The sequence below is a fragment of the Acidobacteriota bacterium genome (assembly GCA_016700075.1).
Classification (GTDB): Bacteria; Acidobacteriota; Blastocatellia; order Pyrinomonadales; family Pyrinomonadaceae; genus OLB17.
Genome location: CP065000.1, coordinates 518420 through 576090, shown reverse-complemented (window position 1 = coordinate 576090; position 57671 = coordinate 518420). Strand labels below are relative to the sequence as shown.

Genomic DNA, 57671 nt, shown 5'->3' with positions numbered 1-57671 from the left:
TGGAAAAGACTCGCGTATCGCGAGTTGTCGGCGAGCGTGTCTCGCTGGACGATATCGCCTCAGTCTCGACCGACGATGCTGGCCACGAGGTTGATGTCAGTGCGGTGTTCGCCGGGTTGACCGACGACGAGATCATACTCGACCTTCCGCAAATGCAGGAGGTGTGTTCGCCTGACGATCTGGTGCTTGGTGGGCATGTCTCTAACGAGTTCGTGCCGGAAGACAAGGTCGTTGACGCGCCGCCGAAAGAGGATTCGACAAAAAAAGCTACGACCGTCACGGTGCTCGGGTTCGCAGTGCCGACGTTCCTGGTGGCGATCGTCACGGCGATCAGGGATGCGGTGCGTGAGGGTTTTGTGGATGCCCGCGATATCGGCAACGCGGTCGTCGGTTTTATCTCGGCAAACCAGCGTTACGTGTTTTACGGCCTCGCGTTGGTCGTGGTCGGAATGATGCTCAAAAAGCTCTACAAGCAGGTCACGCTTTGGCTGTCGATGTGGATCGCGGCTCGCCCGGATCTGCATAACGTGAATGTGAGGCCGCAGTGAAAACAAGCGTCAGTGAGATCGCGGTCAACGCGTGGGCGTCGATGGTTTGGCCGCAGAGGTTGATAGTGATCGGCGGAGCGGTCCTGGTAGTCGTAATGCTGGTGGCGAGTTGGGCGACGACGTTCTCGACATGGCGAGAGGTTAGGGGGTTTGAAAAGGCCGCGGCGGCCGCGAAACGTGAGAAAGAAGCGGCATTGGCGACTGCTGCCAGGGTCGCAGAGACGATAAAGATCCGCGAGCAAGAGCTCGTCAGAATTGAGGCAAAGCGTGATGTTCAAAATACCGAAGTTGAAATTGATGCTGCTGATGTCGCTCGCGCTCGTGCTGAGTATGAGCGGAGCGTCCGGGATCGTCGGGCAGACTCCCCAACCGTCGCCGACCTCTGCCGTGAGCTCGCCGAGCTCGGATATCCGTGCGGATGACGCGTTGCGTGTCGCGTGTGCCGAGGCGATCGAGGAGCTGCGAGCCGCTCGGCGGCTGATCAGATCGCAAGACGCGTTGATCGTGTCCCAGGGCGGCCTGGTCGAGTTAGAGCGTCAAATATCGGACGGATTGAAACGTATTCGCACTCTGGATGCGGAGGAAAAGGAGTTACTAAGCTCCGCCGTCGCAGCGGCCAGGCGTGAGGTTGATGCGATACGCGGTGCCAACGAGGCTCTGAAGAGGAATCAGGCCACGTTCTGGAAGAGGTTGAAATGGGTCGTGGTCGGCGGAGCTGTAGGTGTTATCGCCGGAAGCGTTCTGGTCCGAAGATAGCAGCGGCCGAGGGCGTTAACGACACGGTGGTGTCGGCGTATGAAAAGTGGCTATGGAAGCGATCGCTCATCCCGGATTTTTGCTGACGGTGGCCGGCATCGTCGTGACGCTCGTGGCGTGGTTCATCCGTTTGGAGTCTAAGGTGAACGACCACGGCAAAGAAATATCTCGAGTCGAGCAGAGCTGCGAGGACACCTGGAAGGAGTTTGACTATCACCGGTCGCGGCCTGAAATACATTTCGACCAACGACTGGCGTCGGAGGTGGAGCGTCGCCAGGGTGAGCGAATGGGGCGAATCGAGTCTGACGTGAAAGAGATCAAGGAGATCGTTAAGGGGATAGCGAAAAAAGATTGACATCGTCCGGTTATTGGGCTGGCCGGACGGTCCGGCGGCGGGATCGAAAAAGCGAATGGCGCCGCGTTTGGCGACGAGCCGTCCTTCTCGCCGCAGGAAATTATGCCGAAAAAGTATTCCAGCGAAGCACACGAGTACTGCCGCGAGCTTTATCTGAAATACGGCGGCGGTTCGCACCAGCTGATCGAGCGTGATATGCGCAAGGCGGGCTGGGCCGGTTGGCGGCGGGAAAACCTCTATGACAAGGGATACGGCGAACATGAGCGGCTCGGCTGGATCACTCGCTTCGGTTATGAGAGGAGCCTAAAGATCCATACGGAGCAGCTCGTTGAAAAAGTGCTCGACGATGTTCAGGACCTTTACGTCGGGATCAAGAACGTACGCAAGTCGCTGCAGGAAAAAGTCGATGCGGGAACTGCAGGTAAAGACGAGATCTATCAGTATCGCGATTTTTGCAAGTTGGAGATCGAGGCTCGAAAGAACCTGAACCTGACGGAGGACAACTTTGAGACGTTCGTTGCGGGGTTTGAGAAGTTGTGCGGATGGCTCGGCGAGATAGACGCAAAGGCGGCTGAAAGGCTGATAGCGAACGGCGAGCAGCTCACACAAATGGCCGCAGCTCATTATGGCAAGCAACCGGACGAGATCGACAGCCGAGCAGGCAATGGAGCGAATGAGGGCGGCGACGAGCCGTTTAGCCTCATCGATCGCTGACGAGAGTGACGACGTTTCGACAAAGCCGCTGAGTTGGTGGCGAGATCGATGGAGCGATCCTGAGATCAGGCTTTTGTTCATTGAAAACTATATCTACGTTCGGGATGCGTTTGACGAGAACCGGCTAACACGGCTGCGTCTGAATCCGATCCAGCGGCACTTGCACTTCAACCTGTCGGGCAAGGACGTTGTGATCAAATCGCGACGGCAAGGGCTATCGACCTATTTCAAGGCGGCGTTCTTTGCAAACTGCATAGTGCTGAGCGGCCGCAGCTTTCGCGAGGTGCCGCACGATCCTGACACCGAAGCTCAGTTTCGGGCGGATTTTCGCCTTATGTACGAAAACTTGCCGGACCGTCTGCGGCCGGCGACCAAGTACTACTCGGAAGATCTGATCGAGTTTAAGGATCCGATCAAAGGCACGATCAATTCGAGTGTGACGACGGCGTCGGTACAGCCTGGCCACGAGAACAAGGGACGCGGCCAGACGATCACCGAGCTTCATCTGACGGAGCCGCCATTTTGGCGGGGTGACGCACGAAAGGCAGCTACGTCATTGATCGAGGCCGCCGCAGGCGGACGCATCGCGGTGGAATCGACGGCGTTCGGCATCGACTGGACGCACCAGATCTACCAGCAGGGCAAGAAAGGCGAAGCCGGCTGGAAGAGCTTCTTCTTCGAATGGTGGTGGAAACCGGAATATCGCATCAGCGGTGCGAGATTTGAAACGGCTCGGCGGCGTGAAACGGTGCTGCTGCTGCCCGGACAAGAGCTGAAGGACATCTGGGCAGTTCCGGCGGCCGGTATCAGCGAAGCCGAACGCGTCGCAAAGCGAAACCGGTTTGACAAGGCGAAATTGACAGAACAGGAGATCGCTGTATGCGAGCTCATACTCGCTCATTTGAAAACTCAAGGCACGCTGCCGCGATCGGCTAAGTGGAACGACAACGCGATCGCCGAGTTTCTGGCTTGGCGGCGGGCAAAGATCGAGGAGTTGCCGGGCGGCGAGAATCAGTTTCGGGTCGAGTACCCCGAAAACGATACGGACTGTTTCGAGCAGACCGGTCGGCCTGTGGTACAGGCGAGATATTTGAAAGTGACGTGCGAGCCGCGTGAGCATGGTGAGGAAGGCCACGAGTACATCATCGGTTGCGATACGTCGCTCGGCCACGACACGGGCGATCCGTCGGCGATCGAGGTCATTGACATTACGAGCGGCCGACAGGTTCACAGCGAGACGCTGCGGCGTTCGCCGGATCTGCTGGCATATCGGCTCGCCGAGCTGCATGAGACGTTCAACTGGGCGACCGTCGTCGTCGAGCGGAACAACACCGGCATCGCGACGATACGCGAGCTGCAGCGGCTGATATCCGAGGACGCGATCTTTCGATACATCGACCGGGCGTTGCAGCGAAAGATCGAGGACGGCGACCTAACCGTCGATGAAGCGTTTGAAAGAGCCGAGTTCGGTCTGCCGACGACAGCGGCCAACAAAGGCGATTATGCGATCGCACTTGAGCAGGCGATCAGGACCGGCGAACTCGGGCTGTCAAGTAGTGAATGGTGCGAAGAGGCTCGAACGGTGGTGTGGTTTGACAACGCAAAATGGGGAGCACTGAGCGGCTATCACGATGACCGCGTCATCGCTCTCGCATTAGCGAACTACGTGTGGTTGAAAATGGCCGGTCAGCGGGTCGGTTTTGTCGGTGTGATGCCGGAGACGGGTTCGTTGAGGTAGTAGGCGGGCAAAAACAGGCTCAAAAGTCTGTTGCTGAGTGTTTCTGAGGCGTTTTTGGGATCTGGTGCGGCTAAGCCGTTGATATTGCGGTTGGTGAACGATACGGGCGATCTATTACGGTGATGACTTTTTGGGAAAGATTGCGAATTGCGATGGCTGCGTTCCGCGGCGTTTCGGCGATCGATCTGCCGGGCGGCGGCCGGTCGTCTGAGGAATTCGCCGGGCAGATCTCCGGATACAATGCGATGTTCGGCTCGGTGTCGCCCGTCATTGATTTCGAGATGCTTGCGGTGCTCAAGAACTTCTGGATCCACAATCCGGATTTTTCGCAGTACGTCGGCAACATAGTCAATCTTGGCAATCCCGGACACCAGATCATTGTCGAGGCAGCGAATGATGCTCGTGCTGAGGCGGCCTTGCAACGCATCAACGAGACCGCCGCGAGAATATACCCGAACGCGTGCGGCGTGGATGGCCTGGTCAACCAGTACCTGACGTCGATCGCGTGGTCCGGTGCGATCTCTAGCGAGGACGTTGTCGATCTGGCGGGTCGTCGCGTGAAAAAGGTCGTGATAGTTCCGGTCGAGCAGATCCGGTTCAAATACGACCGAGAAAGCGATGAATACTTTCCGTATCAACGAAGCATGAGCCTTGGCGGGCGTCGAGGTGAGCTTGGCATGATACCGCTGCATCGTGAGACGTATCGGTATTTCGCTCTTTCCACGATCGAGAACTCCCCATATGCCAAACCGCCCGCAACGGCGGTCGTGGATCCGATCCTAAAAATGCAGCGGCCGATCATGGATAACATTGCCGAGATCGCTGCAAAGTTCGGTTTGCTCGGACTCACGGTCGCATCGGTGGTGCCGCCGCCTCGGACGCGGGGAACCGAATCCGACGGTGACTATCGCATTCGAGCGGCCAAGTACCTCAAAGCTGTCAAAGAGTCGCTGACCGGAAACGTTGAGAAAGGGCTGCTTGTAGCGGCTCGCGACCAAAAGATCGAACACACGCCGGTATCGGGCGACGCGGCGGGAGTCTATGACCTGAACCGAATATCCGAAGAGCAGGCGTTCTCGGCAATGCACGCGATGCCCGGCTTTCACGGCCGCACGGACTCGACGACGGAGACATTCGCCTATGTGGTTTACAACCTGCTCGTCGCACAGGTCGCGAACATTCAGCGACTGGTTAAGCGACGTATCGAGCGAACGTATCAGCTCGATCTGGCACTGGCGGGCGTTGAGGTCGACGCGATCAGGCTGCGGTTCAACAATCCGTACTCGCTAAACCCTAAGGGCGATGCAGAGACCGAACAGGTCAAGGTCAAAACGGTCCTTGAAAAGGTGCGTGCGGGAATGATCACTCCGGACCAGGGAGCCCAGGAGCTCGGCTACGACGTGTGGGCCGAGCCCGAAACGATTTTTGGCCACGCCGTATCGCGGATGTCTGATGTCCGCGAACAGCCGCGGGTCAGGCGGTCATTCAAATTTGACCGCTCGGTTCAACGCTATCGCTACCAGCCCGACGCGGTCGAGATATGGAGCGGAGTAAGGCCGGACGGTGCTGCCGAGGTAAGCAAAGTTGTGCCGTTCGAAAAAAAAAAGGCTCTGCGAGCCTTGGATTAACGGAGGAGCAAATAGATGAGATTTTACAGGAGTTCATTTCTGCATATCGGTCTCTTGTTGGCAGCGATGTTAACGCTGGCATGGCCCGCATCGCTGACAGCATCAGAGAGTTTTTACGAAAGCACGACGCAAACGATTTCAAAGACGCCGACGATTTCGCCGCCCGACTGCTCGACGAGCTCGAGCGTGCGTGGGGTGACAGTTGGGCAGGCCGTCGAACAGTCGCTCGCGTCAACAACGCAAGCCGCGAGATATACGAATACTACCGATTGCAGGACGTTTCGGTTTTCGGCGGCGGCAGATCGCCGCTCAGGCTGCGGCTCGGCGGCGCTGACCGCGTTTCGATCGACTTTATCGGAAGGCTCGACCATTTCTACTTTTCAAAATTCGCCGATAACACCCGCGAGCCGATGCGAAAGTATTTTGTCGATGCATATTTCAAAGACGGAGCGGCTCTTTTTGGGCGAGGGACAGTTGAGGAAATGGACGCGTTTCGACGTGCCGCAGGCGACCGATTCAGGAATCTTACTGACCGACAAACGCTCACTGTCATTCAAACCGCCGTCCAGCGTACCCGAAATTGGGCACACATCGGCAGCCTTGCACAGGCAGAGATCGAGCTTGCCCGAATCGTTGCAACGCTTGACGCCCGAACGACGCCGCTATGTGAATTCCTTGACGGGAAGATCGTCAAGGTGGGCGTCGCTCAATCAGCCATCGAGCGGCTGAACCGGCTCGAACCGGCCGAGTTCGCGTTACAGATGTACGGCACTGAGCTAAGCAAGGGCATCGCGAAGAATCCGGTCGATACGTTGAAGAAGTATCTGGAGGAGGACGGCAAAACGTTGGATGACGAGATCACAAAAACCGGACGCGGTTTTCCTCCATTTCACCCAAATTGCAGAACACGCCTCGAGGGCGTGATCGAAGGAACAGACGATGATGAGTGATTTTCAGCCTATAAGTTCGAGCAATCTGGCCGCAGGCCGATACGACGCTGATACGCGTCAGCTCTACATTAAATTCAAGGCGGATGCGACTGAAGCGTACCGCTACACGGTGATGCCGGGCGTGGCCAAGAAATTTATGGCGACGTGGGACGGCAAAAAAGGGTCCGCAGGCAAGTTCTTTGCAGAGCACATTCGCGGGCTGGCGTTCGAAAAGATCGAGGTCTAAACACAGATGAAACCGATACGGCTGCAAAATGGAATCGAACTCGCGTCGCTCGACGCGACGTCTGCACGCGTGCGAATGCTGAACCCGCTGACTGCGGCGAACGTGCGTCCGGATGAGGATCTGGCCGCAAGATTAAAGGCGGCCGGCATCGCATCGCAATGGTCGGTCAACCAGAAAAACGACACGTTTGAATTCACAAAGGTCGAGGATGTTTTGCCGAGAGATGGCGATTATATCGCGGTCGATTTTCGTGCGATCTCGAAAACCATCGTGCCCGGCCATTGGATCGACTGGACGCGGGACGGCGTGCTCGAAGCAAGCGTGCCGCGGCTGCTCGGTGCGACCGTGTATCCAAACCACGACTATTACGACATCAACGGCTGGCTCGGTGCGGTGTCCAATGTTGAGTGGGATGCGAAAGGCACGGCCGCTGACGGCGTGCCCGGTATCAACGCGAGGTACAAGATCGATGCTCTGATGAATCCGCGAATAGCTCGCGGTCTGATGATGGACCCTCCGGCGATCCACTCGACGTCGATGACGGTGCTGTTCGAGTTCGAATACTCGCATCCTGATATGGCGGCCGAGGACCGTTGGAAGTTTTTCAAAAATCTTGGCGAGGAGATCGACGGCGAGATCGTTCGGCTGATAGTGACCAAGATCAACGAATATTGGGAGGCATCGCTTGTCTTCCAAGGTGCTGACCGGCTGGCAAAGCTCCGGCGATCGAGCGGCACCGAAAGTTTTTCGGCTGACGAAGCCGAAGAGGCAGCGGAAACGCCGCCAAATTCAAACGAGGAGAAAACTATGAAACTAACGAGTGAACTTAAAGCACAGCTCGGCATTGAGTTTGACGGCGACGAGGTGCCTGACGATCAGGTGGTCGCGGCCGTTGATGCATTGTCGGCACAGGCGGCCAAGGTTCCTGCAAATCTAGCGGAACTCGAAGCCAGGGCATTGGCCGGTGACGCTTTGGTCGCCGAGAAACGTGCAGACGTGCTGCGTCTCGCCAAATTGGCCGAGGCAAGCGGTGAAGACGATGAACTGGATCCGGTCGTGGTTGATTCGATCAACGAGGCCGATGTCGAGCGTCTGCAAAAGCTCGGTGCGTACTATCAGAAACGCGTCGCCGACAAATTCCCCAAAGGTGGACGATCGTCGCTAGAGAACAGCGATGAGATCGACAACGCAGGCGGCGTCGCAAATCCAAACGGCAAAGCTCTGCCTGAGGCGGGATTGCTCTGATCGGCAAAACCGATATCGTCAATGGTTTTTGACCGGCCGATCAGCCGGTAAGGAGAAATGAATCGAAATGAAACTGAGATCACAGGTAGAAGGTTTGGCAATTCCGGCAACGGTGGCAGCCGTTCTGGACAAGGACACGATCGTCACGATCACCGCCGATAAAACGGTGAACAAAGCCGGAGCGAACGCGACGCCGCTGGGGCGTTTAGCGGTGCCGGCAAAATCGTCGGGCGGCATCGGCACGGTCGAGACACGTTGTAAGGAGCTGATCGAGATCAAATTCAGCGGCAATATCGCAGCCGGTGCATTGGTCAAGATGGCAGCCGCAGACGGCACCACCGGCGAAAATGTCGTCGCCGCGTGGGTCAGTGGCACCGACGGTGCTGAACGCATCTTCGGCGTCGTCTGGAAAGGTGCGAACGGAGCCGTCGGCGAAGTTCTGACCTTTTAGGTCGTAAGTCGAAAAGCAGAAATTCAGAAAAGGAGCGTAAGAAAATAATGGGTTACGGACTTAAAGGAAAAGTCAGAGAAATGGTTACGGCAATGCAGGCGGTCCGCAAGGGCTCGGCTGACACTGCCGGCCGCGAAGTGTCGCTTCGCCAACACATGGCGAGCAATTACAAGGATGCCAACGGTAATGCCCTGACGCCGCAGCATCTTTACGCGGAGCTCGGCATCGACGAGCATCGCACGCAGGTCGGGCAGCTGCTCGATATGGAAGATGGCGGTTATCTCGCCGCGGAGCTGATACGCGAAGCGGTGCGTCGCGGTATGGGCGTTGCTCAGCGTGAAAAGCTCGCCGAGATGAACGCTCGTGCGATGGCGTCTTTCGGCCCGATCACCGGCGAACATGCCGGCGGCCAGCGTTTCGTTTCGCCCGAGGTGTTCCTCGATCCGGTAAGCCGAGGCGCCGTGCAGGGGACATTCTATCCGGACATCATCGCTCGCGAGATACCTGTCCCGCAGCCGCAGGCGATCGTTCCGCGATTGAACCTGTCTGATGCCGCACTTGCGGATTCGAGCGAGGCCGCGACGATCGAAGAGGGGTCGATCAGCTACGATACCAAGACGGTGACGGTCAAAAAGAAGGCCCGGGCGATCAAGATCGCGGATGAGGCGGTGAGGTTCTCCAGCCTGAGCCTGTTGGCTCTGTTCATGGAGGATTTCGGCCGCATCTTCGGGCACACACTGAACCTCATGGCGATTGACGCGATCGCCAACGATTCGGCATCGAGCACGGCTGACCCCGCTGCGGTGATCGGCGTCGAAAACACGTCGAACGGCATCACCTGGTATGACCTTGCTCGTGTCGCGGTTCGATTCGGCCTGATCGGCCATGTCGGAACGCAGATCATCGGCAACGAGACGACCGCATTGAACTACCTGAATCTGCCGGAGGTAAAGAATAAGCAGCAGGGCACTCCGCTGCTCGGTACGGCTCTCAAAACTCCGCTGACGATGCCTGAGGAGCTGTATGTTTCCGGCGGTGTCGCGACGAGCAAAGTGATCATTCAGGATCCGTCCGCCTCGATCGTTCAGCTGACAGCTCAGCCGCTGATGGTCGAGACCGCGCGTCTGGTTATGAAGCAGATCACCGGAACCGTACTGTCGACCTACACTGGCTTTACAAAACTCCAGCGTAAGGCCTCTGTGATCGTCGATGGATCGATCGCATTCAGCGGCAACGGATTCCCAGCGTGGATGACGCCGCTCGTCTAGTCGGCATCAGTTGACCCGGTCAACTGACGGGACCGGAGAGGTGTCCACGGCGGCACCTCTCCACTTTGGAGAGACTATGAACAACGCAGAATACAGCGTCGGCGACACTGTCGAACTGAGAGATAAAGAAGCCGGATTCACCGATCCGATCACAGGGTTCGACCTGTCGCGTGATGCGCGGAAGAAACTTGAAGAGCCTATCGGCGAGCGAACGCATCAGGCACTGATGTCAGGCAATTTGTTGGTCGTCGACGGCCGCCCGATCAAGAAGGACAATTCCACGTCGTCAAAAGGCTCTGCCGCGAAACGTAAATAGCAAATGATCATCGACGCAGACGAGTTACGAGAGCGATTTGACATTGACAGCGAGATCACAGACACGCGTCTTGATCCGGCGATCGCGTCTGCCTCTCGTCGTCTGCGTGAGTGGGTGGGCGACGAGGCTTACGATGATGCGGCCGATGACACGCCGAGCGACGAAGTACGTGCAGAGATCCTGGCAAATGCAGAGGCTCATCTGGCTATGCACTTCGCGATACTCGGGCTGAATACGCCGCTCTCGGTCAAAGGCATCGTCGCAACGGCTGCGTCGGCTGAGGGCAAAGAGATGCGAAAGTATCTGACGCCGGCCGACACGATGGCCGTCGCTGAACAGTATCTGGAATTCGCCCGCTCGATCGCGATGTCGTACACCGTCGAAACGATCGACGGCGGAATGGAGGGCGTCTATGCCTAACGTTTCGATCGAAGTCCTCGACGATGATCTGGCAAAACTCGGTGCCGAGATCGACCGATACAAACGCCGCGTGCTGGGACGACTGGCCGAACGCGGCTACCAGCTGCTTCGCCGCGAAGTTCCGGTCGAAACCGGAAACCTCAAACAAGGCGTCGCACCGGCAGAGGTTGATTACGATGCGATGGAAGCGGTGCTGACGGTTTCGGCAAGGTCAGGGATGACGGGCCGCCGCGTTGCCGAGGTTTACGGCAGCGACGGGAAAAAGAAACGGACCGTCAGCCTGAAACCGCAGCCGGCGTTCAATTACGCCGAAACGGTCGCACGAGGCAACAAAGCGGGACCGTCGATGCTAAAACCGATGCTGATACCGATCTCGTCAAAGCCTGAAAAGGGCGGCTATCTGATGGTCGGCGGGCAAGTTTACATTGTCCGAAAGAGCCGAAAACGGCAGAGGCCGAATCCGTTCGATCAGCGTGCGGCCGATACGCTGCAAAGCGAAGCGGTCAAGATCGCTGAGGCACAAATGAGGGCATTACTTGGATGAGCGTTTCACCCGTTGAAGTAGCGTTATTCGATTTCCTGTCCGACGCGGTCGAGGCAGCGATCGACGATGACATCGAACCGCTGGCGTCGCTGGATATTCACGACACGGTTTACCGATCGATGGACAAGGCGAAGCCCGACGGGGTGCGTATCTCAGACTGCATTTCGACGTTCTCGCCGACGAACGGCACGGATCTGAAAGAGTGGGATGCTGAGGTTCAGCTGGTCTGCTATTCGCGGGTCAAGACGGCGAATCTGAAAGAGCGGCAGGATGCTCTGAAAAGGGTTTTTGACATTCAATCCGCAGTGATCGATCTGATCTTTGCGGACTGTTCGCTCGGCGGCCGCGTCTGCGACGTCCGCGTTGAGCCGAGCCCGCGATCATACGACACGATTGACGGCAATGCCTATGCGGTGGCACTGATACCGCTTGTGGTCAACCCGAGCTAAGGAGAAGTTTATGGAAAGCAAATTTGTACAGTACACCGGCAAGGCTCCGATCGAGGTAGCGGTCGGTGAATTTCGCGTCAGTTTCAGGCCGGGCGCGGCAAAGGCCGTCGAGGATCCTCGTTTCCGCATGGTCCTGCTCGCGATGAACCTGTTCCGTTCGGCGACTAAGCGGATCTCACCGCGAACGCCGGCACCGCAAAAGAAAACACCGGCTGCAAAAACGCCGGAACCGAAGACCGTTGTGACCGACGAACCGACGGCTGCAGCTGATAACGTCACAGAAGGAGAGAGTGAATAATCATGGGAAACTTTTCAGACAAGGCACTGAACGTGGCGATCAGCCGCATACCGCAAACGAACTATCTGACCGGCACATCGGCCGCCGCAAGCTCATTCGTCCGCGAGGAGCTGAAGCAACGAACGCTGCCGAACCACACGGCGAGCGAGCGTGATAATGCCGACTATGCGACCGGCTTTGGTCAGCCGACAGAAAGCTGGATGGAGGAGCTGTCGAACGGTTGGCCGTGGTCATTCGACGTCTCGGCGGAGAACATCGGGCGGTATCTGCTTGCCGCGATGGGCGGCGTCACAACGACCCAGCCTGACGCCGGCGGTCATCCGACCGTTTATCAGCACGTTTTCGCACCGCTCGACGTGATCGCGACGGCACAACTGCCGGCGTATTCACTGCTTGCCCAGCTGCTGCCCGGAGCGAGCGGTATCAACAAGAAACTGCCGTCGATGGTCGCCCGCAATCTGCGGCTGTCATCGAGCGGAACCGCAAAGCTCGACGGATCGATCGACTGGGCCGGTGCCGGTGAGGAGACCGATCCGTCCGGTGTGACGTGGGCATCGCACGTCAACGAGATCCAGGGCACGCAGCACTATTTCTTTGCCAAGCAGGCTGAGCTGATCACATCCAACACTGACGGCTCAAGCCCGGTCGATGAGAAGTGCGAGCTGAAATCGTGCTCGTTCGGCATCGACAATCAGCTGATCGATAACGATTTCGGATGCCCGCGGTTCAAGAATAACGATCCGGCACTTGGTGCGATCCGTTCGCATCATCTGCTTGACCGGCAGAATTTCTCGATGGAATTCACTATCAAGATGCGTGCGAACAACCCACACCACACAGCTCTGATCAACCGCACGCCGTTCCGCATTGTTAAGAAATGGATCGGCGGCACGATCAGCGGTTCGTACAAATACAGCCTCGAGATCACGAGCTATTTGTCGAAATACGCTGCGGTCGAGACCGGCTTTGAGGACGGCATGACGGTCGTCCGCGTCACGCCGCGTCAGCTCTTCAACGTCAGCCAAAACAAGATCGTTGACGTGAAACTGATCAACACGGTAGCCAGCTACACCGCATAGTGCACCCGCTCGGCGGCGTCACAATACGCCGCCGACATTCGAGCAAAGGAGAACCAGCCCAAATGAAAAAAGAAAGAGCAGAAACTTACGATTCCGAGGCCATGAACCGCCTCGAATACACGGTATTCAGCGGTGACGCAGAGGTGGAAACCGCCGTCACATTTCGCCCGTGCAGCGACGAACGGTATTTGCAATGGCTCAAGGAATTCAAGCTCAAGGGCGACAGCAACAACCTCGACGAGGAAAGCATGGAGGCGACGTGTCGGCTGTACGACGAGATCGCCGTGTCGATGGATAATGTCGAATTCGACGGCGACGACTGGCGGGTGCTCGTACCCGTTAATGAAAAGATCGACACGATCAATAACCTCTTTGCCGTTGCCGTGTTCCGCCCGGAAAAGAAAGGCGACGGCGTGCGACGTCTGACCGCAACGCCGAGCGAAACCTATCTGACCGAAGCCTATTTCAACGGCGGCGTTCTGCAGCAAACTCATGTGCTAAAAGCCCAGTCGATCGAATGGCGAAAGAAGTACATGCAGATCCAGTCAAAGCGGTTTCGCAAAGAGATCACGCGTGGGCTCAACCGGCCGGCCAAGGTCGAATTCATACCGCAAGAGGACAAGCTCGGCGGTCTTTACGACGAGATGGTGATCTCGACAAGCGGCTTTGCAGGCTCGATCCCGCTCAGATTCAAGACGGCCGTGATCCAGCATATCTTTGAGGAATCGGTCGCCATTGACGAAAAAAAGTAGCCGCCGCAGCCGACGCGGTGTGGCAGCGGGTTTTTGACAGAGCCGGCGAATCGCGAGAGGGATTCGGGCACCGATGCGAGGGCGACGACGGGTGCACTCGCTGGATGAATGCGGCCGGCGGCTATGAGGAAAAGCTGCTCGCGTGCGAGGGCTGCGACAAGAACTGCATCCCGCCGCCGTCGCCGGACGAGGGTGATGATCGTGAGAACCAGCCGGACGCATCCGCGATCGTCGATTCCATCGAAGCGATCGCCGCGTGGGAGCGTGCCGGATTCGCGACCGATTGGAGCTGTTATTCATTCGCCGACATGATGCTCTATCGCGAATGGCGAGAGGCCGAAGATTTTATCCACCGCCAACAGCAAGCTCGCATACAGGCGATGATCGCCGGATTCAGCGGAAAGTCCGACGCATAAACACCAAAAATGTCTAATGCAGTTCAGCTAAAGATCAGGGTTGACGACGCAGATGTCGCAAAGGCCGAGGAGTCGCTAAAACGGCTCGAAAATGCGGCCGAGCGAACCGCTACGTCAACCGACCGCAGGAACAGCATCGGCGGGCGAAAGCCTGTAGAAAGCGAGGAGCAGAAACGGCGGCTCGCGGCATTTATGGCAAACGAAATGCCGGCATCAGCCAAGAAGGCCGAGGCTGCGATCGAGGGCGTGCAAGAGGCATCTGCCGGTGCGACGGGTGCGTTTCGTGCGATGCCTGCTGCCGGAGCTGCTGCGGCTGCCGCGATCGCGATCATAGCGGTCGCCGCCATCGGAGCTGTTGTCGCGATGATAAAGCTGGCTCAGGCCGGCTGGGATGCGGTAAAGGCATTTGCAGCACAGGCGATCGAGATGGGCAATCTGGCGGAGAGCACCGGGCTCGCCGTCCAGACCATTTCAGCATTGACCGCCGAGGCTGAGGCTCAGGGGCGGTCGTTCGACGTGATCGCGTCGGCGGCCAATAATTTCCGCGAAAACATCGGAAAGGCCGCTGCCGGTTCGTCCGAGGCCCGTGCACAGCTGAAACTGCTCGGCATCGACGGGCAGAAGGCGATGTATGACGTTGACGGTGCCTTCAAACAGGCACTCGCAACGATCGCAAAGGCTCCGACGCCGATCGAACAATCTCGACTGGCATTTGCGGCATTCGGATCTGAGGGTTACAAGCTGCTTCCATTTCTGAAGGATATGGGCGGCGATGTTGACGCCGTCATCCGCAAGGCCGAGGAGCTGGGCATAGTAATGTCCGGTCCGAACGTCGCAGCCGCTCGCGAATTCAACCGAGCATACGAGGACGCGAAAAAGGCCGTCACCGCGATCTCATACGAGTTTGGCCGCGTATTGATGCCGATCGTCCGGGATGTGCTGCGCGATTTCAATACATGGTTCAACGGCAATCGAGCGACGATCAAGTCGTGGGCCGATTCCACAGGTAGTTTTGTCAAAGGCGTTATTTCCGCTCTCGGCGACATACTGCGGTTCATCAACGAAAATCCGTTGCTGATCCGCGTGTTGACGGGCGTCGCGACGGCCGGTGTATCTGAGGTCGTGCGGCACAACGTTGGCAACTTTACATCGATCGGAGCCAACTTGCCGCCGAATGCGGCAACGCCGTACTCACCAGCTCAACAAATGCCCGACATGGCAGCTCTCGAAGCCGCACGGGCTGAGGCCGAACGACTGCGAAAAGAGCGTGAGGCTGCCGCAAAGGCAGAACTCGCGGCACAGATCGCACTCTATGAAAAGGCGGGCACTCAGCTCGCATCGGCATACGACAAGGCGTTTCAACAGATCACCGAGGGGTTTCGCGAACACTTGAATGTCGATCAGTATCAGCAGCAGTGGGCAGCGTTGCGGGGATGGTACGGCGAGGAGATCAACAAACTCGTTCCCGAATGGGAATCGCTCGTGCAGCGGCAGGTGATGAGCGAAATTCAGGGCCAACAGCAGCGGTTCCTTGCCAAGCAGGAGTTTGACGAGCGGGTCAAGCGGTTGACTGACCGAACCGAAGCTCACGAGACCGCATCGTCAAAGGCCGTAGCCGAAGCCCGCAAACGTCTCCAGGCCGACTACCTCAAGAACGAAGAAACAGCGATGCGTCGGCGTATCGAACTGGTCGAAGCCGGCCAGAAAACCGAGATCGGGCGGCGTGAAGAGGCATTTCGGCAGACCTCGATCGGCGAGCGTCAGCTGATCGATCTGATAAATAAATTCGAGATGGATGGACTCGAATTCCGAAAGCGACAGCTGTCGGAGTATCTGGCCAAAGTGCTCGGCGACAAAGAACGCGAGGCCGAAGTGCGTCACGAACTGGCGTTGCTTGAAGAAGCGATAGCTCAGCAAACGCTGACCAACAACGAGCGGATATTCGAATCGGAAAAGAGGAAACGCGAGGCTCTGAAAAAGCTGGAAGATCAATACAAAGATCTTAAAACCAGCCTCGAAGATCAGCTCGAAGCGGTCACCCGCGGCAATGTGCCGTTGACCGAGTACGAGAAAACTCTGCGTCAGATCCAGCGAAATTATACTGATCTTGATCCTGCTCAACAGCAAAATCTGCTCAACATCGCTCAGCAGATCGACGCGGTCACGGCGTTGAACAAACAGCACGCGGAGATGAAGGACTTTTTCAAGACAACGCTGAAATATGCGTTCGACGGCGATATCAAGGGACTGCTGCGAAGTTTTCAGGACCGTTTGAAAGAGCAGATGATCGACGGACTTTCCGACATGCTCGCGACAAAGCTGCTCGGTTTCGATCCAAACCAGACCAACAATCCGGTCGCAAAGCCGATCGTCAGCTCGATCAGCACGACTAACAGCATCTTGAACCGCATCCTCGTCCAGCTCGGCGGTTCGCCGATCGCGAGCGGTTTCAATCCGACGTCTGGCGGCGGGCTCGGAGCGATATTCAGCGGCGGTTCCGGTCCCGGCGGGACGCCGTTCTTTAATCCGACGGGCGGCGGGAATCGTCCGTCAGCAGGTTTGCCGACCGGCTCGATCGACGAGGATGGTTACTATGTCGTGAACGGCAACGAACAGCAGGGCGGTTTAGGCGGCATTCTCGGCAATTTCAAAAGTATGTTCGGGCCGCGAAAGAACATTCTGACCGGCAAAGATTCGAAAGCGGCCGGCATCATGGGCGGCATCGGTTCGATCGCGGCGATGGTTGGCGGTTTCGTGCCCGGACGTGCCGGAAAGATGCTGCAGTACGGCGGAATGGGTGCTCAATACGGAGCGATGTTCGGGCCGTGGGGAGCCGCGATCGGTGCGGGCATCGGAGCACTCTTTGGCCTGTTCAGCGGCCGCGATAATGCGATCAAGAAACTGAAAGAAGCGGCCGCCGCTGCATATTCGATCACGGTGAATGACCGCTCGGTGCTCACCGCAATGCGTGATATCGGCGAGGCATACTATGGCAAAGGCCAAGTGGGCAAAAACGCCATGGCGGTCGTCGGACTGCATGAGGTTCAGGAGCTGCTGCGGAATTATGCAGCGTCGAGCGGCCAGTCGTCGTCGCGGCTCGATCGTGATCGGGTCACCGACGAATTTTGGTCGGGAAATCAGTTCAAAGGACGTTTCGGCGGCTATCGCGAACTCGGCGGTTCGGTAATGGCCGGACGTGCCTACATCGTCGGCGAACGGCGGCCTGAGGTATTCGTGCCGAACGTGTCGGGAACGATATTGCCGAGCGTGCCGAACGTCACGGTCAATTCCGGCATCGATCCGTCGCTGATCGCTTCGCTGGCCGAATCGATCTACGAACTCAAGGATCAGGTCGCACAGCTCGGCGTGGTCGATGAGGGCGTTGTGGTCAAACGCGGAGCTCGTGCAGCCGCGAACGAGATCGTCTCAGCTGCGTCAGGCCGTTACAACGACAGCTTTTCGGCACGCGAAAGCACAGCGAGGGTTTTACAATATGACTAAACGCCAAGACATTGCAGCATTCATTTTAGCGATGACGATCGTGGTGATCCTGGGCACAGCGTTCGTGGTCGCGGTTTTCGGCCAGAATGGCCAGCGGCCGTTCCCGACGCCGTCGCCGGTCGAGCCGCCGTACGTTTTCGTCGAGACCTGTCCAACGAACACCGTCGCTCAGACCTATGCTCTGGGTACCGCCGCTCAGATCATCGTCAGCGAGGGTTGCACGGACATCTATTTTCGCAAATTGTACGGCGAGAACTGGCATGTTTACGGGACCAAAACGATCACGGTGAACAACTGAAATGGCAGAGGAATTCATAAACGGCTATCACGTTCTCGGCATCTGTAACGGTCGCGATCCGATCGAGGACATCAGGTTCGAAGAATACCAGAACTCGCTCGGTGCGGGTGCCTATGCCCGCGTGCTGGTCGGCCGGAATACCGGCGAAAAGACGTGGCGGCTCAGTTGGCCATTTCTGGCGGGTGCTTCGGCACAGGCGTCGGTGCACTATCGCGGTGCGGTATTGACGCCGGCCGATTATTTATGGGCGTTGTACTGCGACGAACGCAACGGAGCTTCGCCGTTCGTGATCCGCTCGCCTAGAAATGGTCAAAACTACTTTGCACGGTTCGCTCAGTCGAATCTCACGTTTCAGCGGCTGAAAACGCTGCTGTTCTCGACCGGCGTCGAGCTGCGGCAGTGCTACGTTGACGGTGTGACCGTTTATGATCCGGAAAAACTCAACGGCATCTACGGCCGCTACATCGCGAGCCAGGCGTTGCCGATCTCGTACACTTGGCCGTCTGCCATCGGCAGCAACGACCTCGCAATTCAGGGCGAGCCTGCACAGGTACCGAACGTTCAGAACGGCAAGACGGTGCTGAGGCTCAATGAGGATGCCTTGTTGGACATACCACCACCACCGGACTATGTAAATAGGCCATCGACAACGATCACCGTGAATGACATTCTGATCGTGATGAAGGTTCGTGAGGACCTATTTACAGGATATCAGGGCATACTGTCGGCATCGGTCGACCATGCTCATCTTGTCGGTGATCCCGGAACCGCCAAATTCGTTAATTTATCGCTTGGGAACGGCTTTGAATACCGCATCAATGGCGTCACGCGGCCGCAGAATGACCAGGCTGCACCAATGAATCGTTTCGGAGTGGTGCACATACATTTCGATACGGGCCTTCCTATCCAAAATTTACAGTTCGGGGTCCAGCAGGACATTATTGACCGAAAAGCCTTGGTGGATCTCGGTGAAATATGGATTTTCAACGGTGCAAACCCAATGAACGACCTGCTCGAACTGACTCAGCATCTGATCACCGACTGGGACCTGTAATTACGAATGACCGAGAGCGAAAAGATCGACCGTGTACTTGAGCTGCTGGTTTCCGGCAGCCTGTACATGTGTGAGTTCTATCGCGTCGAATGGAGCACCGAAAGCGGCGAGGCGGGTCCGATCGATCATTACGCTCACGCTGCATACAGCCGATTTTCGCCATTCGCGGACGTAAAACTCTATACCAACGGCGATCACGTTCTGCCGCGGGTGATCGGAGATCCGAACGACCCGTTTCAGGAGTTCGAACTGCAGAGCGATATTCGCACGAATGAGCTGCAATTCACCTTTGACGATATCGACGGTTTTATCAGCGAACGGTTCAAAACGTACAAAGGAGCTGCGAAGCTGACGATCTATAATTATTATCCGCAGGTCGATCTGTGCCGGACGGTTTGGTGGGGAACGCTGCATTCGCCTGAGGTCAATACGGTGCGAGTTGTGCGGGCCGCCGCGTCGCACGGCTGGCATCCGCGAACTCTGATCGTACCGAGCCCTGATCACGGTGCCTATTGTCCGGCCACATTTGGCCGCCTGCTGACGGATCCGTATGCTCACAGTTCCGGCCTTTGCCCTGTGAACGATCATCTCGACGGCGGTACGATAGGAGCAGGCGACGACGAGTTTTGTCCGAGAATGACTGTCGGCCAGTGTAACTCACGGTGCGGTACGACGAACGGCAGGTATTTCGGCGGTTGGGACATTCAACCGTTGCCCTATATGTCAGATCCGCGTGGCTTTATGGCCCGTGCGATCTCGAACCTGAGCCGGCTGCAGCAATCGCTCCGCGTGATCGCCGGCCGAAAGCACGTTTCATCCGTCATACTGCTCGCCCTGACCAAAGAGCCGAATCCGAACCATCCTGATCAGGGTTTTCTGCGAACCCTGTGGGAGGTCTGCATCGGGCCGGTCGCACAGATAACGAATGTCCGCGTAAACGGGCAGACACCGAATCCGAACCAATGGGCGGTCGCACTCGGCCAACGCGGCCAGTCGAGGCTCAATTTCCTCGGCCTGACAAATAATTTTTCAAAGACCGCTCATTTTTGGGCGTTGAACGGCCTCGGCAATCCCGCACAGTTCACGCACTCGAATGTACGCGGCGAGTGCGACGTCATCGGTTTCAACGAGGTCGGTATTTGGAGTAATGCGACGACCTATGTTCGAGCGTGGACGGACAACATCGTCTGGTGGCTGCTCGAATTCTATACGAATCAGCACTTCGGGGCGAAGCAGGACGTTGGTTTGTTCCGGATCCAGAAATTCATCGATGCGTCGTTGTGGTCGCAACACTACGTGACGTTGAATCACGAATTTGAGGATGGTGAAACGCTGAGCCTGACGCACCGGCGGGCATCATTCAATGCCATCGTCGAGGGGCAGCCTTTCGACGAGCTGATAGCCAACATCTGTCGTGCGGCACGCATACCGCCGCCATTTCAGGATGGCGATAAATACTCGGTCGAGCCGCTCAGGGAATGGACCGAAGACGAGCTGGAGGACGCCGTCGTATTTACCGATCACGGTGCCGGCCGGAACATCGTTTGGGATTCGGGAGAGCCGTCAGTGTCATTTTCGTCGATCCCGCCTGAAAAGCTCAGCAACAAGATCAAGGTCACGTTCGAGGACGGTGCAAAGGACGACGTGGCCAGGCCGTTCACGATCGAGGACACGCGGCATCAACTGATCGCAGGTCAGGCCAGAGGTGCAGCATCGCAGGTCGCAAATCCGCTGCAAATGCCCGCTTTCGGGATCAATAGCGAGAATCAGGCGATCAAATTCGGATTCGGCATTATGTGGTTTGGCGAGCTGGACAGCGGTGGTACGCGAAATAATAGCCGAGCGGTCTTTTTTACCACGCCTCAGCACGCGTTGCGGCTGACGCGCTATGCGACGCCGCTCAAATTCGACCTCGAGCTCGCCAATGGCCGCGAATCAGACACCGGCGAACCATTTGAATATTACCGTCCGATGAAGCTCGAGCGTGTCGGCGGCAACCGCGTGCGGATCACCGCTCAGGCATACAATGCCGCCGCGATGGCGGCGTTTGAAACGGACGCAGCAGAGCCGCCACCGCCTCCGCCGATACCGCCGCCGGTGCCACCGCCGATACCGCCGCCTGAACTGCCTGGTCCCATCATTCTGGTAGATGGCGTCGCGATCGCATCGGGCGGGCGGATAAAGGTGCCGCTCGGTATCGCCTAGACAGGATACATTATATATATAGTATGGCCGGTGGAAGAGTAAACGGATTTCAGGTAGCACGGTTCGCGGCGGACGGCAGCAGGATACTGCTCGCCAACACGACAGTGACTATAACCGACGTCACAACCGGTTTCGGCATTGGATCAGTCGAGACCGACGCCTTCGGTAACCTCGCCGATTTCTTTGTAGACGCGGATCCGGGCGACCTGCTCGAATTCTCTGTTCCCGGCTATCCCGAGGTGTTTCGGCGTCTCGCGGCCGCGACCCATGACGAGGCGGCCCGCATGCCCGAAAACCTAGATGCGACCTTTGTTGTAGAGTATCTACCCACCGAACGCGAAACCGATGTGATGGGCGAGGTTTGGCTCGAAAAGCTCGGCGATCCCGACGCCGTCGATCACCTGCTCGGCTATGGCCGACCGGGCACGACGCCGTCATTCATCATGCCGGACGTAGCTGACGGGCTGTTTCGTGTCTATGTGAACACGGTCACGCGTACCGGCCAGCGTACATTTACAAACTATCGCCAGGCACCGTCGCAGATGCTGACCGCCGATTCTGCGACCGGTATCCCGTCCGAGGTTGACCCGAACCTCGTATTTGCGGGCCCGGCTACGGGTGAGACAGCAGACGCACCGGAGTTTCGGCCGCTTGTCTACAAGGATCTTCCCAGGATAATCCGCTCGCTTTTTGACGTGACGGCAACAGAAGTGTCTGACGGCAATACCGACCAGATACTGCACAGTGTCGAAATACCGGCCAACCTGTTTGAAGAGGACGGCGACAAAGTGACCTTCAACTACGCACTTCGTCTGTTAAGTGATCAGGTGGACGTGCGAATTGAGTTCGGCGGTGAGGAGTTGTTCAACAGCGCAGACGTTGGGAGTCTGGACAAGCTGTACAGCATCATCGTTGACGGATGGGTTATACGAACCGGTGCAATGACAGCCCGCTCGTTCACGCGTTTGCACGTCCACGAGGACACCAAACAGAATTGGTATTGGTCGGACGAAAAGGAAGTCACCGCGGATTTCGTGAACACGATTGACCTCGACCTCGTGCTGGGGAATTCAGTCGTCGATTGTCTGGAGCTTCGATCGGGGTACGGGCTGTTCTTTCCAAAGGCCGAACCGATTGAAACGCCTCCGCCTCCTCCGTTCACTTGGACTCCGGCAGAACTGCCAGACATAGTTCATTGGTATCGCGTTCGTGAAATGACAGGTATAGGCGACAATGATCCTGTAACGTCGCTACCTGACCTGATAGGCTCAGCTCACATTCCCGCACCGTCAGGCAAAGAGCCGATTTATAAAGCAAATTCCGGCGATCCCTATGTTGAATTTGACGGTGTGGATGATTTATTGGCGGATGGCTCGATCTGGACATCAGTTACGCAACTGACAATGTGCATCGTATTCGAGGTAGTGTCAGATGTAGCCACGTTCGACCGATATATTTGCAGTTATAATTGGACGTTCAATAAATCGAATTCAGGGGCGGATGCTGTTATCTGGATTCCGCCAGGCGGACCTTATACCATAACTCGGAACATCCCTGCTCGACCGACAGGTGATATGGTAGCGTTTATGGAGCATTCAGGTTCGTCGGGACGTTTCCGGCTGAACGGCTCTGAGGCGACAGGAAGCGGCTCACTGACGGCATCGCATCAAGGTTTAGGCATCGCGGGCGATCCGTATGGCGGGAACGCTAGTAATATCCGACTCAAGGAAATCATATACTGTAATGCCGCGCTGTCGAGCGGTGACTTCACTCTGCTTTCGACGTATCTGAATTTGGAGTACGGCGTGACGCTTTAGGATGGTTGCAGGATGGTTCAAGCTCTAGGCCGTCCGTGGTCTCACTTAGCCGCCAATACACGTATGATATGATTAGGAACGGCATTCGGGCGGTTGACTGAGTCAACTTGAAATTCCTGGAGTTATAACATTTCACGACCGCGATTTATAACATTTGCCCGCACTGTATAAAGGATGGCAAACCAGTCGCCAACCAAGTCGTGCTCGCCGGACGCGAAGAAAAGGGCAAGATGACCGCTGCCCCCGACCTTCGCAGCGACAAGAACGGGATCATCAAACTTCGCCTCGAAGGCGCCGGCAAGTGGTATGTCAAGTTTATCAACATGGCCAAACTGGACGATCCGAACCTGAACTATGAATCAAAATGGACGACACTGACCTTTGAGATAAAATAGTACGTAATGAGTTCTCAGTTTGCCAAAATTTTGCTTGTTGATGACGACGACTCGCTACGCCGGGTTCTAGAATTTCAGCTGACTGAGGCCGGGCATTCGGTGGTGAGTGAGAGTGACGGCAGGGAAGCGGTAAGATCATATTCGGCAGAAGAGTTTGACTGCGTGATCACCGATTGGCGAATGCCGAAAATGAACGGAGCCCAGGTCGTTCAACAGATTACCGCGATAAATAGTGACCTCCCGATAATTGTCATAACTGCATTCGGAGACGTTGACACTGCGGTCGAAGCGATGCGCGGTGGGGCTTTTGATTTTATTACCAAGCCTTTTAACCGTCAGGAGATTCTGCTGACGATTGAGAAAGCCCTTAAATTCGGCAAGGCTTTAGCGGAGAATCGTCGGCTGAGACGGCAAGTTCATGAAGAGTTTCGCATTGAGAACGTTATCGGAGCATCTGAAAAAATGCTTCAGGTTTTTGATCTCGTTGATAGAGTGTCAAAGACAAACGTCACGGTTCTAATAGAAGGCGAGTCGGGAACCGGAAAGGAATTGATCGCGAAAGGAATACACTTTTCCGGCACACGAAAAAACAATCCTTTTGTTGCGATCAACTGTGCAGCCATACCGGAAACACTGATCGAAGCCGAACTATTCGGGTATAAGAAAGGGGCTTTCACCGGTGCGGCTCAAGAGTCGAAGGGAAAATTTGAGGAAGCTGACGGCGGCACCTTATTCCTTGATGAGATAAGCGCAATGTCCCTACAGTCGCAAACAAGGCTTTTGCGAGTTTTACAGGAGCAAGAAGTGACACGTCTGGGCGAGAACAGCCCTCGTAAGATAGACGTTAGAATAATCGCGGCAACCAACGAAAACCTGCCCGAACTAATAAAAGAAAACGTCTTCCGAGAGGATCTCTACTACCGACTCGCGGTTGTCCCGATCACGATTCCACCACTGCGTGAACGCCGTGAGGATCTACCTGTCCTGACCCAACATTTTGTCACCCGATCCGCATCCAAACATGGTGTGCGACCGCCAAAGGTCGAACGTGAAGTCTTCAAGGCGTTTTTTGATTACCCTTGGATGGGCAACGTTCGCGAATTGGAAAATCTGGTAGAAAGAATGGTGGTCCTGTCCGATGGCGAGCTGCTGACCCTTAGCGATGTGCCTGAAAATATCAAAAATCCTCAGTCTGTTCACGGGGAACTCTGGTTTTCGTTACCCCCTGATCCAATAAATCTTGATGACCTCGAACGAGAGATCATACGAACGGCACTCTCGATGCACGATGGCAATCAATCGCAAACCTCAAAATATCTAGGGATTACGCGCAGTGCCCTCTTGTATAGAATGCAAAAATACGGGTTGGAATAGGTATAGAAGTTTTCAATTAATGGACACTAAGTCGTTCAACATCATATCTTCTCGAAACCGGTTATACGTTTGGATCGCGATCGCCGCTACGATCATCCTTGTAACAATCCTGCATTTTTTGACACCGACGGATCAGATCGTCTGGCACGAGATTTATCAGCGGCTTTATTACATACCGATAATCGCGGCGGCGTTAATCTTCGGCCTACGAGGCGGGCTGGCCGCATCAATTTTCACGACCGTAATTTATTCACCGCATGTCTATATTCACTGGCAACACGGCCATTTCGATTATTCGATAAATCAGTATGCGGAGATTGTTATTTTCAACCTTGTGGGAGGCATTATGGGAGCACTCGGCGACCGCCTTCGAAAGGCTCGTGAACGGGCGGAACGGAATGCGGAAGAACGTCGCAGGGCTTTTGATGAACTCCAAAATACTTTTCAGCAATTGCTGCAAGCCGAAAAACTGTCATCGCTCGGAGAACTTTCTGCTGGAATAGTTCACGAGGTCCGGAATCCGCTTGCATCCATCAAAGGAGCGGTCGAGATATTGGAGGATGAGTCGACAGGAATAGGTCCGCGGCACGAGTTCGCCACTCTCGCAAAAAACGAGATCGACAGACTGGATCGGCTCGTTGGCGAATTCCTTCGATTTGCGCGTCCGACCGAACCGACCAAAGTCCCGAGCGACCCGAACACCATCGTCGAATCTGTTATTGCTTTGATCGCGAATCAAGCCGCGTACCAGTCTGTGGCGGTCGTAAAAGATTTGCAGCAAGACGGAAAACGAATTTTGGTCGATCCGGAACAGATAAAGCAAGTTATTCTAAATTTGGCGATAAATGGTCTGCAGGCACTCGAACAAACAAGCGGCGACAAAAAAACGCTCACTTTCCGAACGTTTGAGGACGCCGGAAGTAGTGCTATTGCCGTTGCCGATTCCGGCCATGGATTTGACTCACAAATTCTTCCAAAGATTTTTGATCCCTTTTTCACGACGAAAGACAAGGGCATCGGGTTGGGCCTTTCGATTGCGCACGAAATCGCCAGCCAGCATGGCGGAACATTGACCGCAACGTCAAGTGGGGTCGCCACAACCTTCACATTGTCGATTCCAAAGTAAATAGGTTTAACCCTTTGACATTCTTCATTACAGTTTCTAGACTTACTTTATTGAAATTGACTTTCAATTGCAGTAAGATGTAAGTGTTCTTGTAGCGAATGTTCGGGAGAAGTGACTGTATGCAGCTATATTTAAGTATTAGTTTTCGCGGATTTACCACATCGAGGTCTTTCGCTGCGGTGGTCTGTTTATGCCTGATATCGATGGCAGCAATCGCTCAGAGTCAGCGAACTGGCGTGCAGATCTTGGTCAAAGACCCTATTGATCGAGCCGTTCCGGGGGCGACTGTTCTCGTCAAAAGCGTAGAAACCGGAGCCGAGATGAAGGCAACGACCGATGACGCCGGAAAGGTTAGGTTTAGAGAACTGTCAAGTGGCCGATACCGAATATCCGTCGGGGCGAAAGGATTTTCCACTGGCGTTCGTGAACTAACAGTGGGCGGAACCGTGACGAATGATGTCGAGATCGAACTGTCGGCCGGTGGTATTTCAGAAAATGTAACGGTTACGGCGACCAGGACGCAGATTTCCACCGACGAGACGCCGGTGCCGGTCAGCATCGTCGGGCGTGAGGAAATCGAACGCAAGGCGGTAAACACAATCGGCGACGTGTTTCGCACCTTGCCCGGGACGTCGACCGTCAACGAGGGCGCGTTTCAGGTCCGGCCGCGGATCCGAGGCCTCGACAGCAACCGCGTTTTGATCTTGGTGGATGGAGAACGGCTTAATAATTCGAGAACTTCGACGGGGCAGTCCGGTGTAGAGATCGGTTTGGTTGAAACGTCGCAAATCGAAACCATCGAGGTCGTTCGCGGCAGCGGTTCGGTCCTCTACGGTACTGACGCTCTCGCCGGAACGATCAATATCATTACCCGCGACACGCCGCCGCGGCACGAGGACGGTTTTAGATTCGGGGCGAAGCTTGATACGTTCTACACGTCGAATGAAAACGGGCGTCGCGGCAGTATTGCGGTCAATGGCTCGAACAAGTTTTTTGCTTTCCGCGTCGCGCAGTCACTTGATCGTTTTGACAATTATTCAACGGGCAAGGCTAATGGCGTTGTCCCCGCAAACTTTCTCAACGGCGGGATCGCGCCGGATGGTGAGGTTTTGAATTCGCAATCGCACTCCGGCAACACTCAGGCGACGACGAGATTCTTTTTCAACGACACGAACACTCTGCGGCTAAACTATGAACGCCGCCGGGCTGCAAACATAGGTTCACCGACGCTTGTCGGGGTTTTCAATGCTTTTTTCCCATTCTCAAATCGCGACAAATTTAGCGGCCGTTTCGATAAGGCAAATCTGACCCGGCAACTTTCCAGAATATCTATAAACGCGTTTTACCAGACTCAGTATAGAAACTTTACGAACATACTGACGGTCCCGCCAGCACCGCCATTTTTTCCGGGCCAGTATCAATTCAGCGAGACCGTCACAGACACCAAAACCTCCGGGTTTGACGTGCAGACCGATTGGATTTTGGGCAGCCGCAACAATCTTACCGCCGGACTGAGTTTTTTCCGTGACTCAAACAGCGATCGTCGGTTTATCGAACGCCGTGCCCAGCCCTTCACCCCGGTGTTGTCGCAAGACCGTTCGCGCAGCGTGCCGGACGCGAGCCTGACGAATTTTGCAGGGTTTGCTCAGAACGAATTTCGCCTGTCCAGCCGACTCAAACTGATAAGCGGTTTCAGGATCGACTCTTTTAGAACAAATGCGGAGCCTACAACCGGCTTTACGATCCCGGCCTCTTTTACGGCAGATCAAATAGAAGATTTAGGATTGCAGGGATTGACCAGCGGACTTCAGGTCAAAACGACTTCGGTAACGGGAGATTTAGGCGCCCTCTTTCGCGCGACTGAAAACGTAATCTTATCGGCGCGATTAGGGCGTTCTTTCCGCACCCCGAATATTTTCGAGCGCTTTTTCACGGATTTTGGTTCGGTCGGCGGATTTGTCGTCGGCAATCCGAATCTCGAACCCGAGAGCGGAATAAACTTCGACACGAGCGCGAAGTTTCGTACATCGCGTTTCGCAGCCGGCGTCACTTATTTCAACAATTACTACCAGAATTTTCTGGCAACAGCTATCGCCCTTGATCGAAACGGTCTGCCGATAACGATCCCTCGGGGCACCTTGCCGCCGATCCCCGTTTCGCAAACGCAAAATGTCGCGGAGGCAAGGATTCAGGGCTTCGAGGCCGAGATCGAGATTCCAATTCGAATCAGATTGGGCTATCTGACCCCGAACGGCAATTTTAGCTATCTCCGAGGCGACAACCTGACCCGCTCTTTGCCGCTTGATTTTATCAGCCCATATCGAACGAATGCCGGCGTTCGCTGGCAGAATCTGGCAAAGAACTATTTCGCGGACTACTCAATGCGCATCGTCGGTAAACAGGATCGTTTATCCCCTTCATTCCTTATGTCGAACGGCGGAGCCGAACCAGGATTTGTCACGCATAACATCGGCGGCGGCTACTATTTTCGGCGTGAACGATTTAATTTCAACGTCAACATCGGCGTGTCCAACCTGTTCAACCGGCTCTACAATGAACAATTTGTGTTCGCTCCCGCACGCGGGCGCTCGTTTACGATCGGGACGAGCTGGGAGATCAAATAAGGTAGCGGAGTAATGCATTATGATAGGAATCTCTGACGACGGGTTTGCGGAACATACCTGCGAGAACAAGCAACTAAGCCTCTGGTACTGCGCGGTGTGCAGGCGGGTTCGTCTCAGGACTGGAGAAGTCGCGCTCAGCTTTGACAGCCGCGAATTTGCTGCGTTCACCAACGCGGTGGTCGACGTATACTACTCAGCCGGATGGGAAATGTCGCAGTGGGTGCTTCCGCAAGCAGGTGAGCGGGATGAGATTTTGACCAGCGAGCTGATCGATTAAGAGTATTGTTCGCGGACCTACTAGGTCCTTTTATCTTCACGCAAGGCTTTGAAATTATGAAAAGAATATCGAGAATAACGGCAAGTTTGTTGATCGCAGCATTTAGCGTGATTGTTGGAACCGCACAGATTGGGGATGCGGCGAGAGACAAAAGCGTTACGGGAAAGAAAACCGGCATTCTGTTGCTGGCACATGGCGGAAAAGATGACTGGAATAATGAGGTAATTAACGTTGCTGCCGCCGCAAATCGTACCATGCCGGTCGAGGTGGCATTCGGAATGGCAAGCAAGCGAAGCATTCAGCAAGCGGTTGACAAACTAGTTTCGCGAGGCGCTCAAAAGATCGTCGCCGTCCCGCTTTTTATTTCATCGCACAGTACCGTTATCACCTCGACCGAGTTCCTGCTCGGACTGCGACCGGTCGCACCGGCTGATCTGGCAATTTTTGCCAAAATGGATCACGGCGGTGGCGGCGGTCATGACTCGCACCAATCGATGGATACGTCATTCGACCCATTGACGCCGGTAAAAAGTTCGGTTCCGATCGAAATGGTTTCGGCGCTAGGCTCCCACCCTTACGTCGCCGACATACTGATGGAGCGTGCCCGCGAGATTAGCAGCGAGCCGAAAAAAGAAGTCGTTATCCTAGTTGCTCACGGTCCGGTCTCAGATGAGGAGAATGCCCGATGGCTGGCGGATATGAGCGTCATTGCCGAGAATATGCGTCGCAAGAGCGACTTCAAACGAATCGAGTATTTGACCGTCCGCGACGACGCCCCCGAACCTGTCCGCTCGCGTGTCGCCGAAGAGCTCCGCTCCATGGTGAGCCGAGCCACCGATGAGAAACGCACGGTGTTGATTGTGCCTCTTTTGCTTTCCTACGGCGGCATTGAAGAGGGCATCAAAAGGCGGCTCGACGGACTAACCTATACCATGAGCAAACGGGCCCTTTTGCCCGATGAACGCCTCGCCGACTGGGTAATATTGTCGGCGAAGAGAACCGTCGTAAGCAGAAATTAGACGATCATCGCGGCTATGGGCTGGCGGTCACAGGATCCCCTGATTTCGGTTGGTCCCCCCGGCGGCAAATATTTTTCCTGCATGATCTTCGGCTCAGTTTTGACTTTATGCTGCTGAAACTATAACTATAAGGATTACTTATGTCCGATCGGGTTAAGTCTCAGTTCAAAATAAGGGGCAGGATAGTAAGTCTTGTTGCTTTTTTGTTTGTGATCTACGCGATAGCTGATGTAAGTGTTTTGCGGGCGTATTGTGGAAATGAGGCTCTGGGCATTCCACCGGCTCACCATGTTGCCGAAAAAGGCAGATGATGTCTCCGCTGCTGACAACGACACTTATTTTGTTACCGCCGACCACCGCGACCGTCAGTCTGATGACGAACATTAATACGATCACCAGCACGAATGTTTTTGCTGGCACCTGACGGTCGTCAGTTCATATTTTTTGACAGAAAGTGAAATAGCACAGTATTCCGGCTCTCGACTCGCTACTTTTCGCTCTTCCGGTCATAAGAACTCTGACCTCGACCATAATCTTCGCCCTCCCCAGTTTCTCTAAGCTTTCCTTAAAGTGACCGCGCCTTGTTTTGCGACTTATTCGCGAACTGTGCGTTGCTCTGTTCGTTTTTCCTCTACAAGTTTAGAACCTACGAAGTATATGTCCAAAGTCCTGGTCTTTGTGGCTGCTCTCGTCGTCGTGTCGAGTACATCAGCCCAAACTGGCCGGGTGGGGCCAAGTCCTACCGACTTTTATAGCCAAACTGACGGACTCTCTCTATCCGAGATAGTTAAGCGCTCGTTTGAATCAAATAGCGAGACAAAGATCTCACAACTCGAAGTCAATAAGGCAAAGGCTCGTCTGATACAAGCGGGCCTACGTCCGATTCCGACGCTGGGGGTCGAGCAAGGTTCCGGTCGACTCGTTGGTTCGTCTGGCATTGGCGAATGCAGCGCGAGTGTTTCAATTCCGTTGGAACTTTACGGCCAGCGGAATCGGCGTATCGAAAAGATGCCGAGACAGTTTTCGAGATTTGTCTTCCGGTTGATGATCTGCAACCGGTCCTATTGGACAAATATGATCGAAAATGAGAACATACTCTCGTGCGAATTCTGACCTATATTTTTGGCGCTTATTTACTCGTACTGTCGGTGCAGCCGTGCAGTGATAGCCTGTTGCCGCGCGACAATCAGGGACATGCTATTCAGAAAGTCGCCCACATAGACCAGTCATCGCAAGATTCCAACAATAACGATGAATGCCCCCCATTCTGTGTTTGTTCGTGTTGCGGTACAACCCCTGCTCCCTCAATTGCGTATTCTTTGCCGGTGGATTTTACCGCTGAAAATGCACTAGTTCGCGGTGACTTTTCCCTTTACACGAACCCCTATCAGTCCAACCGGACTTATTCTATTTGGCAGCCGCCAAAAGCCTAACTCAAAACAGCATTAACGCGCCCTTTTTAGCTTGCCGTGCGATCGTTGCACGGTGCCACTCTTGCTGATCGTTTTTGAGATAGGTTTATTGATGTTCAAAATAATTACTTTGGTCGCCATCGTTTCGATGGCCGGCGTTGCGTTTTCACAGGAAAATGCCACTACAAATATAATTGAAGACGGTTCGGTTGCCGCGAAATTGCAACCGGTATCTGATGCCGGTGTTAAAAGGATCGTTCCGCCATTTTCAAATCGCTATTACAACCAATCGGACGGCATTTCTCTCGACGAGATTGTTCGTCTAGCAATTGAGAATAATGGGGATCTCAAGATCGCGCGGCTCGAGGTTGACAAAGCACGGGCGAGGCTGACACAGGCCGGACTTCGATCGAATCCGACCCTTGAGGTCGAACAGTCCACGGGAAGCCTCGTGGGTTCGCCGGGCGACCGCGGATTGAGCGTCGGCTTTTCTTTGCCGCTCGATCTTTATGGGCAACGCCAAAAGAGGATCGATCTTGCGCGGGCGGAGATCGTGTTGCGAGAAGCAGAACTTTTTGCCAGACAACGCGAAGTTACCGGGCAGGTGTTTACCACATATGCGGATGCCCTCTCTGCGCTCAAGGAACTCCAGGTCCTTGATGATCTTCTGGAACTCGATACCCGAACAGTCGCCTTTGTTCAAATTCGCGTTACGGAAGGCGAAACGGCACCACTTGAGTTAAATCTTCTGCAAACCGAGGTCGAACGCCTTCGAGCCAAGCGGGAGCTTGCAGAGGGTAGGATCCAAACCGCTGTCACCAGACTCAAGTTCTTTGCCGGGGTTCCTTATGAGCAGCCGTTCAAACTGCGCGAGGAAATTTCAGCTGCTCAGATTCCCCAATTGCCAACGACCAGTGAAACGGGTATTTCCGTCGCTCTCAGGTCAAGGCCGGAGTTGCGCGTTGCCGAGCTTGAGGAACAGCTTGCCAGTGCGGGACTTCGCCTGGTTCGCTCACAGGGTAAACCCGATTTTACTGCCTATACTCGCTATTCGCGGAGCCGGGCGGGTTTCGACGACCCTCGTGGAGCCTACTTCCAGAATGATGGCAGTTTGACGTTTGGCGTTGCAATCGGTTTGCCGATCTTTGACAAAAAACAGGGTGCAAAAGCCGAGGCTTCAATTGCGATTCGTCAGGCTCAGGAAAAGCGAGCGTTTGCAGAGGCGATCATTCGGAATGAGGTGACAACCGCGTTTCAACGAATAGAGTCGGCCAAGCGGGCGTTGGCGAGGCTTGAGACCGCAGTTCTTCCTCGTTCACGAGAAAATATTGAGACGATCAGAAAGGTCTATCAGATCGGCGAATTAAGAATAACTGACCTTATTGCTGAGCAAAAGAAGTTACTTGAAGCAAACCAGGATCTGACCGAAACACTAGTGGAACGCTACCGGGCCCAAGCGGACCTATTTATCGCGCTCGGACTAACATTTGTTAATTAAAGGAAAAGAATATGTCAGAAAACAAAATCACCGAACCAGTCGAACATCACGCAACGGACGAGGCCGAACTCGACCGGCCCGAAACAAACTTTGATCGATCAGATGAAAACGACATCGAATCCGAGGCTCCAAAGAAGAATCCACTCGTTCCTTGGCTCGCTACTCTCGGCATTGTTGCGTTGATCGCAATTGTTGGAATTGCTTGGATCGTTAGCCGAAGTTCTACGGATGGAGACAAAGCGACCGGGGAACAAAAAGATGGACCGGGACACTCGGAAAATGAGACTGGAAGAGAGGTCAAACTCGATCCTGAGTTGCTCGAGTCGGCGGGAATCTCGACCGAAACCGTAACCCAACGACCCGCAATCGCGATGGTAAAGGTTACGGGAGCTGTCGAATTAAATCCGGAAAGGACAGAAATGGCGACCCTGTTGGTCGGCGGACGCATCGAGCGAGTCAATTACGGTGTTGGCGACTATGTGCAGCTTGGAGCTGTGCTGGCCGTTGTATCAAGTCCGCAGCTCGCTCAAATGCACGGCAAGATGCACGAGGCGAAGACCAAATACGAATTGGCCGAGCGAAATCTCGTCCGCGTTCAAAGAAGCGAAAACCGCGTTGCTGTGCTTCAGGCCAAGGCGAAACTCGACGAAGCGGATGCAACGCTAAGACGAACCAAAAGACTGATCGAACTCGGTGCCGGTGCCGGCAAAGACATTGTTACGGCGGAAACTAACTACCGGACGGCGAAAGCGGAATTCGATTTCCAATCAAACATCGCACTAAACAAAGAGCTGCAGGAAGCGAAGGCAGAGGTCGAAACAGCCCGTGTCGATCTACGGCACATTGAGGATGAGCTGCGTGCTTTGGGCGTTCCCGTCGAATCCAATAGACCGGACGATCATCGCAGCAATACCTCGCTCGTTTCATTGAGAGCTCCTCTGTCGGGCATCGTAACGGAGCGTAGATTCAACGCTGGAGCCGGCGTAGAAGCGGCGACGCCTATCTTTTCAATCTCGAATCTCGGGACGGTTTACGTTATCGCGAATGTTCCCGAAGCGAACATGTCGAAGCTGTTCGTCGGCGCAAACGCGGAGATAACTTCACCGGTGATCGGAACGGTGAATGGCCGTGTGTCATATATCGATCCGCAATTGGATGAGTCAACACGAACGGGCAGAGTGCGGATCGAGGTCCCGAATACGAACGGCAAGCTTCGGGCCGGAATGTTTGCTGATGTCGGATTTTATACCGGCACGAACGCCGCGACAGGCCAGGAATTGGTTGTGTCGTCCGACGCTGTGCAACGCACTGGCGGCAAAACTGTTGTCTTTGTCCCTCGCGAAGATGAGCCCGGAGCGTTCGAAGTTCGCGAGATCAAAACCGGGGCAGACATCAACGGATATACAAAGGTGATCAATGGGTTAAAGCTAGGCGAAAAGATCGTGACGAGCGGCAGCTTTACTTTAAAGACACAGCTCGAAAAGGGTGCCTTGGGAGACGACCACTAAACAGAATATTTACTTAACTAAGGAACTTATATGATTAACGCACTAATTCGCTTTTCCGTTGCCAATCGGCTGATCGTCCTTTTGCTCGTCGGCATCATGGCGGCGGGCGGTGCATACAGTCTTTTGAATCTTCCGATTGATGCCGTTCCCGATGTGACAAATGTTCAGGTGCAGGTATTGACCGCCGCACCCAGCTTAGCGCCGCTTGATATCGAACGACAGGTAACTTTTCCTGTAGAAACGGCGATGTCGGGGCTTCCGGATGTCGAAGAGATCCGTTCGGTTTCAAAGTTTGGGTTATCGGCAGTAACCGTTGTTTTTGCCGATTCGGTTGATACATATTTTGCCCGTCAGCTTGTTCTGGAACGACTCGCTCAAGCCCGCGAGCAGATTCCTGCCTCGATCGGATCTCCAGAAATGGGACCAATTTCGACGGGTTTGGGCGAAATTTATCAATACGAACTCAAATCGCCCGATGGAAGCTACGACGCGCAGGCATTACGGACGGTGCAGGATTGGAACGTACGGCGACAGCTTCTAGGTGTTCCGGGAATTACGGAAATCAACAGTTTCGGCGGGTTCAAAAAGCAGTATCAAGTTCGGCTGGACCCGAATAAATTGCAGTCTTACGGTCTGACATTGCGGGATATTTATGAAGCGGTCTCAGCAAACAACGCGAATGTCGGCGGCGCATACATCGAAAAAGGTGCTGAACAGTATCTTCTTCGCGGACTTGGATTGGTCGAAAAGGCGGACGATGTTGCGAATATTGTCGTTAAAACGGGAACGGATGGCGTTCCGGTTTATGTCCGCGATGTCGCCGAGGTCGTCGAAGGCTCAACCGTTCGGCAGGGAGCGGTAACGGCGGACGGCAAGGGCGAGATCGTCGCCGGGATCGCACTGATGCTCAAAGGCGAAAACTCGCGGGCAGCAGCAAATCGCATCAAGGAGCGCGTTGAGGAAGTAAAAAAATCTCTGCCCGCCGGAGTCGAACTCGAACCGTTTTACGACCGCACCGAACTTGTCGACCGCGCCATTTATACGGTCGAAAAGAACTTGATCGAAGGCGCGATTTTCGTCATCGTCGTGCTTATTCTGCTGCTTGGAAACTGGCGAGGAGCGTTGCTTGTCGCAACGATAATTCCACTCTCGATGCTGTTTGCGGCGATTCTAATGCGCGTCTTTAACGTTTCTGGAAACTTGATGAGTCTTGGTGCGCTTGACTTCGGGTTGATCGTGGACGGAGCGGTCGTCATGGTCGAAAATGCCGTTCGCCGAAGAGCTGAGGCGCAACACGAACATTCGTCAGAGCCGCCCGAACGCACGATATTAGATGCTTGCCTGGAGGTGGCGCGTCCCGTCGTTTTCGCCGTCGCTATTATCGGCATTGTATATCTGCCGATCCTTTCCTTGACGGGTATCGAAGGCAAAATGTTCGTGCCGATGGCTTTAACGGTAATTTTCGCACTTTTGGGTTCGCTGATCCTCAGCCTGACCTACGTTCCGGCGATGCTGACATTTGTTTTAAAAGGCGAAGTTTCCGAAAGCGAGAGTTTTCTGATCCGTTGGGCGAAACAAATTTATACTCCGGCGTTTGCTTTTATGGCGCGTTACCGCTCGCAAGCCTTAGCGATCGCCGTCGGTATGGTATTGATCTCAGGTGCGATCTTTCCGTTTTTGGGGGCTGAATTTATTCCGCGTCTCGATGAAGGCGATCTTGCGGTTCAGGTTCAGCAACTGCCGAGCGTGTCCCTGAGTCAATCGATCAGAACCGTCACCGAAGTAGAAAAAGTATTAATGGAGTTTCCCGAAGTCAAAACGGTCATCTCGAAAACGGGTCGAGCCGAAGTCGCAACGGATCCGATGAGCGTTGACTTTTCCGATCTTTATGTCGCGTTGAAACCTCACGATGAATGGACGACGACGAAAGATAAAACGGAACTCGTAGAAAAAATGTCGCACAAGTTGGAAGTGAAAGTCCCGTCGGCAATCATCAGTTTTTCCCAACCGATAGAACTTCGCGTGGCGGAACTCATCTCCGGTGTCCGTTCCGACGTGGCGATCAAACTCTACGGCGACGATCTAGATGTTTTAAAGGAAAAAGCCGATGAGATCGTGCAGGTGGTGTCAAAGGTTTCGGGAGCGGAAGATGTCAAAGCCGAAGCGACAAGCGGATTGCCGCAACTTCAGATCAAACCTGACCGGGCTGCGATCGCTCGTTACGGTCTTAACGTTGAAGATGTCAACGATTTAGTCGAAGCTGTTGTTGCCGGAAAGGAAGCCGGACAAGTTTTCGAGGGCGAACAGCGGTTCGATTTAGTCATCAGACTAAACGAGAATTCGGGGCGCGATATAGACACGATAAAAAATCTGCTTTTAACCACTCCTACGGGAATGCGTGTTCCTTTGTCCGAAGTCGCGGGAATAGAACTTGTCGAAGGGGCGGCACAGATCTCCCGCGAAGACACGCGCCGCAGGATCAGCGTAGAACTCAATGTGCGCGGGCGCGACATCGCCGGTTTTGTCGCCGAAGCACAAAGTTTGATTGACAAAGAGGTCCAGTTTCCAGCCGGATATTATCTGAAATGGGGCGGAACATTCGAGAATCTTCAGAGAGCGGCAGGGCGGCTTTTGATCGTCGTCCCCATCGCCCTTTTCCTGATCTTCGTTCTGCTCTTTACAACTTTCGGCTCGATCAAACAGGCACTTCTTATTTATACGGGAATCCCGTTTGCGATTGTCGGCGGCGTGTTCGCTTTGGCAATTCGGGAAATGCCGTTTTCGATTTCAGCGGGCGTCGGTTTTATCGCACTGTTCGGGGTGGCCGTGCTAAACGGGGTGGTTATGGTCTCCTACATCAATCAACTCCGACGCGAAGGAAAAACCGTGCTGGAAGCCGTCAGAGAAGGGGCGATGACCAGACTCAGACCCGTCTTAATGACGGCCCTCGTCGCAAGTTTGGGGTTTATTCCGATGGCGATAGCGACCAGCGCCGGAGCTGAAGTTCAAAGACCACTTGCGACGGTTGTTATCGGCGGCCTGATAACCTCAACTCTATTGACTTTGCTGATTCTGCCGACGCTTTATGCGTGGATCGAACGCGATCCTAAAGGAGTTTTTGAAGAAGGAGAATAAATTATGGAAAGAAAATTGATAATTGCCATTGTGCGCCCGTTTTTGATTGATAAACTCGTGGTCGCGTTTGAGAACATCAAAAAGTTTCCCGGCATCACAGTTGTTGACGCCCACGGCTTCGGGCAGACGTCCAACAAGACTTGGGACGAAACGCTGAATCCGTTTCATCCGAAAAAACAAATCGAAATTGCCGCGCCAGTTGAGATAATCGACGAAATAATTGAAGCAATTCATGAACACGCACATACGGGCAAAACCGGGGACGGCATGATTTTTGTCCTGCCGCTTGATCAAGTGATTAGAATTTAAGATTTGAAATCGAGAACGCATTCTCGATCTGACACTCCTTACGCCGAAGCCTATGAGCAAAACGAACACGCCCAACGAAGCTGCCGTCGATCTGCCCGGCATTCACCGGATCAGTTCTATCGACGCGGTGGCGCATTTTGGCAAGGCCGAGGGCAACGATGACAAAACTCCGGCCGTAGAGAAGATCGAGGTTCGGCTTGAATTAAGCGTCTGGACATTGGCAAAGGCAAAAGAAGGTGCTGCGCGATCTGGCGTCGAGCTTTCGCATTATGTCGAAAGGGCTTTGGAGCGGTTCACAGAAGGAAAAGGAGTGCTCAGCCGCGAGGGGGAAGGCTATATACGCGACTGAGAACGCTATCTACATCAGGGGGAACTCTATTTAGACGAAGGGGAACGCGATCCGAATGAGGGGGAAACATATTTTGATGACCTGGAAGATCGTCCAGATGACTAAGAGTAACGTTTTGGTGGCGTAGTTTGCAGTCAACTCGGCATAAGTTGAGAAGTAATTAGGAGGAAATGAATATGGCAAAGGTCAGTAATAAGGAAGTGAGGCGGCAATGTGAGGTGATGAATGACGCGTGGTTCGAAGGTGCAAAGGCCGTCGAGTTCAACGGCATTACGCAGACCGAGTTTTTGGCGGATATCACCGCTGCCGGCACGGCTGACGACGAGATCGGGGATCTGGAGGCCGAGCTTAAGATGAAACGCGAAGCACGCGACGACCTCTATGTCGCGCTCAACGGGAAACGCTCAAAAGTCGGCCTTGGCGTCGCCGGCTCCGCGGCCTACGGTAACGACAGCCCGCTCTACGGAGCCATGGGCTTTGTCCGTAAAAGCGATAGAGCGTCGGGGTTGACCAGAAAAACAAGACCATGATGCGGGTTGATATGACATCTGGCATGAGAGCCTCGCCTTGAGGATGCTCTTGCCAGTAGGAGGGTTGCGGTGTGGGAGACGCGGCCCTCCGCCATCGCAATATATTCGCTGAGGAACTGGCGACAAGAGAGCTATGGTTCCGATCTGGAAAAACTCAAACGTGCCAGCTAACCCGCGTTTGATTCCAACCAGGTTAGCCGCAAAAAGGAGACGATATGTTTAAGAAATTTTTATCAGGCTTGCTGATCACATCAATTTTGGGTGGGGCGACCCTCGTGTCCGGGGCCGCGACGGATACCAGTGACGTAAAGAGCGTGGAAACTATCAAGGCCGAGATTCGCAAACTCGGCACGGGCCCAGACGCGAAGATCAAACTTAAACTTCTCGATAAAACTAAGGTCGAAGGCTATGTCAGCGAGGCCAACGAGAACGATTTTACGGTCGTCAATCCAAAGAAAGGAACAACGACGACCGTCGCTTATCCGCAGGTTGGCCAGGCAAAAGGCAACAACCTGTCGGGCGGCGTAAAAATTGCCCTCATTATCGGTGCTGTCGCAGTCCTCACTTATCTGAGTTTTAAGTACGGACGGCGAAACCGGCGTTACGGTTTCTGAGTTTTAAATTGCTGACCGCGCTTTATCAAAGTTGCGGCCGGGAAGGTTCGATAGGAGTTTATGATGTACAAAAAAAGAATCACTAGCGTTTCTCTTTCAATTCTTCTGGCGGTTGTATTTGCGGTCACCACAGACGCACAGACCAACCCGACTCTATATGTGGTTTCGGCTAAGGCTGGCGGGATCAACTTTGTCTCGGGCGATGTTTCTACAAAACGAGCATCCGTCAAAGAGGCCGTGCCCGCTTCAACGCTCGATGCACTCGAGAACGGGGACAAGATACAAACCGGGCCTGACGGGCGTGCGGAAATATTACTTAATCCCGGGTCGTATTTGAGAGTTGGCGAAAACTCGGTTATCGAGTTCACCGATACATCGCTTGATTCGCTGCGGTTGAAATTAAGTTCGGGCGTCGCCCTGATCGAAGTCGCCGGTGACGACGATGAAGTCGCTCCTGTCGAACTTGCGTTCGAGGGATCATCGGTGCGATTCGATAAGAAAGGTGTTTACCGCGTTCAGTATCGAGAGCCGGAAACGGCGACCATCCGCATCCTAAAGGGCAGCGTGAAGATTGACGATGAGAAGATCGGCGACGGAAAAGAAATTGTCTTCGATCATGGAAAGCCGGTAGCCACAGCAAAGTTCGATAAGAAAGTACAGGACGATTTTTCTCAGTGGAACGTGGATCGAGCTAAGACAATCGCGGAGGCCAATTCGAGGCTCTCCAAGGATGCTGTAAGCCGTCTTTCTTCGGGTTATCGCAATAGCTCATTCAACCGTCGCCGCGGATTTAGCGGCTACTGGCTCTACGACCCGTTTTATCGAAGTCGCACGTTCCTGCCGTTTTACTCGGGCTGGTCCTCGCCCTACGGCCATCGATATCACCGCGGTTTCGGATTTTCGCATTCCGGGTTTGGCTCGATTCGTCGGCCTTCGGTGGTTATCCATAGGCCCCATCGCCCCGTCGTGATCCGCCATCCGGTGAAACACGGGGGACGGCGGCATTAGTTCTTCGCCGCGCTGAGCGGCAGGTTTGATCTGACCGGGCGTAAAGCATCGCCCGGCAGAAAAGTGCACGACCGGCAGGCGATAGGCACTGGTCGAGGCACTAAGCTCTCCCTGGCTTTGGACGGCAGTGCTACACGGGCGGTGCCGGGACTCTAATCTTGATGATTAAGGAGATGCATTATGAACTTACGATCTAGCAGTTTAAGACGCAGCGTAATGCTCGCGATCTTTGGCGTCGCCCTTTTGGGCTTCGGAAGCATGGCTGCCAACGCACAGCACGGTAGAAGTAACGGTCACGGCCGACAGCACGTCCGCCAGGATCGCCACCACGACCGCCGCGTGTACCAACAGCCGGTGAGGCAGCCGGTTTATTACGGCAACAGCGGCTACAACAATGGCAGCTACGATGGAAATAATGGCTATTACAATGATGGCTATTACAACGCTAACAACGGCTATTACAACAATAGCCGCAATTACCCACGCCGGCCGGTTAACCGGAGCTCCGGCTTGGGCAGCCTTCTTCGAGTGGTAATTGGTGGCGGGCGCAGCCACCGACGTCACCATTAGTACCGTCACCACGGCATGCGGTCGCCTGACGTAAGGCGGCGGCCGCCTGCCGTGATTTTCGAAATCGCTCCGAAGCTTTTGTCCGACCTCAACTACGATCGGCGCCACGAAATCGACGGGCAGTGTCAGATGAAGCGGTAAAACAATCTTCATCAGATCAAGGAGTTGTGAGCGTTTATGAAGTTTTTATTGATTGGGCTTCCGACCCTCATCTTCTTTTCACATTTGCTAAACGCAGACTGCCTGGCACAGCCGCAGTTGGACGCGAAGCTAAGATCGGATGATGACCAGGCGCTCACGTCCCGCATGCCCAGAGCGACGCCGACGCCGAAGCCATTCTCGGACATTCCCGCCGAGTCACCAACCGATCCTAAAAGATCGATTGCGGGATCAAAGTCTGCGACGAGCCCAATGGGTAAAACCGCCGACGCGATCCCAAATGACCTCGTGGATGATGACAGCGATCCGCCGTTGGAAGAGGGTTTCCGATGGGGCGAAGCGACAAAACAGTCTCTGATGTTTTTGGCTATACAGCACGGTTACGCTTTCACGCAGCCTAAGACACAGTCGGCGATGAAGGGGAAATTCTGGAAAGATTATGTCAATTCGGTTAAATCGCTGAAAGGCTGGGCGGACGGCGGCAGATTCTTTACTAATTATGTCGCGCATTCGATGCAGGGGGCATTTGTCGGCTATATCCAGATTCAAAACGATCCGAAGGGAAGGAAGCAGCAATTCGGCGCGTCGGGCGACTATTGGCGCAGCCGACTGAAGGCGATGGCGTGGTCGGCGGCGCGGTCAACGCAGTTTGAGATCGGACCGATCAGCCAGGCGTCGATCGGCAATGTCGGGTTATCGGGCAAACAGACGTGGGGCGACATCGTGGTCACGCCCACCATCGGCACGGCGATGCTCATCAGCGAAGACGCGATCGACCGCTTTGCAATGAAACGCATCGAACGCTCGACGGATAAGTTTTACGTCCGCATCTTCGCGCGGATGCTGCTCAGCCCGACGCGAACCGTCGCCAATGTTTTCCGCTTTAAAAAGCCGTGGCATCGCGACCGCCCGTACGAAGATTAGAGAAAAGTCTCGTGCGCGGGATTGTATTTGGGTTTGAGGAGATTTAAGGCTTCGGAGGCTGGAGATGAGGCGTCGGGAAAAGAATAAGGGAAAGGTGAAGAAGCGATAAACAAAGTTCCGTCGTCGGCATATTCGGAGGAATTTGATGGAAATTGTATGGAGCGAACTGTCGTCTGGGCTTCCCGACGTCACGCAGCTTGTACACGTAGTGATACGTTTAGTTGCCGCGACCGTGCTCGGTGCGATCATCGGACTACAGCGGGAGCAGGCGGGCAAGGCGGCGGGGCTGCGAACACATATCCTTGTCTCGCTGGGCACAACACTCTTTGTTCTTGCGTCGGCGGGAAGCGGCATGTCGTCGGACGGCGTTTCGCGGGTTGTTCAGGGACTCGCGACCGGCATCGGCTTTATCGGGGCCGGAGCGATTCTGAAGCTGGAACACGAACGCAGGATCCACGGCCTGACAACCGCGGCCGGCATCTGGATGACGGCGGCGATCGGAGTTACTGTCGGCCTCGGTGGTTTAGGTTTAGCTTTGATAAGCACCGTCATCGCATGGATCGTGCTCGCGTCCATCGGGCGGCTCGAACAGAATGTGGAAACAGACAAGTCGGAAAGTAAAGAAGTGGAAAATACAGAAAACGGAGGAAACAAATAAATGAAATGTCCAAATGATACAGACACCGATCTTCAAATGTCGGAACGACAAGGAGTCGAGATCGATTATTGTCCCAAATGTCGGGGCGTATGGTTAGACCGAGGCGAGATCAACAAGATCATCGAACGCTCCGTCACGGAAGCCCCGACGGCGCAGGCGGATTACGACGACTATCAAAGCCGTGGCTCGGGAGGCCATCACTCAAAAGGCTACGACCCGCGAAAACGCCGCAAAGGCTGGCTGGGCGAATTGTTCGACTAGCCGATGTAACCGCAGCGTCGATAAAGCATCACCCACACGCCGGAAAAACCAGCGGCGAAATCATAATAATGCTGAATTTAACGACGACGCCTGACTATTAAGCGAGGGGGAATACGATTCAAGCCGCCTTGGTATCGCGACAGGCCACGCGGATAAGCAACCCCGCAAAATTAACCGACTTATATGGAGCGATAAAAGATGTTAGCAAAAGAAAACGCCGCGAGCGAGAAAAACCCATCGGTATTAGGTGACCGCAAGTTTCAATGGCTTGTGTTTAGTGTTGCATTGGTCGCCGTCTTCGAATTCTTTTCGCTCGCGGATATTGATGTCTTCAAATTTCTGCTCGCCCCGATCCCGGCTTGGCAGCCGTACTCCCGTTGGGTCGCGGCCGTGTTCTTTGCAGTTATCATCCTGGCCATAGGACGCGGCACCCTGTTGAGCGGGCTGACGGCTCTCGCGAAACTCAACTTCAAAAGCATAAATCTGCTGATGACGATCGCGATCATCGGTGCCTTCTATCTCGGCGAGTACGAGGAGGCCGCCGTTGTTGTCGTGCTGTTTACCCTTGGCGAAACGCTGGAGAAGTTCGGGATCGCCACCAGTAAGTCGGCACTCCAGGCCCTGGTCGACCGGGCGCCAAAAACGGCGGCGATCAAATCCGCCGACGGGCAGATCACCGACACGCCGCTCGACGAAATTAAGCTCGGCAACATTCTGGTCTTAAAGCCCTCGGATATGGTCGCGATGGATGCGGAGGTCGTCAGCGGGTCTTCGTCGGTCGACGAATCGACAATCACCGGCGAGCCGTTGCCGCGGGATAAGCACGCGGGCGATAACGTTTTCGCCGGCACGCTCAACATGCAGGGCTATCTCGAAGCCCGCGTGACAAAACTTGCGGCCGATTCGACGCTCGCTAAGATTATTGAAACGACTTTCGCCGCTACCAGAACAAAAGCCGAAACCCAGAAATTTATCGAAACCTTTGCGGGTTACTACACGCCTTCTATCATCGTCGTAGCGGTCATGCTTGTTGCTATTCCGACGATATTATTCGGGCAGCCGTTCAATCCGTGGTTTGAAAAGGCGATCACTATCCTGGTCATCGCTTGCCCTTGCGCCCTGGTCATCAGCACGCCGATCTCGATATACGCGGCTATTGGAAATGCATCCGCTCGCGGAGCACTGATCAAAGGCGGCAAATACATCGAGGCGATCGGTCAGATCAAGGCCGTCGCGATGGACAAGACGAGGACGCTTACATACGGAAAACCGAAAGTTACCGACGTTATTCCCTTCGGCGACACCCTGCGCGAACATCTGCTCGCCTGTGCCGCCGGCATCGAAGCTTATTCGGAACATCCCCTTGCTCAGGCGATCGTCGATGCGGCCCGAGAGGAAAAGATCGAGATCCACGGCGTCGAGAATTTTCAAGCCGTGATGGGCAAGGGAGCGCAGGCCGACTGCGTGGTCTGTTACGACAAGCACCATTGTATCGGCAAGCTGCCTTTTATAACGGAAGAGCACGGCGTTCAAGAGGAAGTTGTGGCAACCGTCGGGGCTCTTCAGCTGGAGGGTAAAACGTCTATCGTCGTAAGCAGCAACGGCGGTGTCGAGGGTGTCATAGCTCTCACTGACGAGCTAAAGCCGGAGGGTAAACAAACCGTTAGCGAACTCCGGGGTTTGGGTATCGAAACGATTATGCTTACCGGCGATAACAAAGCTCCGGCCGATGCCGTCGCGAAGTTCGTCGGCATCAACGAGGTCAGAGCGGAGATGCTTCCCGAAGACAAAGCCGAAGCGATCAAAGACCTTCTTAAAAAATACGGCGCGGTCGCTATGGTCGGCGACGGTGTAAATGACGCCCCCGCCCTCACCCTGTCCAACGTCGGCGTCGCGATGGGCGCTGCAGGCAGCGATACCGCGATCGAGGCCGCTTCGATCGCTATCCTGAACGACCGTCTGGAACTCATCCCGTATCTCGTTCGCCTGGGGCGCAAAACGATCTCGACGATCAGGATCAACACAGCCGCGGCCGTGCTTACTAAGCTGCTGTTTGTAGTCCTGGCGATCCTGGGTTTGAGCGGTCTGGCATTGGCGATATTTGCAGATGTCGGCGTGACAATTCTGGTGATTCTTAACAGCCTCAGGCTGCTGAATTTTGATTGATTGCGAATCCTCGGTAAATAAGGCCTTGGCGAGAGATTTCTGCCCCATCTGGCAGACGAGAAGAAGAAGGATTGACCCATCATGAAGAAAAGGAAAACGGCGTCAAAATCGAACGCCGGCGCCGCAAAAACGAGTTCTGTGTTGAATCCGGCGAATTAAGCAGAGACGATAAATTGAACCCGGATGATCTTCTTAGAGTGCATAAAATCGGCAGTGAGGATACGCAGCGTCATTTCGGCACTTCGAAAATAAGATCGAGTGAGGAGAACAGTTCGGATTAAATTCGTGGAGTAAAATACTATGAGCTTTTTAAAAAACCTACTAGGCGGTGGTCATCATAGCGGGCGACGACGTAGCGGCCGCGGACACCACGATAAACATTCTCGGCGCTACGACGAGAGTTATGGACAAGAGCCGCGAGACGAGCGACCACGGGGCGGCAATTCCGGTGAGGAAATGTTTTGTCAGATATGCGGCGTTGCGAATACCCAAAACGCGCGTTTCTGCAAGGGTTGCGGAACAACCCTTGCGGCCGCGGCAAATGCATGCACGAAATGCGGCAATGCGCTCGCAACAGGATCTGCTTTCTGCAACAGCTGCGGGCAGAAACAATAGTGTGGATTCACGTAAAATACCTCCAACCGAAAATGTGGAAACTGAGTATGGCCATTAACTCGGACTATGGGAAAAGGAAACGGGCAATCGGCTGCCGGACGTGACAAGAAAAACTTAATCATTGTTTTCTGCTTTACGTCGGCCTTTCTCGCATCGGAAGTCGTCGGAGGCAATTTGCGTTTTAGCAGCCTGGCTTCGCTGGCTGACACCGGATACAGGTTGTGCTTCGGTTTGGCGCTAGAGCTATTACATCTGCATTGACAAATGCCAGCATTGTATTCGATGCGGCGCCTTATTTTGTGTCGAAATTGGGCAGCTTTTAATAAAATTCTTGACGAATAGTCTATGCGTGATTATGAATAACTCATTTTGGCAGGTGATGGGCTACGCGCTGATTCCGGCTTCGGCGGTGCTTGTCGGCGGCATTATCGCCGTATTTTGGAAACCCGGCGCGACCATTCGCAGTTTGGTGCAGCATTTTGCCGCCGGACTCGTTTTTGCCGCCGTCGCCGCCGAAATATTGCCCGACATAATGCACCAACGCGACCCGCTCGCAATGGTCGTCGGCTTTACACTAGGAATCGGTTTGATGCTCGCAGTTAAATACTTTGCCGAAGGCAGCGGGAAAAAAGCAAACGGCGCGAGTAAACGACCGGCAAAGAGCGAATCGAAACAGCAGTCGCAAACGGAAAGTTCGGAGGAGGCGGAAAAAGGCGAAAACGAATCACCGACGAGTTTGCTAGTGACAATCGGTATTGACTTGCTGATTGACGGATTGCTCATCGGAATCGCTTTTACGGCGAGTTCAAAACAGGGATTTTTGCTGACGTTCGCGCTCGCCTTCGAGGTTTTCTTTCTCGGTCTTTCGGCTTCGGTGGCACTGAGCAAAGCCGGAAAATCCAGAACCGTAATGGTCGGCGCGGCAGTCGGACTGGCTCTGCTTTTGCTCGGCGGCGTAGTCATCGGAAATTACTTTTTGTCGGGACTGACCGGCTTCGCTTTCGACACAATGCTGGCTTTCGGCGCGGCGGCATTGCTTTATCTGGTTACGGAAGAATTGCTTGTCGAAGCGCACGAAGCGAAGGAAACTCCCGTTACGACGGCGATGTTTTTTGTCGGATTCGTGGTGCTTTTGCTGGTCGAAATGCTTGCGTAAGTTACAAAATTATGAGTGGTTTTTTAGAGAATTTCACGAAAAAAGCACGAGCCTTGAAAAAGGAAACTTTTGCACTTTATCTGGCTTGCCGCGACGAGCGAAAACCGTTGTATGCCAAAATTCTCGCCGCGTGCGTCGTCGGCTATGCTTTCAGCCCGATTGATCTGATACCGGATTTTATACCTTTGTTGGGACTGCTTGATGATCTGATTCTGATTCCAATCGGGATCGCTCTGGTTCTCAAAATGATTCCGCCGGAAGTTATGGCTGATTGCCGCCAACAAGCAGGCGAAACGATTGACAAGCCGACGAATTGGTATGCCGCTTCGGTCATCATTTTGATTTGGGTGCTGCTAATAGTTTTTTCAGGCTGGCTGGTGCTAAAGGCGATTGGTAATTAAAACGAAAAATACAATTTACAAAAAAAATAGAAAATAAATTATGGGACACGCACACGGCGGGACATCAGCAGCCGGAAAAAACAAAAAGAATTTAGCAATCGTTTTAGGCTTAACTTTGACTTACTTGATTGCGGAAGTCATCGGCGGATTGTGGTTTAACAGTCTGGCATTGCTGGCTGATGCCGGACATATGCTGACGGATGTAATGGGACTTGCGCTCGCGCTTTTGGCGATCTGGTTTGCCGAAAAACCCGCCACGCCGGAGAGAACTTACGGCTATTATCGATTTGAGATTCTCGCCGCGCTGACCAACGCCGTCATTTTAATCGGCATTTCGCTTTACATTTTATACGAAGCCTACGAGCGTTTTCTCAACCCGCCGGAAGTCGAAAGTGCGGGAATGCTGATCGTCGCCGGCATCGGGCTTATCATCAATCTCTTCGGAATGTGGATTTTGTACGGCGGCTCGAAAGAAAGCCTGAATATGAAGGGCGCGTATTTTGAAGTTTTGTCCGATATGCTGACATCAATCGGCGTAATCATCGCGGGAATAATAATGCTGACGACCGGCTGGTATTACGCCGATCCGCTAATTTCGGCGGGCATCGGCCTTTTCATACTGCCACGAACATGGGCGTTGCTAAAAGATGCCGTCGCAGTCCTGCTCGAAGGCACCCCATCGGACGTTAATATAGCCAGCGTCCGCGAAAAGCTTTCTAAGATCGAGGGTGTTGCGGAGATACACGACCTTCACGTATGGTCGCTTACGTCGGGCGTTAATGCTCTCAGCGTGCATACCGTTCTAGCCGAGGGAGCAGAACATGACGAAGTTCTGCAACGTGTTCACGATTCTTGCACGAGCGAATTTGAGATCGCCCATGTCACCGCACAAACCGAACGCGAGGGCTTCGCGTGTCACGAAACGCACCTCTAATATCGAAGAACAAAATGGAACAAGAAACTGACTTTTTTCATGTTTTTATGCAGCATCAGTTTATAATTTTCATAGTTTGTAGTTTGCTTATTATTGGTCTGTTAGTTGGAATAGGTATCCTTGTCGGCAAGCGGACAGAGCGGCGATCAAAGGGAGGTTCAAAATGAATACCGAGTTAGCCACGGCTATTTCTCACGAGTTAGCATTATCCGATTCGCTTGTCGAAAGCGGCGACTTCCATTCGGCCTTTCACCACCTCGAACGCTCCCACGTTCTTGGTCAGGCTTCGACCTATCAGCACACACGGATTCATTGGCGAATGTTCAAACTCGCGATCAAGCAGCGTTCCCCCCGCGAGATTTGGGGACAGATCGTTCGCATAATCGGAGCCTCGACTAAGACTCCGTTTGGCATTTATCCAACCGGTAACACTGGCGGAGCGAATGTCTGGTTCTTCAAAACAATGCCGGTGCCGGACGATTTACTGCAAATCCTCAACGAGGGAAAGAACTAAGGAGATGTTTTTTTGATAAACCCAACCATTAACCAACTTGTTGTCTATACACCGGCTGAGAATTTTGAGGTTTCAAAAGCTTTTTACGCGGCACTTGGTTTCACTCTTACCGAAGGCTGGGGCGGTACAATGGACTGTCAACTCGGCGGTGCTACGTTCCGTTTGCAGAATTATTACGTCAAAGATTGGGCGGAGAACTTTATGATGAAGTTCGATGTTGACGACGTTGATGCTTGGTATTCGCACGGCAAACAAGTACTCGACGCGAATTCCTATGGACACGCCCGTATCGCCGAGCCGGAAATGATTGGCGACACAAAGATTATGCACATCTGGGATCCGTGCGGAGTCCTGCTTATTTTCATTCAGTAATTAGGTCGGATAATTGGCGGTTTTCATCTCTCTGTTAGCGTTTGAGAAAACGCGAAATGCCGAACGCAGGAAAAGCACAACCAAAGCTAGGGCTATGATGATGTCCGGCCAGCCCGATTGAAAGAACCACACCGCACCCGCCGCCACAAAGACCGAGATATTCGACGCAATATCGTTACGCGAACATTCCCAAACCGAACTCATATTCACGTCGTCCGAGCGATGCCGCGTAAGTAAATAGAGACAGATCGAATTGCCCACAAGCGCCAGCACGCTCACCACGCCCATTATTTCAAAGATCGGAACCGTAGGAACCATCAGCTTGTAAATGACCTGTCCGAGCACGACCAAAGCCGCCAGAAGGATCAATCCGCCTTTGAACAAAGCGACCTGTGCCTTAGCCTGAGACGACTTATAAACAACATAAAGGCTCAGTCCGTACGTCATCGCATCGCCAAGATTGTCCAGCGAATCCGACAACAAAGCGCTCGACCCGGCGTAAATGCCCGCACCGATCCCGGCCGCAAACATCGCGACGTTTATCCCAAGCACGATCTTCAACGTCGAACTCTGCCTCTCCCGCAAAGCCTCTATAGCGCAATCATCTTCACAACAAGCCATAACAGTTCAGAATAGGTTAATGCCCAAATGTTATCAATAAGAGCAGCCGGTTGACGGCTCAAAATCTTTCCAAACCTCCTCAAAGAACTGTGTCGAATACCGACCCTGAAGAGTCTTGGAGGACCGGCAAAGGCTGATACGTTGTATGAAAAAAATTAGCGGATGACAGCGCCTAAGATATGTTATTATTCTCTGAAAGAATTGAAGCGAAAGGTGTTCCTTTTTGAACTGAGCACGCTACGGATGCTTTGAATTGTGTCAGGTGACTTGGTTGCAGGTTGGTTGCAGCGTTCCTGATCATGGCTAATTAACTATGAATTCGTTTAGCCGTAAGCTGTTGATTCTAAGAGGTTTTGAGCAGTTTTGACAAATTATACAAACCTACCCAAATCGCTTGGGGTGCGAGAGGTCGCTGGTTCAAATCCAGTCGTCCCGACCATTTAGGAAGCCTGCTGATGTTCTTCGGTGGGCTTTTCTAATTTCATCTCGGCTATCTCTTCGGCCAATTTGAGCGTCTCGTCGCCGCCTAAGGTCCTCTGCCGCATCTTTGTAACGATAAACTGATCAAAATACAAGATGGCACCCATCAATGCGGTCAGTACCACGCCGACGATCAATGACGATACTACTCCGACACGCTGCCCGCCTGCATCAGCGGAAAATGAGCTCAGAGCGTTGCCGAGCCACAGAGTGCTCCCGAGCTTAAAGATCATGAAATAGAAGAACGTGGTCCACATCGCCCAAACTCTGCCTGTGGTCCAAAGGACGCCGTTGGCCAAGGCAACCAAGCCGAGCGTTGAAGACCATAAAACGAATTCAGCGATGGACGAGTGGTAATTGTAGCCGTCAAATGCGGCTTGCGGCGAACCGATACTGTTCAGCCAACTGAACGCATAGTATGAAAAAAAACAGATCAGAACGGCCGAAACCGTCAAAAAGCCGAGATATATCTTTCCCCACATAGTCAGCACCGTTTTAGCACAGCTGCGTTGCATAAACAAAAATGGGCTGCAGTTTTCTTACCTGCAGCCCCCAAAAGTCCATTTGGATACTGACTAAGGCCGGATCGTGACGAAGACGGTCTGTCCGCGGCTTGATACAAGCAAAAGCAGAGGACGGTCTCCTGCGGATTCGATGGCCGAATTAACGTCGCCCATACTCTTGACCGAGTTTCGATTTATCTCAAGAATGACATCGCCTTCGGAAAGTCCGGCCTCGGCCGCCGGTCCATCCGGGTTGACCTTGGTTATTACCATTCCGCCTGTGCTTTCTTCGACGCCGAGCCGTTTCGCTGCGGCAGCGGTCAACGGCTCCAAACTGATTCCCAGCTTGCCGCTTTGGTTCTCAGCTCCCGGGCGACTGTTGCCGCCGCTGTCAGGCTCCGCCGGTCCGGCAGAAGAATTGGGATCGAGTTCGTCGAGTGTGACGGTGACCTCGATCTCTTTGCCGTCCCGCAGTATCGACAGCTTGACCTCGGTGCCGGGCAGCGTACCTGCAACTTTGTTGCGAAGGGCATTGCTGTCCTCTACCTTTTCGCCATTTATGGCACGGATCACGTCATTCCTCTTAACACCGGCTTTATCGGCGGCACTTCCGGATTGAACGTTACTGACCAATGCACCGCTTGTGTCAGGCAGGCCAATAGCCTTTGCGGTATCGTCGGTGATGCTCTGAATATTTACACCGAGCCTGCCGCGCCGCACTTTGCCGTCTTTCAGCAGCTGATCCATTATCGAACGGGCCATGTTCGAGGGTATCGAAAAGGCAATACCGATGTTGCCGCCGCCCGGTCCGCCCGACAGAATCTGTGAATTGATCCCGATAAGCTCACCGTTGAGATTTACGAGTGCTCCGCCGGAGTTGCCGCGATTTATGGGAGCATCAGTTTGAAGGAAATCTTCAAAGCTGCCGTCACCGAGACCGGTTCGGCGGCCTTTGGCAGAAATTATGCCTGCAGTTACCGTCTGCCCAATGCCAAGCGGGTTTCCAATTGCGAGAACAATGTCGCCGACCCGCACACTGTCGGAATCGCCAAGTTTCAATGACGGCAATTCGACACCCTCGATCTTCAACACCGCCAAGTCGCTAGGTGCGTCGGTGCCGACGATCTTTGCATCGTAGGACTTATTATCATTGGTTAGGACAGTGATCTTGTCTGCACCTTCGACCACGTGAAAATTGGTCATCACGGTCCCTGCCGAGTCAACTATCACACCTGAGCCGACGCCGCGTTCTAACTGCGGCCGTTGGTCGGGCCGCGGGATCTGGAATTGGCGAAAGAAATCGTCGCCGAACGGCATCGGTCCTCGAGATTGCGCCTTTTCCCGTCGAGATGCTTCGATCCTGACCACGGCGGGAGACGTCCGCTCGACCACATCAGCGTACGAAGTGCGAGTGCCGTCGACGACCAAAGGAATAGGCTCGCTCTTGGCGGGCGGCGGGACATCTTCCATTTGAAGAAGATTCGTCCTGCAGCCGGCGCCTACAGCGACCACCGCAATCACAGTTCCAATAAAGATCTTGTTGATACTCATGTCACAACTCCGAAAAAGTTCTATACGATGCGGCCGACTGCAATGTTCGATGGCCGTGAAGATCAGATCTTCGGTGTTTCATCGGCAAAAATATATGCGAGTGATTTATAGATCAGTTTTGCGCAAAGAAATGCGGGCGACGGATATTCCGGCGAATAAGAATATTCGACCAGATCCATGCCGACAATATTCTTGCGTCGAGCAGTGGTCCGTATCAGCTCTAATGTTTCATACCAACCCAATCCGCCCGGTTCAGGTGTTCCCGTCGTCGGGACGATACTTGGGTCGAGCCCGTCAATGTCGATGGTCAAATAGACGTTATCGGAAAGTGCGTCCACAGCTTCGTTTATCCAGTCCGTCCTTCCGACTACGTCTTTCGCCCAGTAGATCTTGGTAGGCAGTCCTTCTCTCAGTGAAACGGCTTCATCTGCAGAGATGGACCTGATGCCGACCTGCACCGAAGGTATTCGCATATCTTTTACGACGCGTGCCATGATCGACGCATGTGAATGCTCGGTACCGTCGTAGCTGTCGCGAAGGTCGGCGTGTGCATCGATCTGCAGCACGCTCAGATCCTCATAGCGCTCATTGTGAGCCCTTATAACGGGAGCAGAAATGGAATGCTCTCCGCCGATCATACAAACGAACTTGTTCGGCGCCACGATCGAAACAGACTGCTTATACAGTTCCGCCATCATCTCATCCGGAGTTTCCCGAGGCCGAACGGTCGGCAAAGTGTGTATCCCAAGTTTGTAGACCTCGGCCGAAGTTTCCTCCTCATAGAGTTCCATATTCCGCGAAGCATCGATTATTGCCTCTGCACCGTTCCCGGTGCCGCTGCCGTAGGACACTGTGCCTTCGTATGAAACGGGCAAGATCAAAATCCGTGCATTTTCACGGTCAAAATAATGCGGTTCGTCAATGCCGCCGAAGTTCATTGGTAAATTGGATGATTCAGACATACAAGACATCAATACCCGAAAAGAAAAATGGAAAACGGGCAGTTAAACCCATTTTCCATTGTAGAAATGACAAATTCAATGCGACTACGGCACATCGACGGTCATGTCGCGGCCCGAAAAGCTGAAAGTCGGCCGCTTGCGGCCTTTCATGAACTTAGCGGCGGTCTGTGACAGAGCGGTTATCACCATCGGCAATGCGATCGACGGATCGCATGGGACGAAAGCGGTTGTGGCACCTTTCAGGAGCTTTCCGAAAACATTCGTGTGATTGCCGGAGTAGGAAGGCGTCCTGGTATCAAGAGGCACTTGGTCGGTCGCGATCGAGATCGCGTACTTGTGTCCGCGAGTGTTAGTACGCGTGATGTATGACGCCGCCTCCATCAGGTTGACCATGTCTTGGCTGCGAGTGCTGCCGAGAGCGATCATCGCTGAATTACGGGTTTTCTGAGCGATCGACATCAGTTCCATCGTGTCTTGCGTGACGTCAAGAGAAAGTGCGATCTTCTTCTCGAACTTAGCACGGGCAATACCGACCGAAAGAGATGAGCCTGGCAGATCAGGGCAAAAAACAGGGATCCTGGCCTTGTACGCAGACGTCAAAATTCCGTCCTCGTTAGCGATCTCCGAAAGTTCGCGGCCAAGAAGATGGAGGAATTCACGGATAGAGTAGGACCTGGAAAGCTCCAGCTGGTTTATTACGCTGCCTATCCACTCGTCGGCTTCCTGATACTCTTCACGATTGGCCATTACATCTCCAACACGAACGACATCGGAGGATTCCAGATCCTCATCGCTCATGCTCGGGTGAGCCTGATAATGATTGCGTCCGAGAACTTCGTGAATATCGTGATAGAGAACGTCGCCGGACATGACAATTACGTCAACGAAGCGGTTCTTGATGACGTAAGCGAGGAGCCGACGCATTCCCGAGGTGATCAGATTGCCGGTACCGCACATGTAGATCGTGGAGTTGTCGTCCAGCATATCCAGCCAAATGCGGTGGGCCTCTGCCATTTGTTTTGCTCCAAAACCGGCCCCTTCCATCTTCTCGAGCAGTCCTGCGACCGATCGGTCCCTGTCAATGGGTACCGGCCGAGTCGGAACCGTCAAGTATTTTGAAGCCTTGGTCTTTTTCTGAGCTACCATAGTTTTTCCATCCAATTAAGTTGTTATCTTTTTTTCGTTTTTTCGTAGCCATTCGGGGAAAGATACGTATATCCGTCCTCTTGGCTCTTATAGAAATTGATCATCCGTTGGCCGGCGTCGTCGCTGATGCGGCCTTCTTTTACCTGCTTTTCTATCGCTTTTCGATACGTTGACTGCAGAACGTCATTGTCGAAACGTACGCTCCTTACGGCGTCTTTCAGCCGATCGCCGGGGATGACGTTACGTATCATATATCCTTCTTCGCTGATGTAAATATGTGCCTCATGCGGGACGCCGAACAAGTTGTGGTTGTTACCCATCACTTCCTGATATGCCCCAACAAGCATCATTGCGATGTAATACGGTTCATCCTTTGTCAGGCTGTGCAATTCCAATATCTCTTTGACGTCGTGCAGATCGACGAACTTGTCCACGATGCCATCCGAATCGCAGGTTATATCACATAGCGTAGCATATTCAGTAGGCTTTTTGTTGAGCTTATGTATCGGAACTATCGGGAACAGTTGTTCGAGTGCCCAATTGTCAGGCATTGACCGAAAAACCGAGAAATTAGCTAAATATTTTGCACACATCAGCTGCCGAAGCTCGTCAAATTCTTCGGCAACATATTTTTTCTGTTGGGCAAATTGGTCCGCCTTTTCACAGATATCCCAAAAGAGCACCTCGCCCTTTCCTTTATCCTCCAGATCGATCAGGCCGAGATTGAACATCGTGAACAATTCGTCGCGATGTTCAAGCGCATCGTGGTAATACTCGCGATAGTTCTTGCTGTTTATCGATTCTCTAAGCTCGAACAATTCGTGAACGATCTGTTTGTCATTGACACCGACCGAGACGGGAACGCGACTCTCAACGACAGTTTCTATCTCGTCTTGAACGTTCGTCACCAGGATCGCATGATACGCGGACAGATAGCGGCCGCTCTCCTGAATGATGGTAGGATGGGGAACGTCCTCATCATCGCAAACCGTCTTTATCACCCAAATGACGTCGTTCGCAAATTCGCGTGCGTTGTAGTTGGCGGACGATACGAAGGACGTGCGCGAGCCGTCGTAGTCCACGGCCATGCCGCCGCCAACGTCAAGATATTCGATCGGCGCTCCCATTTTGTGGATCTTGGAGTAGGTGCGGGCGGCCTCTTTCATCGCATTCTTGATGCGCTTGATATCGGTCAGCTGGCTGCCGATGTGAAAGTGCAGCAGCCTTAACAGATCCAGCTGACCTTCTTCCCGCAAGCGGTGGATCACCTCGAGGATCTCAGTCGTAGTCAGACCGAACTTGGCTGCTTCGCCGCCGGACTTTTCCCATTTTCCAGAGCCCTTAGAGTAAAGCTTGACCCTTACGCCCAGCATTGGCATCGGCGTATTCGGGTCGTTCTTAAGCTCCTTTTTCGCGATCGCGATCGTGTGTTCGAGCTCGCCCAATTTTTCGATCACGATGACGACGTTCTTGCCGGCAGCAGCTCCCGCAAAGGCAAGCTGAACAAAATCGCGATCTTTGAATCCATTCAATACGAGAAGGCTGTCCTTGGCCTGCTCAAGCCCCAACGCCGCATAGAGTTCGGCTTTCGAACCTGCCTCAAGGCCGAAGCCGTGCCGGGATCCTTCCTTCAGGTATTCCTCAATGACGGCGCGGTTTTGATTGACCTTCATCGGAAAGACGCATAAATGGCCGCCGTTATATTCGAACTCTTTTATAGACTTTCGAAATGCGATCTGGAGTTTTCGGACCTGACCGAAAATAAGCTGCGGAAAACGCAAGAGTACCGGAGCAGAGAATCCGCTCTTGTGAAGATCGTCAACGATCTCCTTTACGTCTGCCGTGTGGGTGTCGTTTTCAGGCGAGATAACGGTTAGATTACCTTTCCTGTTAACTCCGAAATAGTCGGCTCCCCAGTTGTCGATGCCGTAGATCTCTTTCGTCTGATCGATGACGGTGCTCAATGGCTTATTCCTCAGTGTATGAATAGGCTGTTAACCTTTACGCAAAAAAGATATAGCTTAATAAATATCAGGAAAAAAACAAGCGGTTTTTAAAAAAATCACAAAAATTTACAATGAGGGCCGAAACTAGACTGGCACGAACTTTGCTAAAACCTAGTTTCGGAGAACCGGCATTCGGCCAATATGCCCAAGAAACAAGGCCAAAAGGCGGTTTTCGTGATCAAGGACGCACCAATGTTGCCGTATCTTGTCATAGATCGAGTGCCAAAAAGTGTCAGTTTAGACGCTAACACCCTTAGGAACGCAGGTGACGGTAATGAAAGGAACTGAAGAAAAAGGATTCTCGCTGATCGAGTTGTTGATCGTAGTCGTAGTTGTTGCGGTGATCGCTGCACTGGCGGTACCGGCCCTTCAAAAAGGAGTGCGAGCCGCTGAGAATGGGAATACGTTCGCGACACTTCGCACCGTGGCTTCGACACAGGTGGCTTATTTCACTCAGAACAACAGATTCGGACGAATTACCGAGATCAATAATCTTCTTTCAAGCAGCATCGGTACCCAACTCGGTAACGAAATTACTCGCGGGAAATTCGTCTTGGCGAACTCACCGGCCTCACCGACAGACGCCGAACTAAGAAACGGTTACACCATCACCGCTACCAGAAACGTAACGGGAGAAGGCGTGACCTATGTCTACGAAATAACCCAGACCGGCGAGATCAGGCAGATACTCCCGTAGGGTTCTTAAAATCCTCTCCCCGTTTTCACACCATCTTGCCCCGATAGGTGCCATCCATGAATGTCTTCCAGGATCTTGTAGAAGAGTTAAAAGAAGAGAACCTTCTCGAAGAAACAGTTATTGAAACCGAGGCGGGCGCTGCGAGCAATCGCGCCGGGAAAAGTGCCAAAATGGACGTGATCGATGAAGCTGTTACCGAAGATCTCGGTTCGGCGGAAGATCACTCCTTTGGACCGGACAACGAGGCCGTCGAAACCACGCCGGACAAATCGGAAACGGAACATATCGAAGGATTGGAGCGTCACGGCGACCCTACTGCGCAAGCCCCGGCCGCTAACCTTGCAGGTGCCGAAAAGCCGTTGGACGCAAAGGAACCGCCCAAAAAGAGAGACAAGGAGTTTTTCCAAAAGCGAGCCTCGTCTGAAGTATCGAGCCTTCAAATGGTCGATCATATTCTCGCGGGGATCGAACGCGAATACCTGAAGGTCATCCCGAAACCTTTTGACGATTTCAACGTCAAGAAGACCCTTAACATCTTTCTGCAATCGTCCGAAGGTGTCGATTCCGAGAAGTATCTTGCCGCTGAATTCAATCTGCTTCAAGAGACCGAGGCCTGGTGTACGGCACTCGCCGAGCGTGACAAGGCCATCAGAGTGGCGAGCCTGAGGCAATTCGTAGACAATTCCAGGCCCGTGCTCAGTTCACAGGCCATGCTGGCTCTCGCCCGGTTCTACCGGAACTTGCCTCATACAGAGGATGTTCGGGCTAA

The 57671-nt window shown here is 53.8% G+C and carries 58 protein-coding genes (2 of these 58 running past the window's edge); 51 read left to right on the top strand and 7 right to left on the bottom strand.

Features of this window, described 5'->3' with window-relative positions; genetic code table 11:
- From IPM50_02695 to IPM50_02505, 39 genes are all read left to right on the top strand, one after another.
- Positions 1-548, top strand: partial view of a hypothetical protein gene (locus tag IPM50_02695; GenBank protein QQS33510.1) — the 3' portion only. The gene continues 541 nt to the left of window position 1, outside the view; only the last 548 of its 1089 coding nucleotides appear in the window; its start codon lies beyond the left edge, outside the window; the stop codon is at positions 546-548.
- Positions 545-970, top strand: coding sequence for a hypothetical protein (locus IPM50_02690; GenBank protein QQS33509.1), 426 nt, complete (start codon positions 545-547; stop codon positions 968-970). The genes IPM50_02695 and IPM50_02690 overlap by 4 nt, the downstream gene beginning before the upstream one ends.
- Positions 936-1304: a hypothetical protein gene (locus IPM50_02685; protein ID QQS33508.1), complete on the top strand. Its 369-nt coding sequence runs from the start codon at positions 936-938 to the stop codon at positions 1302-1304. Before IPM50_02690 ends, IPM50_02685 begins: the two co-directional genes overlap by 35 nt.
- Before the next feature lie 52 nt (positions 1305-1356).
- On the top strand, positions 1357-1659 hold the full coding sequence (locus IPM50_02680) for a hypothetical protein (GenBank protein QQS33507.1): 303 nt from the start codon (positions 1357-1359) through the stop codon (positions 1657-1659).
- 102 nt (positions 1660-1761) lie between these two features.
- Positions 1762-2373 (top strand): hypothetical protein, encoded by a 612-nt coding sequence (locus tag IPM50_02675; protein ID QQS33506.1) that lies wholly within the window; start codon positions 1762-1764, stop codon positions 2371-2373.
- Positions 2285-4111 (top strand): hypothetical protein, encoded by a 1827-nt coding sequence (locus tag IPM50_02670; protein QQS33505.1) that lies wholly within the window; start codon positions 2285-2287, stop codon positions 4109-4111. Before IPM50_02675 ends, IPM50_02670 begins: the two co-directional genes overlap by 89 nt.
- Positions 4112-4263: 152 nt before the next feature.
- Positions 4264-5739 carry a hypothetical protein gene (locus IPM50_02665; protein QQS33504.1) on the top strand — a complete coding sequence of 492 codons (1476 nt, stop codon included), beginning with the start codon at positions 4264-4266 and terminating at the stop codon, positions 5737-5739.
- An 80-nt stretch (positions 5740-5819) separates the two neighbouring features.
- On the top strand, positions 5820-6689 hold the full coding sequence (locus tag IPM50_02660) for a hypothetical protein (protein QQS33503.1): 870 nt from the start codon (positions 5820-5822) through the stop codon (positions 6687-6689).
- Complete coding sequence (locus IPM50_02655) at positions 6679-6915, top strand: KTSC domain-containing protein (protein QQS33502.1); 237 nt, start codon at positions 6679-6681, stop codon at positions 6913-6915. The genes IPM50_02660 and IPM50_02655 overlap by 11 nt, the downstream gene beginning before the upstream one ends.
- Positions 6916-6921: 6 nt before the next feature.
- Positions 6922-8160 (top strand): hypothetical protein, encoded by a 1239-nt coding sequence (locus IPM50_02650; GenBank protein ID QQS33501.1) that lies wholly within the window; start codon positions 6922-6924, stop codon positions 8158-8160.
- Between the two features lie 67 nt (positions 8161-8227).
- Positions 8228-8611 (top strand): hypothetical protein, encoded by a 384-nt coding sequence (locus IPM50_02645; protein ID QQS33500.1) that lies wholly within the window; start codon positions 8228-8230, stop codon positions 8609-8611.
- Between the two features lie 47 nt (positions 8612-8658).
- The gene (locus tag IPM50_02640; GenBank protein ID QQS33499.1) at positions 8659-9879 is read left to right on the top strand and encodes a hypothetical protein; all 1221 of its coding nucleotides are present in this window, start codon (positions 8659-8661) and stop codon (positions 9877-9879) included.
- A gap of 76 nt (positions 9880-9955) precedes the next feature.
- Positions 9956-10195, top strand: coding sequence for a hypothetical protein (locus IPM50_02635; protein ID QQS33498.1), 240 nt, complete (start codon positions 9956-9958; stop codon positions 10193-10195).
- Positions 10196-10198: 3 nt separating this feature from the next.
- A complete protein-coding gene (locus IPM50_02630) occupies positions 10199-10615 on the top strand; it encodes a hypothetical protein (GenBank protein ID QQS33497.1) in 417 nt (138 codons plus the stop codon).
- Positions 10608-11159, top strand: a complete 552-nt coding sequence (locus IPM50_02625; GenBank protein ID QQS33496.1) for a hypothetical protein — start codon at positions 10608-10610, stop codon at positions 11157-11159. Before IPM50_02630 ends, IPM50_02625 begins: the two co-directional genes overlap by 8 nt.
- Positions 11156-11608, top strand: coding sequence for a hypothetical protein (locus tag IPM50_02620; protein ID QQS33495.1), 453 nt, complete (start codon positions 11156-11158; stop codon positions 11606-11608). Before IPM50_02625 ends, IPM50_02620 begins: the two co-directional genes overlap by 4 nt.
- Positions 11609-11618: 10 nt before the next feature.
- Entirely contained in the window at positions 11619-11906 is a 288-nt protein-coding gene (locus tag IPM50_02615; GenBank protein QQS33494.1) for a hypothetical protein, read from the top strand.
- Positions 11907-11908: 2 nt separating this feature from the next.
- Positions 11909-12985, top strand: coding sequence for a hypothetical protein (locus IPM50_02610; GenBank protein QQS33493.1), 1077 nt, complete (start codon positions 11909-11911; stop codon positions 12983-12985).
- A gap of 62 nt (positions 12986-13047) precedes the next feature.
- Complete coding sequence (locus IPM50_02605; GenBank protein QQS33492.1) at positions 13048-13737, top strand: hypothetical protein; 690 nt, start codon at positions 13048-13050, stop codon at positions 13735-13737.
- A 17-nt stretch (positions 13738-13754) separates the two neighbouring features.
- The gene (locus IPM50_02600) at positions 13755-14153 is read left to right on the top strand and encodes a hypothetical protein (protein ID QQS33491.1); all 399 of its coding nucleotides are present in this window, start codon (positions 13755-13757) and stop codon (positions 14151-14153) included.
- A gap of 9 nt (positions 14154-14162) precedes the next feature.
- Entirely contained in the window at positions 14163-17654 is a 3492-nt protein-coding gene (locus tag IPM50_02595; GenBank protein ID QQS33490.1) for a hypothetical protein, read from the top strand.
- On the top strand, positions 17647-17952 hold the full coding sequence (locus IPM50_02590; GenBank protein QQS33489.1) for a hypothetical protein: 306 nt from the start codon (positions 17647-17649) through the stop codon (positions 17950-17952). The genes IPM50_02595 and IPM50_02590 overlap by 8 nt, the downstream gene beginning before the upstream one ends.
- A 1-nt stretch (position 17953) precedes the next feature.
- Positions 17954-19006 carry a hypothetical protein gene (locus IPM50_02585; protein ID QQS33488.1) on the top strand — a complete coding sequence of 351 codons (1053 nt, stop codon included), beginning with the start codon at positions 17954-17956 and terminating at the stop codon, positions 19004-19006.
- Between the two features lie 6 nt (positions 19007-19012).
- Positions 19013-21211 (top strand): hypothetical protein, encoded by a 2199-nt coding sequence (locus tag IPM50_02580; protein ID QQS33487.1) that lies wholly within the window; start codon positions 19013-19015, stop codon positions 21209-21211.
- 23 nt (positions 21212-21234) lie between these two features.
- Positions 21235-23028 (top strand): hypothetical protein, encoded by a 1794-nt coding sequence (locus IPM50_02575; protein QQS33486.1) that lies wholly within the window; start codon positions 21235-21237, stop codon positions 23026-23028.
- A gap of 230 nt (positions 23029-23258) precedes the next feature.
- Positions 23259-23423: a hypothetical protein gene (locus IPM50_02570; protein QQS33485.1), complete on the top strand. Its 165-nt coding sequence runs from the start codon at positions 23259-23261 to the stop codon at positions 23421-23423.
- Between the two features lie 6 nt (positions 23424-23429).
- Complete coding sequence (locus IPM50_02565; GenBank protein QQS33484.1) at positions 23430-24797, top strand: sigma-54-dependent Fis family transcriptional regulator; 1368 nt, start codon at positions 23430-23432, stop codon at positions 24795-24797.
- A 19-nt stretch (positions 24798-24816) separates the two neighbouring features.
- Entirely contained in the window at positions 24817-25923 is a 1107-nt protein-coding gene (locus tag IPM50_02560; GenBank protein QQS33483.1) for a sensor histidine kinase, read from the top strand.
- A 119-nt stretch (positions 25924-26042) separates the two neighbouring features.
- Entirely contained in the window at positions 26043-28547 is a 2505-nt protein-coding gene (locus IPM50_02555; GenBank protein QQS33482.1) for a TonB-dependent receptor, read from the top strand.
- A gap of 19 nt (positions 28548-28566) precedes the next feature.
- Entirely contained in the window at positions 28567-28824 is a 258-nt protein-coding gene (locus IPM50_02550; GenBank protein QQS33481.1) for a hypothetical protein, read from the top strand.
- Positions 28825-28880: 56 nt separating this feature from the next.
- Complete coding sequence (locus IPM50_02545; protein QQS33480.1) at positions 28881-29843, top strand: hypothetical protein; 963 nt, start codon at positions 28881-28883, stop codon at positions 29841-29843.
- 1524 nt (positions 29844-31367) lie between these two features.
- Positions 31368-32753 (top strand): TolC family protein, encoded by a 1386-nt coding sequence (locus IPM50_02540; GenBank protein ID QQS33479.1) that lies wholly within the window; start codon positions 31368-31370, stop codon positions 32751-32753.
- Positions 32754-32764: 11 nt separating this feature from the next.
- On the top strand, positions 32765-34261 hold the full coding sequence (locus tag IPM50_02535) for an efflux RND transporter periplasmic adaptor subunit (GenBank protein ID QQS33478.1): 1497 nt from the start codon (positions 32765-32767) through the stop codon (positions 34259-34261).
- 30 nt (positions 34262-34291) lie between these two features.
- Entirely contained in the window at positions 34292-37396 is a 3105-nt protein-coding gene (locus IPM50_02530) for an efflux RND transporter permease subunit (GenBank protein QQS33477.1), read from the top strand.
- A 3-nt stretch (positions 37397-37399) separates the two neighbouring features.
- Positions 37400-37705 carry a P-II family nitrogen regulator gene (locus IPM50_02525; protein ID QQS33476.1) on the top strand — a complete coding sequence of 102 codons (306 nt, stop codon included), beginning with the start codon at positions 37400-37402 and terminating at the stop codon, positions 37703-37705.
- 52 nt (positions 37706-37757) lie between these two features.
- Complete coding sequence (locus IPM50_02520) at positions 37758-38054, top strand: hypothetical protein (GenBank protein QQS33475.1); 297 nt, start codon at positions 37758-37760, stop codon at positions 38052-38054.
- A gap of 176 nt (positions 38055-38230) precedes the next feature.
- The gene (locus IPM50_02515) at positions 38231-38584 is read left to right on the top strand and encodes a hypothetical protein (GenBank protein ID QQS33474.1); all 354 of its coding nucleotides are present in this window, start codon (positions 38231-38233) and stop codon (positions 38582-38584) included.
- 215 nt (positions 38585-38799) lie between these two features.
- Positions 38800-39198 carry a hypothetical protein gene (locus IPM50_02510; protein ID QQS33473.1) on the top strand — a complete coding sequence of 133 codons (399 nt, stop codon included), beginning with the start codon at positions 38800-38802 and terminating at the stop codon, positions 39196-39198.
- Between the two features lie 63 nt (positions 39199-39261).
- Complete coding sequence (locus tag IPM50_02505; GenBank protein QQS33472.1) at positions 39262-40206, top strand: FecR domain-containing protein; 945 nt, start codon at positions 39262-39264, stop codon at positions 40204-40206.
- Positions 40207-40407: 201 nt separating this feature from the next.
- Here the strand turns inward: IPM50_02505 and IPM50_02500 are convergent, their stop codons facing one another.
- On the bottom strand, positions 40408-40929 hold the full coding sequence (locus tag IPM50_02500) for a hypothetical protein (GenBank protein ID QQS33471.1): 522 nt from the start codon (positions 40927-40929) through the stop codon (positions 40408-40410).
- Positions 40930-40953: 24 nt separating this feature from the next.
- On the opposite strand from IPM50_02500, the gene IPM50_02495 reads away from it, so the two are divergent.
- From IPM50_02495 to IPM50_02450, 10 genes are all read left to right on the top strand, one after another.
- A complete protein-coding gene (locus IPM50_02495) occupies positions 40954-41859 on the top strand; it encodes a hypothetical protein (protein QQS33470.1) in 906 nt (301 codons plus the stop codon).
- A 145-nt stretch (positions 41860-42004) separates the two neighbouring features.
- A complete protein-coding gene (locus tag IPM50_02490; protein ID QQS33469.1) occupies positions 42005-42517 on the top strand; it encodes an MgtC/SapB family protein in 513 nt (170 codons plus the stop codon).
- Positions 42518-42778, top strand: a complete 261-nt coding sequence (locus IPM50_02485; protein ID QQS33468.1) for a zf-TFIIB domain-containing protein — start codon at positions 42518-42520, stop codon at positions 42776-42778.
- Between the two features lie 198 nt (positions 42779-42976).
- Complete coding sequence (locus IPM50_02480; GenBank protein ID QQS33467.1) at positions 42977-44944, top strand: cation-translocating P-type ATPase; 1968 nt, start codon at positions 42977-42979, stop codon at positions 44942-44944.
- A 300-nt stretch (positions 44945-45244) separates the two neighbouring features.
- Entirely contained in the window at positions 45245-45559 is a 315-nt protein-coding gene (locus IPM50_02475) for a zinc ribbon domain-containing protein (GenBank protein QQS33466.1), read from the top strand.
- Between the two features lie 355 nt (positions 45560-45914).
- Positions 45915-46715: a ZIP family metal transporter gene (locus tag IPM50_02470; protein QQS33465.1), complete on the top strand. Its 801-nt coding sequence runs from the start codon at positions 45915-45917 to the stop codon at positions 46713-46715.
- 11 nt (positions 46716-46726) lie between these two features.
- Entirely contained in the window at positions 46727-47116 is a 390-nt protein-coding gene (locus IPM50_02465) for a DUF1232 domain-containing protein (GenBank protein QQS33464.1), read from the top strand.
- A gap of 40 nt (positions 47117-47156) precedes the next feature.
- On the top strand, positions 47157-48050 hold the full coding sequence (locus IPM50_02460; GenBank protein QQS33463.1) for a cation transporter: 894 nt from the start codon (positions 47157-47159) through the stop codon (positions 48048-48050).
- Positions 48051-48213: 163 nt separating this feature from the next.
- Positions 48214-48564 carry a DUF3703 domain-containing protein gene (locus tag IPM50_02455; GenBank protein QQS33462.1) on the top strand — a complete coding sequence of 117 codons (351 nt, stop codon included), beginning with the start codon at positions 48214-48216 and terminating at the stop codon, positions 48562-48564.
- Positions 48565-48576: 12 nt separating this feature from the next.
- The gene (locus IPM50_02450; protein QQS33461.1) at positions 48577-48936 is read left to right on the top strand and encodes a glyoxalase; all 360 of its coding nucleotides are present in this window, start codon (positions 48577-48579) and stop codon (positions 48934-48936) included.
- Here the strand turns inward: IPM50_02450 and IPM50_02445 are convergent, their stop codons facing one another.
- The 6 genes from IPM50_02445 to speA form a co-directional block, all read right to left on the bottom strand.
- On the bottom strand, positions 48937-49557 hold the full coding sequence (locus tag IPM50_02445; GenBank protein QQS33460.1) for a cation transporter: 621 nt from the start codon (positions 49555-49557) through the stop codon (positions 48937-48939).
- Between the two features lie 440 nt (positions 49558-49997).
- Positions 49998-50519, bottom strand: a complete 522-nt coding sequence (locus IPM50_02440) for a hypothetical protein (protein QQS33459.1) — start codon at positions 50517-50519, stop codon at positions 49998-50000.
- 93 nt (positions 50520-50612) lie between these two features.
- Positions 50613-52091 (bottom strand): Do family serine endopeptidase, encoded by a 1479-nt coding sequence (locus IPM50_02435; GenBank protein ID QQS33458.1) that lies wholly within the window; start codon positions 52089-52091, stop codon positions 50613-50615.
- Between the two features lie 62 nt (positions 52092-52153).
- A complete protein-coding gene (gene speB, locus IPM50_02430; protein QQS33457.1) occupies positions 52154-53053 on the bottom strand; it encodes an agmatinase in 900 nt (299 codons plus the stop codon).
- A gap of 84 nt (positions 53054-53137) precedes the next feature.
- Positions 53138-54199 carry a deoxyhypusine synthase family protein gene (locus IPM50_02425; protein QQS33456.1) on the bottom strand — a complete coding sequence of 354 codons (1062 nt, stop codon included), beginning with the start codon at positions 54197-54199 and terminating at the stop codon, positions 53138-53140.
- A 23-nt stretch (positions 54200-54222) separates the two neighbouring features.
- Positions 54223-56163: a biosynthetic arginine decarboxylase gene (speA, locus tag IPM50_02420; protein QQS33455.1), complete on the bottom strand. Its 1941-nt coding sequence runs from the start codon at positions 56161-56163 to the stop codon at positions 54223-54225.
- A 316-nt stretch (positions 56164-56479) separates the two neighbouring features.
- Here speA and IPM50_02415 point away from each other — a divergent pair, with 316 nt between their 5' ends.
- Positions 56480-56902, top strand: coding sequence for a prepilin-type N-terminal cleavage/methylation domain-containing protein (locus IPM50_02415; protein QQS33454.1), 423 nt, complete (start codon positions 56480-56482; stop codon positions 56900-56902).
- A gap of 56 nt (positions 56903-56958) precedes the next feature.
- A protein-coding gene (locus IPM50_02410) for a hypothetical protein (GenBank protein ID QQS33453.1) crosses the window boundary here: on the top strand, positions 56959-57671 show its start. It continues 1003 nt past the right edge of the window; 713 of the gene's 1716 nt are visible here — the first part of the coding sequence; its start codon is at positions 56959-56961; the stop codon falls past the right edge of the window.

What these genes read in the sequence shown, in the direction of transcription:
- IPM50_02680 (QQS33507.1), top strand. Translation starts at nt 1,357, where the DNA reads ATGGAAGCGATCGCTCATCCCGGATTTTTGCTGACGGTGGCCGGCATC.
- IPM50_02675 (QQS33506.1), top strand. Translation starts at nt 1,762, where the DNA reads ATGCCGAAAAAGTATTCCAGCGAAGCACACGAGTACTGCCGCGAGCTT.
- IPM50_02670 (QQS33505.1), top strand. Translation starts at nt 2,285, where the DNA reads ATGGCAAGCAACCGGACGAGATCGACAGCCGAGCAGGCAATGGAGCGA.
- IPM50_02665 (QQS33504.1), top strand. Translation starts at nt 4,264, where the DNA reads ATGGCTGCGTTCCGCGGCGTTTCGGCGATCGATCTGCCGGGCGGCGGC.
- IPM50_02660 (QQS33503.1), top strand. Translation starts at nt 5,820, where the DNA reads ATGGCCCGCATCGCTGACAGCATCAGAGAGTTTTTACGAAAGCACGAC.
- IPM50_02655 (QQS33502.1), top strand. Translation starts at nt 6,679, where the DNA reads ATGATGAGTGATTTTCAGCCTATAAGTTCGAGCAATCTGGCCGCAGGC.
- IPM50_02650 (QQS33501.1), top strand. Translation starts at nt 6,922, where the DNA reads ATGAAACCGATACGGCTGCAAAATGGAATCGAACTCGCGTCGCTCGAC.
- IPM50_02645 (QQS33500.1), top strand. Translation starts at nt 8,228, where the DNA reads ATGAAACTGAGATCACAGGTAGAAGGTTTGGCAATTCCGGCAACGGTG.
- IPM50_02640 (QQS33499.1), top strand. Translation starts at nt 8,659, where the DNA reads ATGGGTTACGGACTTAAAGGAAAAGTCAGAGAAATGGTTACGGCAATG.
- IPM50_02635 (QQS33498.1), top strand. Translation starts at nt 9,956, where the DNA reads ATGAACAACGCAGAATACAGCGTCGGCGACACTGTCGAACTGAGAGAT.
- IPM50_02630 (QQS33497.1), top strand. Translation starts at nt 10,199, where the DNA reads ATGATCATCGACGCAGACGAGTTACGAGAGCGATTTGACATTGACAGC.
- IPM50_02625 (QQS33496.1), top strand. Translation starts at nt 10,608, where the DNA reads ATGCCTAACGTTTCGATCGAAGTCCTCGACGATGATCTGGCAAAACTC.
- IPM50_02620 (QQS33495.1), top strand. Translation starts at nt 11,156, where the DNA reads ATGAGCGTTTCACCCGTTGAAGTAGCGTTATTCGATTTCCTGTCCGAC.
- IPM50_02615 (QQS33494.1), top strand. Translation starts at nt 11,619, where the DNA reads ATGGAAAGCAAATTTGTACAGTACACCGGCAAGGCTCCGATCGAGGTA.
- IPM50_02610 (QQS33493.1), top strand. Translation starts at nt 11,909, where the DNA reads ATGGGAAACTTTTCAGACAAGGCACTGAACGTGGCGATCAGCCGCATA.
- IPM50_02605 (QQS33492.1), top strand. Translation starts at nt 13,048, where the DNA reads ATGAAAAAAGAAAGAGCAGAAACTTACGATTCCGAGGCCATGAACCGC.
- IPM50_02595 (QQS33490.1), top strand. Translation starts at nt 14,163, where the DNA reads ATGTCTAATGCAGTTCAGCTAAAGATCAGGGTTGACGACGCAGATGTC.
- IPM50_02590 (QQS33489.1), top strand. Translation starts at nt 17,647, where the DNA reads ATGACTAAACGCCAAGACATTGCAGCATTCATTTTAGCGATGACGATC.
- IPM50_02585 (QQS33488.1), top strand. Translation starts at nt 17,954, where the DNA reads ATGGCAGAGGAATTCATAAACGGCTATCACGTTCTCGGCATCTGTAAC.
- IPM50_02580 (QQS33487.1), top strand. Translation starts at nt 19,013, where the DNA reads ATGACCGAGAGCGAAAAGATCGACCGTGTACTTGAGCTGCTGGTTTCC.
- IPM50_02575 (QQS33486.1), top strand. Translation starts at nt 21,235, where the DNA reads ATGGCCGGTGGAAGAGTAAACGGATTTCAGGTAGCACGGTTCGCGGCG.
- IPM50_02570 (QQS33485.1), top strand. Translation starts at nt 23,259, where the DNA reads ATGACCGCTGCCCCCGACCTTCGCAGCGACAAGAACGGGATCATCAAA.
- IPM50_02565 (QQS33484.1), top strand. Translation starts at nt 23,430, where the DNA reads ATGAGTTCTCAGTTTGCCAAAATTTTGCTTGTTGATGACGACGACTCG.
- IPM50_02560 (QQS33483.1), top strand. Translation starts at nt 24,817, where the DNA reads ATGGACACTAAGTCGTTCAACATCATATCTTCTCGAAACCGGTTATAC.
- IPM50_02555 (QQS33482.1), top strand. Translation starts at nt 26,043, where the DNA reads ATGCAGCTATATTTAAGTATTAGTTTTCGCGGATTTACCACATCGAGG.
- IPM50_02550 (QQS33481.1), top strand. Translation starts at nt 28,567, where the DNA reads ATGATAGGAATCTCTGACGACGGGTTTGCGGAACATACCTGCGAGAAC.
- IPM50_02545 (QQS33480.1), top strand. Translation starts at nt 28,881, where the DNA reads ATGAAAAGAATATCGAGAATAACGGCAAGTTTGTTGATCGCAGCATTT.
- IPM50_02540 (QQS33479.1), top strand. Translation starts at nt 31,368, where the DNA reads ATGTTCAAAATAATTACTTTGGTCGCCATCGTTTCGATGGCCGGCGTT.
- IPM50_02535 (QQS33478.1), top strand. Translation starts at nt 32,765, where the DNA reads ATGTCAGAAAACAAAATCACCGAACCAGTCGAACATCACGCAACGGAC.
- IPM50_02530 (QQS33477.1), top strand. Translation starts at nt 34,292, where the DNA reads ATGATTAACGCACTAATTCGCTTTTCCGTTGCCAATCGGCTGATCGTC.
- IPM50_02525 (QQS33476.1), top strand. Translation starts at nt 37,400, where the DNA reads ATGGAAAGAAAATTGATAATTGCCATTGTGCGCCCGTTTTTGATTGAT.
- IPM50_02520 (QQS33475.1), top strand. Translation starts at nt 37,758, where the DNA reads ATGAGCAAAACGAACACGCCCAACGAAGCTGCCGTCGATCTGCCCGGC.
- IPM50_02515 (QQS33474.1), top strand. Translation starts at nt 38,231, where the DNA reads ATGGCAAAGGTCAGTAATAAGGAAGTGAGGCGGCAATGTGAGGTGATG.
- IPM50_02510 (QQS33473.1), top strand. Translation starts at nt 38,800, where the DNA reads ATGTTTAAGAAATTTTTATCAGGCTTGCTGATCACATCAATTTTGGGT.
- IPM50_02505 (QQS33472.1), top strand. Translation starts at nt 39,262, where the DNA reads ATGTACAAAAAAAGAATCACTAGCGTTTCTCTTTCAATTCTTCTGGCG.
- IPM50_02500 (QQS33471.1), bottom strand. Translation starts at nt 40,929, where the DNA reads ATGAAGATTGTTTTACCGCTTCATCTGACACTGCCCGTCGATTTCGTG.
- IPM50_02495 (QQS33470.1), top strand. Translation starts at nt 40,954, where the DNA reads ATGAAGTTTTTATTGATTGGGCTTCCGACCCTCATCTTCTTTTCACAT.
- IPM50_02490 (QQS33469.1), top strand. Translation starts at nt 42,005, where the DNA reads ATGGAAATTGTATGGAGCGAACTGTCGTCTGGGCTTCCCGACGTCACG.
- IPM50_02485 (QQS33468.1), top strand. Translation starts at nt 42,518, where the DNA reads ATGAAATGTCCAAATGATACAGACACCGATCTTCAAATGTCGGAACGA.
- IPM50_02480 (QQS33467.1), top strand. Translation starts at nt 42,977, where the DNA reads ATGTTAGCAAAAGAAAACGCCGCGAGCGAGAAAAACCCATCGGTATTA.
- IPM50_02475 (QQS33466.1), top strand. Translation starts at nt 45,245, where the DNA reads ATGAGCTTTTTAAAAAACCTACTAGGCGGTGGTCATCATAGCGGGCGA.
- IPM50_02470 (QQS33465.1), top strand. Translation starts at nt 45,915, where the DNA reads ATGAATAACTCATTTTGGCAGGTGATGGGCTACGCGCTGATTCCGGCT.
- IPM50_02465 (QQS33464.1), top strand. Translation starts at nt 46,727, where the DNA reads ATGAGTGGTTTTTTAGAGAATTTCACGAAAAAAGCACGAGCCTTGAAA.
- IPM50_02460 (QQS33463.1), top strand. Translation starts at nt 47,157, where the DNA reads ATGGGACACGCACACGGCGGGACATCAGCAGCCGGAAAAAACAAAAAG.
- IPM50_02455 (QQS33462.1), top strand. Translation starts at nt 48,214, where the DNA reads ATGAATACCGAGTTAGCCACGGCTATTTCTCACGAGTTAGCATTATCC.
- IPM50_02445 (QQS33460.1), bottom strand. Translation starts at nt 49,557, where the DNA reads ATGGCTTGTTGTGAAGATGATTGCGCTATAGAGGCTTTGCGGGAGAGG.
- IPM50_02440 (QQS33459.1), bottom strand. Translation starts at nt 50,519, where the DNA reads ATGTGGGGAAAGATATATCTCGGCTTTTTGACGGTTTCGGCCGTTCTG.
- IPM50_02435 (QQS33458.1), bottom strand. Translation starts at nt 52,091, where the DNA reads ATGAGTATCAACAAGATCTTTATTGGAACTGTGATTGCGGTGGTCGCT.
- speB (QQS33457.1), bottom strand. Translation starts at nt 53,053, where the DNA reads ATGTCTGAATCATCCAATTTACCAATGAACTTCGGCGGCATTGACGAA.
- IPM50_02425 (QQS33456.1), bottom strand. Translation starts at nt 54,199, where the DNA reads ATGGTAGCTCAGAAAAAGACCAAGGCTTCAAAATACTTGACGGTTCCG.
- IPM50_02415 (QQS33454.1), top strand. Translation starts at nt 56,480, where the DNA reads ATGAAAGGAACTGAAGAAAAAGGATTCTCGCTGATCGAGTTGTTGATC.